The sequence below is a fragment of the Corynebacterium sp. LK26 genome (assembly GCF_014335085.1).
Classification (GTDB): domain Bacteria; phylum Actinomycetota; class Actinomycetes; order Mycobacteriales; family Mycobacteriaceae; genus Corynebacterium; species Corynebacterium jeikeium_D.
Window position 1 is genome coordinate 173,014 of the sequence record NZ_PDHB01000018.1, and the last position, 57,671, is coordinate 230,684.

The following is a 57,671-nucleotide window of genomic DNA, read 5'->3' on the forward strand; positions in this document are numbered from 1 at the left end:
AGCCAAATCGGCTTTATTCACCAGGTAGCCGTCCATTGCCGAATTGGAAAATGGCGGAACCGGAAGGCCAGCGATGGCATCTTCGGCCAGCACCAATCCGGCCGCATCAGCAATGGGGAGTGTGACAGTTGCACGTGGCGGGCAATGGGAGACCACGTCACGCAAATACTCTTCGATGGGCTTCACTGATTAACCTCCGATTGCTGACATATTTCGCTTGGGCTGCAAGAATCCGGGCTCATCAATGCCATGACCTGGCAGTTTCGCCCACGTATTCTGGCGCCATGCGGCAATAACCTCATCATCCGTGCCGCCCGCGCGCATGACATCGCGCAGTGACACCTCCGAATTGGCAAAAAGACAATTTCTAACAGCACCATCCGCAGTAATGCGTGTGCGGTCACAATTTCCACAAAATGGCTGTGTCACAGATGCGATGACGCCGATTTTTCCGTTGAGCTCGGAATTCTTGCGGCTGGTTGCCCGCCAAACTTCCGCCGGCGCGGAACCCCGCGGAGTTTCCGCTGGGGAAAGCTCAAACTCTGACTCCAGCGTCGCCAAAATATTTTCGCGCTTGACCATAATGTCGCGATTCCACCGCGCCGGTGGGCCAAGCGGCATTTGTTCAATAAAACGCAGCTCTAGCCCCTTAGCCAGGCAATAATTGGCCAGCTCTTTAAGCTCGGCGCCATCATTAACGCCTGGCATGACGACGGAATTTACCTTCACGGGCTGCAACCCGGCTGCAACTGCGGCATCGAGGCCCGCGAGAACGTCGTCAAGCCGATCGCGCCTGGTCAGCGAAGAGAATACCTCTGGATTTACCGAGTCCAGCGATACCGTGACGCGGTCCAGACCAGCATCTTTCAGCGACTGCGCGCGGTGAACCAGGCCGAGCCCGTTAGTGGTAATTGCGGTAGAGACTGGTGTCGCTGCGATGAGCTTTTCCAGCGATTTGCGAAGTAGCGGTTCACCGCCGGTAAACCGCACCATGGTGATGCCGAGACGCGAGGTGGCAATCCGAATCAGACGGATTATTTCCTCGTCGGTGAGGATATCGTCCCGGTTAATCCAATCTGCGCCTTCTTCCGGCATGCAATAAACACAGCGCAAATTACAGCGATCAGTAAGTGAGAAGCGAAGGTCACGAATAGTCCGCCCGAATTTATCCGTCATCGGTTCGACCGCATTTGTTGAGGCGGATGCATTTGCAGATTCCGTCACAGTATTCCTCCTCTCACATTGAGTATTCCGGTAACTCCACGTTGCGTCATAAGTTCAATTGCTACTGCCGACCGCATTCCCGATGCGCAGTAGACAAGGGCGGGGCTTGGCAGTTTGTATTCTTCATCTGCGCGAATTGTGCTGAGCGGAATATTGCGCGCACCTTCGAGGTGCCCTTCGGCAAATTCCTCTGGTTCGCGGACATCAATGAGTGGCAGGCCCGTGGCCAGTGCCTCGGCTGCGTCGCGAACACTGGGAATCTCGTGTGTGACTGGCCCCGTGTGTTGCACCTTGGTTGTGACCTCCGGATTAGCCGCAAGAGGGAAGTACCGCCAGTTCGAAAGTAAGCCATCGAAATAGCCGACTTTTCCAATCATCGGTGCGCCAACACCGCTGATAATTTTGATGACCTCCAGGGCCATTGTCGTGCCGACAATTCCCACAGTCGGGCCCAAAACACCGGCTTGAGCACAGTTGGGAACTTGTCCTGCTGCCGGCGGATGAGGATAGAGGTCTTCATAAATGGGGCCACGTCCCGCCCAGAAAACGGACATTTGCGCATCGAATCCGAGAATCGAGCCCCACACATGCGGAATCTCATTCTGTGCGCACGCGGCGGAGACAATATGGCGAGTAGCGAAGTTATCGCTGCCATCAAAAACCACGTCTGCGCGAGCGCACAATTCCACGGCAAATTCCCAGTCCAGGCGGCGAGAATGCGTTTCAACCACCGTGTCCGGATTAATTGCCGCAATATGTGCGCTAGCCGAATTGACCTTATTCTTCCCAATATCGTCGGTGGTGTGAATAATCTGGCGATGCAGATTACTCAGTTCCACCACGTCATCGTCGACAATTGTGATGTGGCCAATTCCCGCAGCTGCGAGATATTGCAGCGCAGGTGAGCCGAGGCCACCTGCACCAATGCACAGCACATGGGCCTCGGCCAAGGCTTTTTGCGCGCTCAGCCCGAAACTCGGAAGCGATAACTGGCGGCGATATCTGTCAGAAAGTGCCAGGTCAGAGCTGGAAAGTTCAGAATTCGTCATAACGGTTCACTGAGAGTCCGCAATCTATGAAGTGATGTTCTCATCGAGGCCGACCCAGGTGGAGCGTCCGTCGACAAGCACTTGCTCCTTCCAAATGGGCACTTCGGCTTTGACGCGGTCGGCGATTCTGCTGCAGGCGCGGAATGCATTTTCGCGGTGCGCAGATGCGGCCAGGACACAAAATGCTAATTCGCCAATTGCCAGTTTGCCAGTGCGATGAGCTACCCACAGGCGTACGTCGGGGAAATCAACAGCGACGAATTGGACGACTTCAGCCATAAATTTCTGTGCATCTGGGTGCGCGGTATAAGTCAGCGATTCCACGCTATGGCCATTGTCATGATTGCGAACAATGCCATCGAAAGTAACTAGCGCGCCCATTTCATCAGTGACAATCTGCTTTTTGGTAGCCGCTGCAAGTGGTTCCAGGGCGTCGTCGTGTAAAACGACATCGAGAATGCAGCCAGAATTGTGGGTGTTCATAGCGCTATCCGGTTCCTCGGTGAGCAAGATCAACAATGTGGTGGACAATGGGGCTCAGCACGGCAATTCCGTCTTTTACCGCTCCCGAAGAGCCCGGCAATGTCATTACAAATGTGGAGTCGGCAATGCCTGCCACGCAGCGGGAAAGAATTGCAGTTGGTGTCGATTCCAATCCGCGCGCCCAAAAAGCGTAGGAAATTCCCGGCATTTCTTTCGTGATATGAGGAGCGACGGCCTCCACAGTCTGATCGTCCGGGGTGACGCCCGTTCCACCAGTGGTAAGCAACACATCTGGTGCAGCATCGGCGGATTGCAGCAGTTCAGTCACAGTATCTGCGATGTCGGCGTCGGCCACGACCACTGGCGCTGGCGTGGAAAAGCCTTTGTCTCGAAGGAAATCCACCAGCACGGTTCCCGTTTTATCTTCGTATTCTCCGGCAGCGGCGCGGGTAGAGGCGACAACGACAATTGCTGAGCGCTTTTGTGCATCCGTGTTCGTCGCCGATGAGCTCGACGAGGAGCAGGGAACATGCGAGTTTGTCATCACAGTCCTTCATGCCAATCCGAATAAAATTACGCTTTCGAGACTACCTATATGCTGCAGTGTGAGGGGTCTCCGAAAAGGCCTTCACCATCGCAGTTTTACTAGTATTTAATATACGCAATATTTCATCGCTGATTGTGTAAGGCAGTGGAGTTCAATGATTCAAGTTCGCTTGTACGCCGCCGCAATGGCCGCAGTTGGAAAAGAGTCCGTGCAGCTGGAAGACAACTACGCCACTGTCGCTGACGTCATCGACGAGCTATCTCAGCGCTACCCGGGAACTACGGACTCAGGGCTAACACTGAGCCAGGTCGCGGAGCAGTGTTCGTTCCTCGCCGACGGCAAGCGCATCGACGGCTCTGCCAGCGTCAGCGGAGTCGAAACTCTGGACGTGTTGCCGCCATTTGCTGGGGGATAACGGACGCGACGAGGTTGTCGTCATCAAGCGTGACGACGGTGTGGGTGGCGGAACCCCTCTGACCAGCGGTGTTCGAAGGAATCGTGTTCAATCCGGGGGATTGTCTACAATCTGGACTCATGGCTAACTCCTCCTTCGTGCACCTCCACAATCACACCGAGTACTCCATGCTCGACGGTATGGCGAAGATCGATTTGCTTGCCGACGAGGTTGCGCGACAGGGAATGCCTGCGGTCGGTGTCACCGACCACGGCAATATGTTTGGCTCGAATGCGTTCTATCGGCAGATGAAGTCCAAGGGCATCAAGCCAATCATCGGCATTGAGGCATATATGGCGCCGGAGAGCCGTTTTAATAAAAAGCGCATTCAGTGGGGTGAACCGCATCAGCGTCGAGACGATGTCTCGGGTCGTGGCTCCTACTTGCACCAGACCATGTTGGCTGCGAATGCGCAGGGCCTGCGGAACCTGTTCTACCTGTCGTCGATGGCATCGTATGAGGGACAAATTAGTAAGTACCCGCGTATGGATGCCGAGTTGGTGGCAGAACGCGCCGAGGGCATTATCGCGACCACTGGGTGTCCGTCGGGTGATGTGCAGACGCGTCTGCGTCTGGGGCAGTTCGACGAGGCTCTGCAGGCCGCCGGGATGTGGCAGGACATCTACGGCAAGGAAAACTACTTCCTTGAACTGATGGATCACGGGCTGGATATTGAGACCCGCGTGCGCAGTGAGCTACTGGAGATTGGCCGGAAGCTGAACCTGCCGCCACTGGTTACGAATGACTGCCACTACGTCACCCGTGACCAGGCCAAGGCTCACGAGGCCATGCTCTGTGTGCAGACGGGCAAGACGCTCAATGACCCGGACCGTTTTAAGTTCGACGGTGATGGCTACTTTATTAAGTCCGCCGAAGAAATGCGCGCGACCTGGGATCACCTAGTCCCGGGTGCCTGCGATAACACGCTGCTCATCGCAGAGCGCGTCGAGGACTACGACGAGCTGTGGGAGGAGCACCCGCACGATCGCATGCCGAAGGCGGACGTTCCGGAAGGGGAGACGCCGACGACATGGCTGCATCACAACGTGATGGAGGGGCTGCGCAAGCGCTTTGAAGGGCGCGAGGTACCGGAGGAGTACATCCGGCGCGCGGAGTACGAAATTGAGGTTATTGACGGTAAGGGCTACCCGTCGTACTTCCTTATCGTTGCGGAGTTGATTCGCCATGCCCGTGAGGTGGGCATCAAGGTCGGTCCGGGGCGTGGTTCCGCTGCCGGTTCCCTGGTTGCATACGCGACGTGGATTACCAATATCGACCCGATTGAGCACGGTCTTCTCTTCGAGCGATTCCTGAACCCAGAGCGTCCGTCCGCGCCGGATATCGATATCGACTTCGACGACCGCCGCCGCGATGAGATGATTCGCTACGCGGCAGATCGCTGGGGCGAAGACAAGGTGGCGCAGGTGGTCACCTTCGGTACGGTGAAGACCAAGCAGGCTCTGAAGGACTCGGCGCGTGTGCAGTTCGGTCAGCCGGGTTACCAGATTGCAGACCGCATTACTAAGGCGCTGCCACCTGCGATTATGGCTAAGGACATTCCGCTGAGCGGCATCGTCGACCCGGAGCACCCACGCTACGGCGAGGCCGCCGAGGTTCGTCAGCTTATTGAAACCGACCCGGATGTGGCTCGAATTTACGAGACAGCCCGTGGTCTCGAGGGCGTCGTTAGGCAGACCGGCGTGCACGCTTGTGCCGTGGTGATGGCGTCGGTGCCACTCTTGGATCACATCCCGATGTGGAAGCGACAGACTGACGGCGCGATTATCACTGGCTGGGACTATCCGGCGTGTGAGGCCATCGGTCTGTTGAAGATGGACTTCCTGGGTCTTCGAAACCTGACGGTTATCGGTGACTGTATTGAGCACATCAAGTCCAACCGAGGCGAGACAGTTCTGCTCGATGACCTTCAGACCGATGATCCAAAGGTCTATGAGCTCCTGTCACGCGGTGACACCCTCGGCGTGTTCCAGCTCGATGGTGGCGGAATGCGTGAGCTGCTCAAGCGCATGCAGCCAACGGGCTTCGACGACATCGTGGCATCGCTGGCGCTGTACCGTCCGGGGCCGATGGGTGTGAACGCGCACTTTGACTACGCGGATATTAAGAATGGTCGCAAGCCTTATAACGCCATCCACGCGGAACTGGATGAGCAGCTGAAAGAAATCCTGGAAGAAACACACGGCCTGATTGTGTACCAGGAGCAGATCATGAAGATCTCGCAGAAGCTGGCGAATTACACCGCGGGCCAAGCAGATGGTTTCCGTAAGGCCATGGGTAAGAAGAAGCCCGAGGTGCTGGCCAAGGAGTTCGTGAACTTCGAAGGCGGCATGTTGGAAAATGGTTTCTCTAAGGATGCTGTCCAGAAGCTGTGGGATATTATTCTGCCCTTCGCTTCGTACGCGTTTAACAAGTCTCACGCGGCGGGCTACGGCCTGGTGTCCTACTGGACCGCGTATCTGAAGGCCAACTACACCGCTGAGTACATGGCGGCGCTGTTGACCTCGGTGGCGGATGATAAGAACAAGCTGGCTATTTATCTGTCGGACTGTCGCCACCTTGGCATTAAGGTGCTGCCGCCGGATGTCAATGAGTCGGGTATGGACTTCGAGCCGGTCGGTGAGGATATTCGCTTCGGCCTTGGCGCTATCCGCAACGTCGGCCATGATGTGGTCGCGTCGATTGTGAAGACGCGCGAGGAGAAGGGCAAGTTCACGTCGTTCTCGGACTATCTGGACAAGATTGAGACGCTGCCGTGTAACAAGCGCATCACCGAGTCGCTGATTAAGGCCGGCGCTTTCGACTCGCTGGGGCACCCACGAAAGGGCCTTGCGCTCATTCACGAAGAAGCCATTGACTCGGTGCTGTCGACCAAGAAGGCTGCAGACAAGGGACAGTTCGACCTGTTTGCGGGCTTCGGTGGGGAAGAGGACACCGGATCGGAGAGCATCTTTGAAATCCGTGTGCCGGATGAAAAGTGGGATCGCAAGCACGAGCTGACCCTGGAACGAGAAATGCTGGGCCTCTATGTCTCCGGTCATCCACTCGATGGGTTCGAAGAATCGCTGGCCGCGCAGACCGATACCGCTTTGACCACGGTCGTCGGTGGGGAAGTCGCTAACAACACCGAAATCACTATTGGTGGCATTGTCTCTAGCGTTGACCGTCGCGTGAATAAGAACGGTCAGCCCTGGGCGATTATCGGTATTGAGGACCACAACGGCGCGCGCGTGGAAGTCATGGCTTTTGCGAGGACCTACGCGATGATTGCCACCAGCATTGCTGAAGACGCCATTGTGCTTATTCGTGCTCGCGTTCAGTACCGCGATGACCGCATGAGTGTGGTCTGTGATGACCTGAAGCTGCCGGATCTTGGCCGTAATGGCTCCACTTCGGCGCCGCTGCGTTTGACCATGCGCACTGATCAGTGCACTCCGGAGATGATTGCCAAGCTGAAGTCAGTACTGCTGGACAACCCAGGCGACTCCGACGTTTACCTCAAGCTTGTCGACGGCGATTCCCACACCACTTTGGTTCTCGGCGAGCACTTGCGGGTTGACCGGGACGCCAGCTTGATTGGTGATCTGAAGGCGACGATTGGGGCCAGCATTTTGGGGTAGCTTATCGTGGCCCTGATTGTCGCAACCGGTTGTATGACCGAGTAGAGTCATAGCTCATGAGTGAGAATTCCGTGCCTGCTTCCCAGACCGAACGCCGACTTGTCCACGCGGCCGATATTCAGATTGCGCAGGCACGAATTTCTTCGGTTATTGCGGCCACTCCGCTGCAGTTCAGCCCACGTCTTTCCGAAATCACCGGCGCTAAGGTATTCCTCAAGCGGGAAGACCTCCAGGACGTGCGCTCGTACAAGATTCGCGGTGCCTACAACGCCATGGTTCAGGTCACCGACGAAGAGCGAGCAGCAGGCGTCGTTGCGGCATCTGCAGGAAACCACGCTCAAGGCGTGGCATATGCCTGTCGTCAGCTGGGTATTAAGGGGCGCATCTATGTGCCCAATGCCACGCCGAAGCAGAAGCGCGACCGTATCGCTTACCACGGCCGCGATGCCGTTGAGATTGTCGTTGTCGGGGACTCCTTCGATGAGGCCGCCGCTGCGGCGCGTGCTGACGCACAGCGCACTGGTGCCACCATGGTGGAGCCATTCGACTCCTTCAACACCATCGTCGGACAAGGCACTGTCGCAGCTGAAATTATTGCGCAGCTCTCCGGTCAGGGGTTGACTCTGGATACCATCTGCGTACCGGTCGGTGGCGGTGGTCTGCTCAGCGGTGTCACCTCTTACCTGTCGGATATGTCGCCGAACACCCAGGTCATGGGTGTGGAACCTGCGGGTGCGGCCTGCATGCGCGCAGCCCTGGAGAACAACGGCCCGATTACGCTGGGGCACACCGATCCGTTCGTCGATGGCGCCGCGGTGGCCCGTTTCGGTGACCTGCCATGGCACATCCTGGAGGCCAACCGCAACCGCGTTCATCCGATGATTGCGCCGGAGGGCGCGGTCTGTGAGGCGCAGCTGGATCTCTATCAGAACGAAGGGATCATCGCTGAGCCGGCCGGTGCGCTGTCTGTGGCAGCTCTGGAGCAGATGCAGTTTGAACCGGACGAGGTTGTTGTCTGCATCATCTCGGGCGGTAATAACGACGTGCTGCGCTATGCCGAGATCATGGAGCGCTCGCTGGTCTACCGCGGCCTCAAGCACTACTTCCTGGTCAACTTCCCGCAGAAGCCCGGCCAGCTGCGTATGTTCCTCAGCGATGTTCTCGGCCCGGATGACGACATCTCGCAGTTCGAGTACCTCAAGCGCAACAACCGCGAAACTGGCGCGGCTCTTGTCGGTATTGAGCTACGTCGTGCCTCTGACCTCGAGGAATTGCTGGCACGCATGGATGCCTCGCCGCTGAAGTGCCGCCGACTGGTACCCGGCACACCAGAGTATGACTTTTTGACCTAGACTTGCTGGGTCCAGCTGGGAAACTTCCGAGGAAGTCCTCCCAGCTCCGTTAATTAAATGAATCTTTTCGAGCAAGCTTTGTAGCGAAGGGGAGCGTCCACCCACTATGACTGGGGCAAGCAGTGTCGACCAGGGTGTCCGAGTGGAAAATACCGTGATTGTCGAAATGTGGCTGGCTGCCGCAGAGCAGGACCTGGCCACCCGGATTCCAGGGCTGTTGGAATCTGCCACACAGGCCAAAGTTGAGCCACTGTTTGTCTGGTCAGGGCTGGCGATGGACGAGGTTGAGCGTATCGACCGCTTCCTGGGAACGCTCCTGGCCCATCATCTGGCGGGCGGTACTGCCGCCGATATTGAAGCCGCGAAGAGTGTCGTTGACAATCACCCGCTGGTCACCCTTGCCTCGCTGGTAGGACGCGCCGCGCGTGTTGCGTCGGCAAGCGAAATGTGGCTGGACTGGCCTGCGGCTCTGCAGTTGGATCCAGACGCTGACACTACCGGCGCGCTCATCGAGCACCTCGCCGCCGCAGTGCCGACAATGCTGTCCAATGCTGGTTTGCCTAACGACGTCGACAGCAACCAAGCCGACGCGGATCCGCTGCAGCGGGCAGCGCAGGTGCTTTTGCTGCACGCGGGAGTGCAGCTGTCAGTGATGCCACTGATTATCGAGCGCTGCGAGGAACTTGCCGGGGTAGCGGAGCTATCCGACCCTTCATCAAATGACTTGGTACAGGCGCTGTCGAAGGTTCACCCGCTGCTCGAGGAGCTGCTGACCGAAATCGCAGAGGCGGAAGATGGTGTCTACCCGCTGGCGCTGCGGCAGTTGGCCAGGACGGCACCTCGTCAGGCACACAAGTTGTTTAAGGCAACCCTCGGCTACGCCATTGCCACGGCTGCCGATCCGGCCAACTGGGAGGCCCGGGAAGAACTCGGCCAGCTCGATGCGGGGCTGCCGCCCATGCTGGTGGCCGCTGCGCGTGAAGAGCTGCGTATGCGTCCGGCGGGTACTGCGAATCGTCGTGAAGCGGTGGGCGTGGTGGCAACGACCGGCCGCCCGCAGCTGTACTTCGATGAGCTGACGCAGACCGTTGGCGTACAGCTACCGACGCCGCTGGATCCGGCGGGACGGACCTGGCGTGTCACCTTCGGCGGCACGGTAGCAACGACGCCGGTGGTGGGCCTGCAGGATTCGCTGCCGCGTCCAGTGGTGACCATCGATGAGCCGGTGCGCGATGTGCTGGTGGAAATCGGCGATGAGAAGCACTGGCGAGTCCCTGCGATTAGCACTGAGGACCCGATTCTCATTTTCGGTGCCGACGGTCAGTCGGTCACAGACAAGGTCTCGCTACACTCGACGTCCGCTACGGTGGTCTACCCGGTTGATGCCACGCTCGTTGACCCCGTCACGGGTGCTGAGGTGCCATTGCTATCGGACCCGCGCCCATTTAACTGGGAGTTGTGGCAAGTCGCTGAGATCGATCTTCGCGATGTTCATGCAGTTCAGGTTCGTCGGTCTGGGGCGACTGGCGAGGTTCGCTCGGCATCACCGCAGCGGCAACCGCGAATGACCATGCCCCACGCGCGTCTCGACGGCACGGTGTCTGCCTACGGCACCCCGGTTTACGCGGGTGGGCCGGTCGCTGTGTTCCCGCCGACGCTGTCCGGTAAGGACGAGTCCTGGCGTGCTATCGTCACCGATTTTGGTGGCTATGGTGCGTTTACCACGGATTCCGTCATGGTCTATGACCTCGAGGTGCCCGCCGCGGGTGGCGAGGTTGAGATCCTTACCGATGATGATTATCCGTGGGTCGGCGAGTTCGTGGTTCGCCTGGTCAATCCGCGTGGCCGCAGCTTCCAGAAGCACTTCGCCATTGCGGAGCAGGCGGACCTCACGATCACTTACAGCGGTGGTGGTGACGGCTTCCGCATCCCAACCATCGACGGTCTGAGCCCCGCCGACATCCGCGTTGTCTCCGGCGACAAGCCGCTTGACGCCGAGCCCGCTATCGTGCGCCTCGGGGCGGACGAAGTCAGCGGTACCGTCGAGCTTTCCACCGACGAGGGCGCATGGCTGCAGTTGCAGGTCACGCCAGGCACGCTGCAGTTTGAGGTTCCGCTTGCCGACGAATCCGTCGCCCGCCGCACCACTACATTGGTCACCCGCCCGAAGCGTGTCGATGCCTTCGGCAAGATTGTCGTCAATGCCCCGGGCGAGTTGCGCCATGCGCATGTTGCAGTTTCCAGCGGTGAGCGCGACATCTGCCGCGTCCCCATCAAGCGATTCGGCGATACTGGCTACGCGGAGTTCGGCAAGTTTGCCGACCGTATCTCTCTGCTGAAGGCCCTGCGCATTAGTTTGGACTGGACACGTGTGACGGGACGGAAGCGCCTGTCTGTACCGCTGGTGGAGGCCTCCTCCCGCGATGCCATCCGCCAGATTGCCTTCAACGATGAAGCCACTGACATCATCGAGGTTGATGTTGCTGACGATGTTTCGCACTTGCCGATGACCCTGTGGCTCTGGGCCGCCGGTCAGCCGTGGCGCGAGCCCGTCGCCCTGGAAGTCGTGGAGGGTGAATGCGAGCTTCCCGCCGAACTCCGCGGCCTCGGCCCATTCGTCGCGCAGGTGACTCTCGGTGTGGAAAAGGAACGCCACCCGCAGTGGCCGGCGGCCGGGTCGACCATTCTGAATCATGTCGATGATGCAGAGGCTATCGACCTCGATGGCGAGGACACCGATTCCGTTGCTCGCGCGCAGGAACTGTGGGGCGAGCTAAATCAGGATCAGCTCGCACGTTTGTGGACGCTACTGGCGACCTTGCGGGCTGGTCGTGCAACCGACATGGCGCAGGCGAATCCGCTGCTGGCCGCACCTAGGTTGGGTGCGATCTTGTGTGCCGAACCACGCGCCGGTCTGGCAGCGTTGAACCGTTCAGTCATCGCGCTCGACGATCAGCCGGGTATGTTTATCGCCTCCGGACTCGTGCTGGGAGACTTCAGCGCTACTAAGCCAGTGCCGGGGCGTCGCCGTGTGCCGTGGCTCGGTGCATTGGCAGCATTGGCGGATCTCACTGATGAGAGCGTGGACCGTTCTCGTCAGCTGGATTACCTGCGCACAACTGGTGGCCAGGGACTGCTGGACATTGCTGCCAGCGGCCAGGACACCACCCTGGAGTCCGCTACTATCGACCAGAGCTCGGTGCAGATTACCTCGCTGCCGGAAGCACAGGCCAGCGCTATTCTGTCGCAGGTCTTTGATCCTTACCGCATGGTCCCGGGTCCGCTGACCGACGATGACGCTCGCTTCACCGCAATCTACGAAGTGGTACGCAATCGTGCTGAGATTGTGGAATCCGGTGTCATGACCCAGCTTGCCGCCGCCTCTCGGGTGTTGTTTAAGACGGTATCGAAGGCGTCTCCACGACTGCGCAAGGCGGTCAATGTGCGCTTCCACAAGCTCGACGGCATCGATGCGGATGATCCTTCGCTGCACTGGACTCTGGTGCCGGGAACGTCACTGCTTATTGCAGTGGCTGCCCGCGTATTGGCTCGTACTCAGGCTGAGAACTCTGATGCCAGTGTCGCCGCTGTCCGTGAGCTGATTCCGATGTGGGCTCAGCTGGCGGACCTGGTTCCGACGTTGGTGATGAGCGATATTCTCATCGCAGACGCGTTGGTGGCTCACGTCCTCCACGGTGATGTCACCGAGTTGCCGTGGCCAGCACCCGAGTCGGGTGCGGCGGATGAGGAAGAGTCCGACACCGAGGCTGAAAATCCGGCTGACTAGCTGAGCGAGACGACAGCGTAGCCCCACGCTGGAAGCGAGATTTCGGGACCAGCAGCTTCGTCATTGATGATGCTGGCTGCTGCGTCCTCAAAAGTGTGTAGCAGGTGGGCGGAACCGAACTCGGAATCCAGGCTGACGCTGGTTTCGGCGTCGGAGAAATTCGCAACCAAAGCGACAGTTTCAAAGGCATCCGAGTTTCGGGCACCCATTTCGCGCTCATCCTGGCTGCGCACAACGACGAGGCAACGATTGTCCTCGTCATACTCAGTCACTACAGATGCCGACCACGGAGTGCGAAGCGACGGGTGTGACTTCCGCAGCGCGAAGAGATCGCGGTAGGCCGACAGAATAGTGGCGTGCGAGCCCTCCGAGACCTCCTGCCAATTGAGCTTCGAGCGATTAAAGGTCTCTGGATCCGATGGATCGAATACCTCCTTCGGATCCCACCCGGCACGGGCAAACTCACGTAGGCGTCCCTCGCGCGTGAGCCGCTGCAGCTCCGGATCTTCATGGGAGCAGAAGAAAGCAAATGGGGTAGAGGCACCCCACTCCTCACCTTGGAAGAGCATCGGGGTGAAAGGACTGCATGCGATAACTGCTGCCTTTAAAACCTGCTGCGCCGGGGTGAGGTTCATCGACGGACGGTCACCGACAGCGCGGTTACCCGTTTGATCATGCGTGGTTGTGTACGTCACAAAAGCATGCATGGGCTGGACAGACAGGTTAAAGGGGCGGCCGTGAGTACGACCGCGGAATGTCGACATTGTGCCCGTGTGCCAGAAGCCGGTTTCCAAAGCGCTAGCCAGCGCTTCCACCGAACCAAAGTCCGAGTAGTAGGCGTGGTCTTCGCCAGAGATCAACGTGTGCAGCGCATGGTGGACGTCATCATCCCACTGAGCGTTGAGGCCAAAGCCACCGGCAGCCCGCGGGCGGACCAAGCGCGGATCATTTTGATCGGACTCTGCAATCAAGGAACGCGGAATACCAGTCTCGGCTGCGACAGTGTCTGCGACAACCTGCATCTGCTCCAGAATGTGGAATGCCCCCTCATCATGCAGAGCATGGACTGCGTCCAGGCGCAGACCGTCGACGTGGTAATCCACCAACCATTGGCGCACTGCATCCAAAATGTAGGCACGCACCTCATCAGAGTTGTCGCCGGTGAGATTGACAACCTCACCCCAACCCGTCGAACCACCAGCGGTGTAGGGCCCGAAAAATCCCACATAGTTGCCGTCTGGACCGAAGTGGTTATAGACCACATCCAAAATGACGGCCAACCCCTTGCGATGGCACGTATCAATCAGCTTTTGTAGGCCCCGCGGGCCACCGTAGCCCTCGTGGACACTGTGCCAGGACACACCGTCATAGCCCCAATTACGGTCACCGCCGAAAGGCTGCACTGGCATCAGCTCAATGTGTGTCACTCCCAGCTCAATCAGATGGTCTAGATGTTCCACCAAACCTTCGAAATCGCCAGAATCGCTGAAGGTACCCACATGCAGCTCATAAATCAGACCTCCTGGCAGAATCCGACCCGACCAGGCCGAGTCCTTCCACTTATAGGCACTCAAGTCAACGACCTCGGAGAAACCATGCGGACCATCCGGCTGGGACTGTGAACGCGGATCCGGCAGCGGTATTGTCCAGTCACCGACAGCGGGGGAGGAGCCGTCCCCCGATTCGCCATCAGGCGCGCCGTATCCCGCATGTGCCCGCAGCGAAAAGGCGTAGCGATCCCCCGGTGTGCGAGCCACGTCAGCTTCGAACCAACCGGAGTTGGCGCCGTAGCCATTGGTGGCATCAGCGATTGGATGCATATCAAAAATCGCAGGCGCGTCAGGATTGCCCAACAGCAGACGGACTTCGGAAGCGTACGGGGCCCAGACTCGGTAGTTGCTCATGAGCACCATGGTAGGTCAGTCAGCGGATTGACACAGTGAAACTTTTTCGACCACTGCGGATTTGAGGTGAGCCCAAGGTGAGGTCGAGATAGTAGCGACCGACGGTGATTGGGTGTGCACGAAGCCCATACGCAACAATGGACACTATGACCACCGAGCCATCCACTTCGACCGAAGCGACGCAGAATCAGCGTGACATCGAGCTGATTGTCCCCGCCGACGGTGACATCGTCACGAATGAAATCGAGATTAAGAAATCGCGCTTCATTACGTGGATTGCGCGTGCCGACGACGAAGATAGCGCCCGAGAGGTCATTAATTTGGCCAAGGCGGAGTACCCGGATGCTCGCCACCACTGCAGCGCATACATTCATGAGGTCGTCGGAGGAAATCGGGTGGAGCGATCCTCAGATGACGGTGAACCTGGTGGCACGGCAGGGCGCCCGATGCTCGATGTGCTCCAAGGCTCTGGAATGACGAATGTCACCGCCGTAGTAATCCGCTATTTTGGCGGCATCAAATTGGGCACGGGCGGGCTTGTAAGGGCTTATTCGGATTCGGTCTCAGAGTGTCTAGAAAAAGTCACGCGCATGCGTCGAGTGCAAAGAGCCCTGAGAGTAGTGAGTGTCTCCGCTGCAGATGCCGGTCGCATCGAGGCAGAATTGCGTGCTCGCGGCTATGAGATTGTGGAAACGCGGTGGGGGCAGCACGTGGAGTTTTCCATCGCAGTGACTGCCGATGGGATTGCCCAGCTTGACGGCGAAATGCAGGCGCTGACTAAGGGAGCTAGCGAGCCGTCTACGGACGGTGGCGAAATCTGGTGGGAGCTGCGCGCCTAACAGCCACTAACCCTGGTTCGGGGACTCCTCGCCGTTGTGTGCGCCGCGATGACGCTTGAGAATTTCCACCAGTTCGTCCTTGTTTTCCGCAATCTTTTCTGGCCGACCGAAGACGCAGACTGCCGCGACAGTAGCACCGTCTTCCTCCACTGCGATAGAGACACCGTCAACGCCACCGCCTTCGGCAATACCCGGGGCAGCACAGACGCCGGTCTCTGCGATTTCCCCGGCCTGGCGGAGGAAATCATCCACATAGACCTGGTCTTCCGGCCGCGCGGAGTTCAGGTAGGACCACAGTTCGCGCTTTTCAAACCGACTCATCAAAACCCAACCTGCAGAGGTGCGCAACAGCGAGCGCGGCAGGAAGTTCTCCGTCAGGTACTGGTAGCGCATGGATTCACCGACGGTTTTGAGGTAGAAAAGCTTGCCACCAACCGGCAGTGCCAGCACGGTAATCAAGCCAGTTTCGTTGTGAATCGCCTCGAGCTCAGCCGTCGGAACGTTGACCATGCGACGACCGGCCATGACATTGAGCAGAAACGGCGCCATGCCGAGCGTGTAACGCTTGTTGGACTCGTCAAGGTAACCTGTCACAGTCAGACCGTTGACAAGGCCCTGCGTGGTACTGAGCGGATAGTTCAGCGTGTGGGCGATGTCAGTGAGGGTTAGACCTTCGTTAGAGCGCGCAACGAGTTCGAGGATCGCCGCAACGCGGTCGACCATGCGGTGGCGGGGGCGGACAGTTTCTGTCATAGGACTAACACTAGCAATCAACCTACGCCATTGTGTTAATTACCTACCCAAATAGGAATATCTAGCAGGTTTGCTATAGCTGTAGAAATTTTTCCCGAATTGTACGCCCTATCGACCTATGCGATGCGTCAGGGCGACCAGAACGCTCTAATATGTACTCCATGAGCTATCTTCAGCCCCAACCTCAGAACCCCATTGAGCTCCGCAAGAACGCGGTGCGAAAGTACTCCCGCAATGCCGTTGTATGGGCAGGCAGTGGTGTCGTCGGCGGTGCAGTGCTCGGACTTCTAGCCGGAAGCATGTCTCTATTCCTCATCCTGGCAGTAGTCGGCCTGGTCGGTGGTTTTCTCAATTGGCAAAAGGTTCAGCGGATTGTGAACTACAAGGATCCGCAGTAAATGCCTGCTCAGCAGCAATTGTCTACCGAGCCAGTGCGTATTGATGCCTGGATTTGGGCGGTCAGGTTGCTGAAAACTCGCTCATTGGCCGCAGATGCGTGCCGTGGCGGCCACGTCAAAGTCAACGGCGAAGCCGTGAAACCCTCAGTTCTGGTCGTTCCAGGGGATAGAGTGCGACTGTGGGCAAACCACCGCGAACACATTGTTGAGGTCACCAAGACGGTGAAGAAGCGGGTCGGAGCTCCGGTGGCCAGGCAGTGCTATATCGACCACTCTCCGCCGCCGCCCCCGAGGGAGATTCTCGCATCGATGCCGACGCGCGACCGCGGTGCCGGGCGGCCTACGAAGCGCGATCGCCGTCAGCTCGATCGTCTTCGGGGACGTCGCTCATAGGCATCCCGGCCTCCGCTAGTTGCTGCAACCGTGCGCGCAAACGGGCTGGTCGACGCTTCGGGTTATGGCTGGTATCCGCAGTGGCCTTGATGTGCTTTTCACCGCGAGCCGCTAGTAGTAGGTCATCGATAACACGCACATGGCCTGGGTTAAAGCGGTACTTCATGGCCTTGCTTACCGCGCTGAGGCGCTGCGGATTAAGTAGCTCTCGCAGCTGCCCGACAGTGCGAATGCCATTGCGCTCCAGCAGTTCTTCTGCCCAGCCGTAATGTTCTGATTTCGATCGGGGCGCATCTGGAAGCAGCATCGTCAGCACGCCGGGTAGGGTTTCCTCAGTCACCACAATGTCATCGGCTGTGGTCTTTGCCGGAGCTGAGGGCTGTTTGCCCTCTCCCTGCGCGGAATCGTCCGGCGTGGATTCCTCCAGCACGGCAACGACTTGGTCGAACTGCTGATCCGCGAGCTCAATAAGGCCAGCGGCCAGCGCAAAAGCTCGATCAATCCGCGGGTCTGTCGCTCCCTCAGGGGCCTTATAGCGAATATCGTGCTCAAATTCCGCCCACGCATGCTGCAGCACAGTGCGCAGTTGCACCTCAAACTGCATATCCGCATATGGAGCTAGCTCTGACGGCGCCGCCGTCGACACCTTGCAGATCAAGTGCTGGGAGCCGTATCCCAACCGGCCGCTGATTCGTGTCTCCGCGGTTTTGTCAATCCTACGCAGCACAGTCAGCGAATCTCCCAGCGCATCCATGATCGCGGGAATCTCCGTCGAATGGTACGTGGTTACACGCACACCGATGATGTCGTGGATATCGTGCCACGGGTCAGGGTAGACGTAGTTGCCGTCCGCTTCACGACGCAGGGCCTTCTGCCGCAATGAGCGGAAAGACTTCACCCGCGCCGTGACATTGTCAAAGGCCAAACCGGCATCGGAGAGAATCTCTTTAATCGCATCGACAAAGTCCTGCGCGGCGGTGGGGTGCCGAGTTGCCCACGAGTCGTACTTCGACTGCAGCGCACGTGTAACCTCTCGATCCTCCGCCAACTGAGCCTTGCGGGTCTGATCGCGGGAACCGTCGGCAAGCGAATCCTTCATTCGATTAGTCGTCATCGTCCTCGCGTACCAGCAGTGCTACTGGGAAGGAGCTGAACAGAGAAGCCACGGCGATGGTGCCGGACCAGGTATGGCCGGTGAAACGGTCGGTCCAGAATCCCTTGGGAAGTGTCACTGTAGTGTCGCCCCAACCGCCTTCGCGTTGCAGCCCCAGCGGACGGCGCGTCACCAGCGCGATAACATCTTCCGGCTCGCCCTTCGGTCCACGTGCTGCACCGACCAAATGACGCTCGCCGACACCCACGGCGAATACTGGCTGGTAGGCGCCGCCGACGAAGGACTCCGGGCGTTCCGCACGCAGCTTCACTCCGTGGTGAGTCACCATCAGCTTTGCGACGTCCGCATCGGCATCCGTAAAGTCCTCCGGCAGCTCAGCTGGGTGCTCTGGACTCTTAGTTACCGACGTGACCTCATCGCGGGCAACCTTATCCAGCGCCGCGACGCGCGCATCGTAGTCGACGAAGCGGCGGTTGTCGGGATCGACCAGGGAGTCCTCTGTGAACTCCGTCCCCTGGTAGGTATCGGGGATGCCGGGGCCGACAAGCTGGAGGAGCTTGCGCGACAGTGACGTGGTCAGGGCAGCTGGCGCAATGGAGCGGACGAACTCTGTGATGGAGTCGGTCAGGGGGCCGTCGAGAAGCGCGTCGATCCAGCTGCGGATGCCGAGTTCGAACTCCTCGACCGGCTCCGTCCAGGAGGTGTGCACATCTGCCTCGCGGATGGCCTTAATGGCGTAGTCGTGGAGGCGGTCGCGCAGTTCATCGGTAATTACGCCGTCGGTCGGCCAGACTCCGATGATGTTCTGCAGCAGGAAGTAGCCGGTGGCATCGTCCGGGGCGGGGGTGATGGCCATCCAGTTGCGGACATTTTCAGCCCAGTCGCCGGAGACATCGGAGAGCTGGAGGATGCGGGCTCGGACATCTTCGCCGCGCTTGGTGTCGTGCGTGGACAGCGTGGTCATGGTTCGTGGCCAGAGGCGAGCACGTTCCGACTGCAACAGGTGGAACTCCGCCGCCGACATGCCGTAGCGACCCAAATCACCGCCGACTTCGTTCAGGCTGATCAGGCGGCAGGCGCGGTAGAAGGTGGTGTCTTCGACACCCTTTGCCATGACCGCACCACAGACCTGCGCGAACCGCGTGGCGGCCTCACCACCGGCTACCAAACCTGCCGAAATGAGGTCGAGAGCAAAGACACGCGAGGGGAAACGCGCTGCCATTTCACCAATGACCGTGGAAGCCACTCGTGACAGGGAGACATAGTCCGAACGGTAGACAGGCATGGCAGCGACCAGCTTGCAGATGGTGTCGATAAGTACCTCATCGCTGACGCTGGTACCGCTGATAGACCAGTTATCGCGGCGCAGGGCACGTGCTAGACGACGAACCTCCGCAGCCAACTCGTGAGCAGCGACATCGTGCTTGAGAGCCTGCGCAGTTGCCTGCACGGCAGTCTTGTCCCAGGTTGAACCGGACTGCTGCAGAGCCAACATGCTCATGGCGTCTCGGGAGTCGCGGTTGACGAAGACATTGTCGAACTCACGCAGGGCGTCGTAACCCGTGGTGCCGTCAACCTGGAGCCTCGGATCCAGTGGCTCTTCGGCACCCAGAATTTTCTCGATAACCAGCCACTTGTCATCGCCGAGTAGACGGCGCAGCTCACTGAGGTATCCGAATGGGTTGCTGAGGCCATCCGGGTGGTCAATGCGGACACCGTCAATGATGTCCGCTGCCAGCAGCTCGCGGATGATGCGGTGTGTGTGCTCGAATACCACCGGGTTTTCCTGGCGGATGCCGGCCAGACCGTTGACGCTGAAGAATCGACGGTAGCCAATGACCCCGTCCTTCCAGTACATCAGGCGATAGGCCTGGCGATCATGTACTTCCTGCGGGGTGCCGTCCTCGGTGCCCGGGCGCACCGGGAATGCATTGTCGTAGTAACGCAGAAGTGGCTCGTCACCAGACGTGTCGAGCTCCAGCTTGTCGATATCCTCCGGGGAGCCCAGAATCGGCAACCCCATCTTGCCGTTGGCACCGTTGTCCTCGTGCCAGTCGATGTCGAAGTATGGCTCGAACTGAGAATCCTTGCCATAGGTCAGAACGTCCCACCACCAGGCATTGAGCTTGGGCTCCTCAACACCGAGGTGGTTCGGTACCAGGTCGATAATGATGCCCAGACCGGCTTTGTGCGCCACCTGCGCGAGCTTCTGCAGCTCTTCCATGCCGCCGAGCTCCGGGTTCACCGTCGTCGGATCGATGACATCGTAGCCATGGTTAGACTCCGGTACGGCGGTGAGGATAGGCGACAGATACAGATGTGAAATTCCGAGGTCTGCCAAGTAGCCAACCTGTTCAGCCGCGTCAGCGAACGTGAAAGCGCGCCCGTTTGGGTCGGCCTTGGGGCCACGGAGTTGGAGACGGTAGGTGGACGTAATTGGTCGGCGACTCATGTTCCCCTTTATACCGCCCACCAGGAAAAGCTGCTGCCTGACCGCTGTGGCTGCAGCTAGCCCCAGAGTCTGCGCCCGCCGTCCGAATGCGAATTTCTTCTCGTGAACGTTGCCTAGAAGGGTGGCATTCCGTCATCGCCGGGCAGGGAAGTAGAACCGAACAACGGAACCGACTCACTGGAGTTGTCCCCGGCGCTGGCGCTCGGTGTCCCGTCCGCAGTGTCTCCTGCTTCGGACGCTCCATCCTCTTCCGGATTCAGCCCAAGTGCGGTGAAGAGCTCCTTCTCAGTCCAAATCTGGATTTCCTGGCCTTCGGCCTGCAGCTGTCGAGCCCTCTTCTCCTTCGACGTCACCGAATCCCACGGACCGGCGACCAAAATGGTCGTTTTCTTCGTGACACCCTTATTGATATTCGCACCTGCAAAGGCGATCTTATCCCACAGAAAACCCTTGTCATACGGTGCAAAATCGCCGGTCAGTGTCACCCGCTGCTGGTACAGCAGGCCGCTTGGATCCGCGTCCGGATTCGGGTCTGGAATGGTGTCCGGTGTCTTTGCCGCATCCCATTTCGCATTGCGACGCGGCCGACGTGACGGCGCGGAACTGCCGGACTGCGCACCAGCACCAGCACCAGTTCCCGCGTTGGTCCCGGCGCCAGTGCTGGCGACACCAGCCGGGTCATAGCGCACCATCCGCACTCGTCCACTGCCAATCTGGCCCAAGCTCAGCGAGACCTTCTGGCTCAAATCAGCCACCGATGTTGCGCGCTGCTGCTCCATCAACCACAGCGCTACCTCAGCACATGCGACCGCATCTGCCGTCGCATCATGATGATTCTCCAGCGACGCCCCCGCGGCCTCCGCCAATGTCGGCAGCTTCAAATTGGGCAGCCCCAACTGCATCTGCCGAGCCCACATATAAGTACACGCAAAATTCAACTTCGGTGCTGGAATGCCTTCCGCCCGGCACGCCCGCGACAGGGCTGTGAAATCAAACCGCGCATTGTGAGCAACTACGTCCAAATCCCCAACGACGTCAACAAACTTCGCCAGCTGCTCCGGAAATGACGGCTCACCGGCCACATCCGCCGCCGTGATGCCATGAATCGCGACATTGGCTTCATCAAAATACTCCAGCCCCTTTGGCGGACGGCACATCCAGGAATAACGCTCCGTCACCTTCCCGCCACGCACGACCGCAACGCCAAGCTGAATAATCGAGCCGGTGTCTTCGTTCGCTGTCTCTACATCGAACGCCGCAAACGGTGCGATGTCTGACACCGCAACCTCATCCCCAGTAGGAAGCGGTGCAAAAGGCACGGAGTGCTTTACGACGTCGCCCGCGCCCTCAACCACACTCACGCCTTCGGTGACCGCCGCGCGCTGTGCCACCCACGGCATCAACGTGGAAGTAAAAGCATCTGCTGAGTTGTAGAACTCAGGATTCTTGGCTATCTCCGCCACGAGGTCTGCCAGCAACTGCGCTGCTGCCTGACGATGAGGCATCACACGGGCCTTTGGCAAAGCTACCCCGAGGTCTACCGTGCCGGGGAAAAAGCGGTTAGCCGGAGTGTAGACACCGTTTTTACTTGCCGATGCGACCTCCGCAACGTCGGCAAGCGGGAGGGGCTTCGCGGGGGCGGTGCTAGCCGTGTTGATGGTGTGGGTAAGGCGGAGCCCATCTGCGGTAATAGTCACCGTGTCGCCGGTGAGCTCGAAGACGACGGCGGGCTCGGAGGATGGCGTGGTCGTAGTCATGCACTAGATGGTAGCGCCGATGGCGGATTGAGCCCCATAGAGGCTGCGGTACCTGCGGCTCGCGCCGAGTACATGTGGCTTCCGAGAATGTGGAAATGCCCACAAAAATAGGAATATTTATGGAGCGTTCGGACAGTGGGGGTGTCTGTACCCCTGAAAACCACATGTTTTGGGGGGTTAAATGTCCGGATGCATTTTGAGCGGGCGCTCCTTATACTTTTCGACGAACGGCGGTAACTGGTCGTTCGAGCTTTCGAGCTCAAGCGAAAGGCAAAGCGGAAACAACGTATGCCAGTGAAGCGATGAAATAAGGAGTAAACATTTTGAGCACGCATCCTGTGCACCCTGGTTCTATCTTGAACGATAATTTCCTCGAGCCGCGACACCTCTCTATCTACCGACTGGCTCTTGCCATCGGCGTGCCAAGCTCAACTCTGGAGCGCTTTCGCACCGGCCGCACTGCGGTCACTACTGACCTCGCAAATCGACTGTCCGACTACTTTGACACCGAGCCGGAGTACTGGTTGAACTCTCAGGCGGAGTTCAATATGCGCGCATCTGCGTAAGAAGACTTCACGCCAGCTCGGCTCCCGCAGTGCTGTGTTGACCCAATGCGAGTTACTGACTGCGTTTATGGCTGGCGGCGGTGGGGCGATGCGAGTTACTGACTGCGTTTATGTCAAAAATGGCCCGAAAAATGGCCTGAAAGTGTCATAAACTCACACAGTTTCAAATTTGCAGCCCTCAATTTTTGCTACGTAACCCTGTTTTGAGTTGAACTCAGAGCCGAAAATCCCCTGTCAGTGGAAGAAAAGTCTTCCGCCGACAGGGGATTTTTGTGTAGGACCCAACGCGGACGCGGCTAGTGTCGCTCGATCAGCACGATGGTCGAACGGGCCGGCACGCGTAGCTCGCCTTCCGGCTCAACGATGCGCTCGCGAGTCGGTCGACCCGTAATCTCTGTGGTGTCGATGATGACTTCCCAGCTGTGTGCGTATTCGGTGCCCGGAATTTGGAACATGATGTCCTCGTGGTGGGCGTTGAAGCACAGGAGGAAGGAGTCATCTTCAATCCGGTGACCTCGGCGATCAGGTTCAGTGATGGCATCGCCGTTGAGCCAGACCATCAACGACTTGCCGAAGTCGAAGTTCCAGTCATCGGTAGTCATGACACGACCCTCATAGGTCAGCCAGGCAATGTCACGATCATCGGTTTCCGCACCGAGCGGGCCACCGCGCAGGAAGCGGCGGCGCCGGAAGACTGGGTGTTCTGCACGCAGTTCAGTCAGGAACTGGGTGTATTCGACCAGTTCAGAGTTAGTACGAGTCTGATTCCAGTCCACCCATGACAAACGGTTGTCCTGACAGTAGACGTTGTTGTTGCCCTTCTGGCCACGTCCCATTTCGTCGCCATGGCTAATCATCGGAGTGCCCTGGGACAGTAGGAGAGTGGTCAGGAAGTTACGATGCTGACGGGAGCGCAGAGAAAGAACGCGCTCGTCGTCGGTCGGGCCTTCCACACCGCAGTTCCACGAACGGTTGTGGGACTCGCCGTCGCGGTTGTCCTCGCCGTTGGCCATATTCTGCTTCTCGTTGTAGCTGACCAAGTCGTTGAGAGTGAAACCGTCGTGCGCGGTCACGAAGTTAATCGACGCAGTTGGGCGGCGGTCATTGTTTGCATACAGGTCCGAGGAACCGGTGATACGCGAAGCGAACTCGCCGAGCGTGGATGGCTCACCGCGCCAGAAGTCGCGGATAGTGTCGCGGTATTTACCGTTCCATTCAGTCCACTGCGGTGGGAAGTTACCGACCTGGTAGCCGCCTTCGCCGACATCCCACGGCTCTGCGATGAGCTTGACCTGGCTGACAATCGGATCCTGCTGCACCAAGTCAAAGAAGGCGGAGAGGCGATCCACATCGTGGAATTCTCGAGCCAGGGTGGAGGCCAAATCGAAGCGGAAGCCGTCGACATGCATCTCGGAGACCCAGTAGCGCAGCGAATCCATAATCAGCTGCAGGGAGTGCGGGTGGCGCACGTTCAGGGAGTTACCGGTGCCGGTGTAGTCCATGTAGTGCTGGCGGTCACCCTCGACCAAACGGTAGTAGGCCTCGTTGTCGATGCCTCGGAAGCAGATGGTTGGGCCCATGTGGTTGCCCTCAGCGGTGTGGTTGTAGACCACGTCGAGGATAACCTCAATCCCCGCATCGTGAAATGCGCGCACCATGCCCTTGAACTCGCTGACTGCGCCGCCTGGCTTTTGGGAAGCCGAGTAGTCCTGGTGTGGCGCCAGGAAGCCGAAGGTGTTGTAGCCCCAGTAGTTGCGCAGCCCCTTTTCACGCAGGTGGTCGTCCTGGAGGAACTGGTGGACAGGCATCAGTTCGATAGCCGTGACACCAAGGTCCTTGAGGTAGTCAATGATCGCCGGATGAGCGAGACCGGCATAGGTACCGCGTAGCTCCTCCGGAATCTCCGGGTGAGTCATGGTCATGCCCTTGACATGGGCCTCGTAAATCACGGTCTCGTTGTACGGCGTGCGAGGTGCGCGGTCAGCGCCCCAGTCGAAGAATGGGTTGATGACCACGGAGGTCATGGTGTGTCCCAGGCTGTCCTCGGTGTTGCGCTTCGAGTGGTCATGAATGTCATAGTTGAACAGTGATGGGTGACCGTCGAATTCGCCGTCGAAAGCCTTGGCGTATGGGTCGACCAGCAGCTTGTTGGGGTCACAACGCTTACCGTTTGCCGGATCGAATGGGCCGTGTACACGGTAGGCGTAGCGCTGACCCGGCATGATGGACGGGATGTAGCAGTGCCAGATATGCGCATCGACTTCTTCCATCGCAATGCGTGTTTCTTCGCCTTCGGCGCTAATCAGACAAAGCTCCACCTTTTCCGCAACATCGGAAAAGAGCGCAAAGTTGGTGCCAGCGCCGTCGTAGGTAGATCCGAGCGGGTAAGGCTCACCCGGCCATACTTGATAATCGCCGACTGTATTTGCTTGGTTCATGTGACTACCTTAACCGCTTTGTAAAAAACATGAGCCATTTTCAGTCCCGTGTGGGCGCGCAAACCGTCCTATTCGTCGAGCGCACTTCGCAAAAACGACCCCCAGACAAAAAGTCGAGTTGAACGGTTAAGCGTGTAAAGTTCGCGCGAAAATAAGTATTTAACCCTGCAAGTGGGCAATTTGACACTCTAAACGCACCTTGGTGGGCGCCGAATCCCCAATATTCGCGGTCACCAACGCGCGAAGATTCCCAAAGGCCTTTACTTTTGGAATTATGAGTCCACGAACCATTGGTGTAACGGAAGTAGCGTTCCGAGACGCTCATCAGAGCCTCATGGCAACGCGAATGGCTATGGAAGACATGGTCGATGTCTGTGAAGAAATGGACAAGGCCGGTTTTTGGAGTGTGGAGTGCTGGGGTGGCGCAACCTTCGACGCTTGCATTCGCTTCCTCAACGAAGACCCCTGGGAGCGACTGCGGACATTCCGCAAACTGATGCCGAACAGCCGCCTGCAGATGCTGCTGCGCGGTCAGAATCTCCTCGGCTACCGCCACTACGAGGACATGGTGGTTGACAAGTTCGTCGAAAAGTCCGCTGAAAACGGCATGGACGTATTCCGTGTTTTCGACGCCCTCAACGATCCACGCAATCTCGAGCACGCCATGCGCGCGGTCAAGAACGTCGACAAGCACGCGCAGGGCACGATCTGCTACACGACGTCTCCGCTTCACGACGTCGACGGGTACGTTAAGCTCGCTGGTCGTCTACTGGATATGGGGGCGGACTCCATTGCGTTGAAGGACATGGCAGCGCTGCTGAAACCCCAGCCGGCTTACGACATCATCCGTGGCATCAAGGAAACTTACGGCGAGGACACCCAGATTAACGTCCACTGTCACTCGACCACCGGTGTCACCATGGTGACTTTGATGAAGGCCATCGAAGCTGGTGCGGATGTCGTGGACACAGCAATTTCGTCGATGTCGCTGGGGCCGGGACACAACCCGACCGAGTCGCTGGTGGAAATGTTGGAGGGAACCGACTACACCACCGACCTGAACATGGATAATCTGATCACCATTCGTGACCACTTCCGCAAGGTGCGTCCGAAGTACGCAGAGTTCGAGTCGAAAACCCTGGTCAATACCGACATTTTCATGTCGCAGATTCCTGGCGGCATGTTGTCGAACATGGAAAACCAGCTCAAGGCCCAGGGCGCGGGCGACCGCGTCGAAGAGGTCATGCGTGAAGTACCGATTGTCCGAAAGGACGCCGGTTACCCGCCGCTGGTGACTCCGAGCTCGCAGATCGTCGGCACGCAAGCTGTGTTTAACGTACTGATGGGACGCTACAAGGTTATGACGGCTGAGTTCGCCGACCTCATGCTCGGCTATTACGGGCAGTGCCCGGGTGAGCGCAACCCAGAGCTGATCAAGCAGGCAGCGGAGCAGACCAAGAAGGAAGAAATCACGGTTCGTCCGGCTGATCTCCTCGAGCCAGAGTGGGACGACCTGGTCGAGCAGGCCAAGGAGCTCGACGGTTACAACGGCACCGCGGAAGACGTCCTGACCAACGCACTGTTCCCATCTGTCGCACCGGGATTCTTCACCACGCGCGGCGAAGGGCCGAAGAACGTCGGTAAGACTGTCGAACAGCTCAAGCGCGAGGCAGAGCAGGCCTCTGGTGCAGCCAATGCCATTCGCGAGCCAATTCGCTACAAGGTCACCGTCGGCGGTCGCTCGCAGACCGTCCAGGTGGAACCCGCCTAGGAACATCGGGAGAAGAGATAGCAATGTCGCAAAGTTCAGCAAACCAGCCGACTTCGGCGGATGCCGTCGCGCCGGGCGTCGACGCCTCGATGGCGGAGCGCCTGGATTATTTGGATGCTCAGCGTCGCCGTGTTGAGGCCGGTGGCGGTGAAGCCCGGCAGGCAAAGCAGCACGAATGTGGGAAGATGACTGCCCGCGAGCGTATCGACAACTTCGTCGACGAGGGCACTTTCCGTGAAACCGGCATGTTCATGACTCACCGCACCACCGACTTCGGCATGGATACCGCCGATGCGCCTGCCGACGGTGTGGTCACCGGCACTGCCGCGGTTCTCGGCCGGGCAGTGCACGTGGCCTCCCAGGACTTCACAGTCATGGGTGGCTCCGCTGGTGAAACGCAGTCCCGCAAGGTTGCAGCCACTATGCGTGCCGCTGCCGACAACGGCACTCCGTTCGTGTTTATCAACGACTCCGGTGGTGCTCGCATTCAAGAGGGGATTGACTCTCTGTCGGGCTACGGCCAGGTCTTTTACAACAATGTCTGGCTGTCCGGTCTGGTGCCGCAGATTTCCATCATTGCAGGTCCATGTGCTGGTGGCGCTGCCTACTCGCCAGCGCTGACGGACTTCATCATTCAGACTCGCAAGGCACAGATGTTCATCACCGGTCCGGGCGTTATTAAGTCTGTGACCGGCGAGGAAGTCACCTCCGAGCAGCTCGGTGGCGCTGATGCGCACATGGCTAAGGCCGGTAATATCGACTTCGTTGCCGACGATGACGAGCAGGCCATCCTAATTGCGCAGAAGCTCTTAAGCTTCCTGCCACAGAACAACACAGAAGAGCCGCCGGTTGTTGATCCGGTATTCGATGCCGAGCCGGATCCAGAGCTCCGCGACATCGTCCCTGTGGACGGCAAAAAGGGCTACGACGTCCGCGAGGTCATCATCCGTATCGCCGACAATGGCGACTTCCTCGAGTGCCAGGCGGGTTTCGCCACCAACCTGGTCGTCGGCTTTGGTCGAGTTCTGGGCCGTACCGTGGGCTTTGTCGCCAACCAGCCGAACGTGATGTCCGGTGTGCTGGACATCAATTCCTCGGACAAGGGCGCAAAGTTCATCCGCTTCTGCAACGCCTTTAATATCCCGCTGGTCACCCTGGTTGACGTTCCTGGCTTCATGCCGGGCGTCACCCAGGAACACGGCGGCATCATCCGCCACGGCGCAAAGATGCTCTACGCATACTCCGCAGCGTCTGTGCCCAAGGTGACCGTCGTCATGCGTAAGGCCTACGGCGGTGCGTACCTGGCGATGTGCTCGAAGGACCTCGGCGCGGACTACGTATTCGCATGGCCGACCGCAGAAATTGCGGTGATGGGCGCAGAAGGCGCGGTCAACGTGGTCTTCCGAAAGGAAATTGCGGCCGCGGGCGACGAGGAAGAGCAGGCGCGCGTGCGCGACGAGCGTATCGCCGATTACAAGACACGCTTCTCGACGCCGTATGTCGCTGCCTCGCGAGGACTGGTCGACGACGTGATTGACCCGGCGGAAACTCGCCTGCGTGTGGCTGACGCACTGTCGGTTCTGCGTAACAAGCGTGAGGTTCGCCCGGCCAAGAAGCACGGATTGGGGCCACAGTAATGTCGGACAGCATCAGTGAGATTAAGGAGCTGCGAGCGCTCGTCGCTGAACTGACCGACCGGTTGGATGCGACCTCGACAAGCTTGCAGAAGGCCACCGCACGCCTGAATCAGGCAGAAAGCGAGTTGGCTGAACTGCGCAAACGCGTGGACGCAGATATCCCCGAGGACACTGTCATCGCCATTTCGGCAGCGGTGTCTGCGTACCTAGGCAATCGCGGCAAGGTGAAGGCAATTCGTTACAACCGCCACAAGACGTGGGCTGCGCAGGGCCGCCAGATCCAGCAGCAGCGCAACCTGCGTTAGTTGGAAATTTTCGATAACCGACTTATTTGAGCCTGACTCATTGACTTTTGCTACGTGAGGATTGTTGAGCCATGAAATTGAAAGTGACTGTCGGCGGCATTGCCTACGATGTCGACGTTGAAGTAGTTGAGGAGCCCAAGCGTCTTTCGCCCATCGTTTTGGGTGGGTCGTCTAGCGCTTCCGTTGAGCCGGCCACCGCTAGTGTCTCGGGTGTCTCCGCCAATTCGGTGGTGGCGCCACTGGCAGGTTCGGTCAGCAAGATTTTGGTCGAGGAAGGCCAGAAGATTGAGGCCGGGGAGGTGCTGCTCATTCTCGAGGCAATGAAGATGGAAACCGAGATTACGGCCCCGGCTGCAGGCACCGTCGGCTCTATTCATGTCGAAGTCGGCGACGCGGTGCAGGGCGGCCAGGGACTCGTCTCGATTGATTAGTCGCATTAGCCGGGGTGTAAAGATTTTGGGGTGAAATCTTTCTAGCCCCGGTTGCTGGAAATACTTAAGGTTGCCTTAATATTTTCCTTATGAATCCCGTTCTTCTCGCCGTTTTGGTGATGCTAATCCTGGCGGTCTGCCGGGTACACGTTGTGCTAGCGCTGTTTATTGGCGCCTTGGTCGGTGGTCTTTCCGCCGGTATGGGGCTCGATGCCACAATGGTTGCCTTCCAGGAAGGCCTCTCTGGTGGTGCGAAGATTGCCCTGAGTTACGCCATGCTGGGTGCCTTTGCCATGGCAGTGGCGTCCTCTGGGCTGCCCAAATTGCTGGCCGATTGGCTGATTGCCAAGATTGGCACAGAGGATGAAGGCGCTAAATCTAAGGCAGAAGCATGGACCAAGTGGGGTATGGTCGCCGGCATTTTGGCCATGGCGATTATGTCGCAGAACCTCATCCCAGTTCACATCGCGTTTATCCCGCTGATTATTCCGCCGCTGTTGCCGGTGTTTAACCGGCTCAACATCGACCGCCGAATGATCACCAGTGTGATGACCTTCGGTTTGATCACCACCTACATGTGGGTTCCGGTCGGATTCGGTTCTATCTTCCTGAACGACATTCTGCTGGGGAATATCGAGAATGCTGGTCTTGATGTTTCCAATATCAACATCATGATGACGATGGGCATCCCGGCTCTCGGTATGTTGTCGGGTCTGGCCATTGCCGTATTTTTCTCCTACCGGAAGCCACGGCATTACGAAGATCGGCCGATTGCCCAGTCCTCACACGCAGAAACCCAGTCTGACGAACCGGTGTCGAAGTACCGAGTTATCGTTGCTCTCGTTGCAATTGTGGTGACCTTCGTCGTCCAGATTGTGATGAATTCTATGGAGACCGATGCCGATCCATTGCTGATTGGTGCACTCACTGGTCTGGCAATCTTCATGCTCACCGGTGCCGTGCGCTGGCGTGAGGCGGACGACGTGTTCACCGCCGGTATGAAGATGATGGCCCTGATTGGTTTCATCATGATTTCCGCACAGGGCTTCGCCTCGGTGATGTCGGAGTCCGGCCAGGTCGAGCCACTGGTGACCGCTACTGCAGAGCTGTTTGCGGGCAACAAGCCTGCCGCTGCATTCGCCATGCTGGTCGTTGGTCTGGTGGTCACGATGGGTATTGGTTCGTCCTTCTCGACGCTGCCGATTATCGCCATCATCTATGTGCCGTTGTGTGTATCGCTGGGCTTCTCGCCGATGGCTACCGTCGCCATCATTGGTACTGCAGGTGCTCTGGGCGATGCTGGTTCGCCGGCATCGGACTCGACGCTCGGCCCGACGATGGGTCTCAATGCCGACGGGCAGCACGACCACATTCGCGATTCGGTTATTCCGACCTTCCTGCACTTCAACCTGCCGCTGCTGGCAGCTGGTTGGGTAGCAGCTCTGGTGCTCTAGCGCCGCGGCTTGACCGTGAGTGTGATTGCTCCAGCGGGGCTTAATGACCTGCGATTCCCTTAGTCCCCGCAACCCCCGCAATTCCGGCGATAAAGAGCTCGGTTCCCAGTGCAATGCGCTGGCGGCCGAGCTCTTTTGCCTGTGCAGCAGTATCTTCAGAGGAAGTCTCGACCTCAAGATCCTTATCATCGGCGTTCTCGCCACTGGTGTCGCCCTTGTTGGAAACGCCCTTGGCGCCGTTCAGGTCAAGCGCGATGGCTGTCTGCTGGTCGACTGTCGCACCGAGAATGAAGTACACGAGGACAGACGCGGTATCAGCCGCTGAGGGGGTGTTAATGGAGGTTTCGGGTGCATTCTCCAGGGCGTCGGCAAGCAGTTGTTCGGGGCGAATCGTGGCGGTGCCCGTAGCGAGTGCGGCCGAGACGACCTCGGCGCCATCCCGATGAGCGGTGAGGCAGGAGTAGAGCAGCTCGGCGACGGCTTCGATGTCGGCACGCCAATCGCCGGTGGCGGAAAACTCTGTGCAGGGAGCCAAGATGCGGTCAGCGACGGCACCCAGCAGTGCCTGCTTGGAAGGGTAGTGCCAGTACATTGCGCCAGCGGCGGTACCCAAGTGGCGAGTCAGGCGGCGGATCGTGAGATCGCCGAGTCCGTACTCGTTGAGAATGGTAAGAGCTGCGTCGACAATGATGTCCTTGGTCAATTGCACACTGCCTACCGTAGACGAAAGAAGAATCATCTGGAAGATGCCTTAAGGCTGAGATGCGGAGCGTAAATCCGCGACACGACGGGAATTGAACCCTGTTCGACATTCTGTAGCTGCGGTATTAAGTTTGATAACTGAACAACTTCTGAAACGGTGTTCAAGTTTTATCCCCAGCCTCAAGGAGCGTCACCCCCATGACTCAACAGCAGCAGGACATTTTGGAACTCGCCCGAGAAAAGGTGCTCGGCCGCGGTGAGGGGCTGAACTATGAGGAGACCCTGGCAGTTCTCAATCTCGATGACGACAGCATCGAGGATCTGCTGGCGCTGGCTCACGAGGTGCGCTTGAAGTGGTGCGGCGAAGAGGTCGAGGTTGAAGGCATTATCTCGCTGAAGACTGGCGGCTGCCCAGAGGACTGCCACTTCTGTTCGCAGTCGGGTCTGTTCGAGTCCCCGGTGCGTTCGGCATGGCTGGATATCCCGGCGCTGGTGGACGCCGCTAAGCAGACCGCAAAGTCGGGTGCGACTGAGTTCTGCATCGTTGCTGCAGTAAAGGGGCCGGACGAGCGACTGCTCAGCCAGATGGAACAGGCCGTCGCCGCCATTCAGGCAGAGGTGGACATTAATGTGGCCGCCTCTATGGGCATTCTGACGCAGGAGCAGGTGGATCGCCTGGCCAAGGCTGGTATTCACCGCTACAACCACAACCTCGAGACCGCCAAGAGCTACTTCCCGCAGGTCGTGACCACCCACACTTGGGAAGAACGTCATGACACCCTGCGTATGGTCGGCGAAGCCGGTATGGAGGTCTGCTGTGGCGGCATCCTGGGTATGGGAGAGACCCTTGAGCAGCGTGCCGAGTTCGCTCAGGACCTGGCGGAGCTCAACCCGACCGAGGTGCCGATGAACTTCCTCGACCCGCGTCCGGGCACTCCGTTCGCCGGTCGCGAGCCGATGCCAGCCAAGGACGCACTGCGTGCCATCGGTGCCTTCCGCTTGGCTCTGCCGAAGACCATCCTGCGTTTTGCTGGTGGTCGTGAGCTCACCCTGGGCGACCTGGGCGCAGAAAAGGGGCTGCTCGGCGGTATCAACGCTGTCATTGTCGGTAATTACCTGACCACGCTGGGCCGTCCGGCGGAGCAGGATCTGGACATGCTTGGCAAGGTACGACTTCCAATTAAGGCCCTCAATGCAACTGTCTAAGCCTCGGACATCTAGCCCGCGTGCGACGCGGGGTAAGAAAGTCGACTCCACGGAGCTGCTCCAGGCCATGGTGCTGGGAGACGATCCCAAGTTCGATCCTTTTACCGGCGCCGACCTCGAAGCTGGTGAAGTGCGCGAACGCTCCTATGGTGCAAAAGCTGGACTGGAGGCGCCTCGATTCTGCCAGCTCTGTGGGCGCCGGATGGTGGTGCAGGTGCGTCCGGACGGCTGGACTGCAAAGTGCTCGCGCCACGGCGAAGTGGACTCCGTTATGTTGGAGCAGCGATAAAAGGCGCTGGTTGTGCTAGTGCGCCATTCGGGCACGCTAGTACTGGATGTGCGCCGTGAGGTAAGTTAGTCAACTATGACCATGAAAAATACCCGAGTCCCGCACGTTGAAAAGCAGAGCGTGGCAATGGCCTCGGGTATTGTTCTCTTCTCCGTTGTAACGGGAACGATAGCCGGAGTGGCCTGGGCATTCCTGCGCCCCAAGCAGCAGGTGCAAATGCTCCCAGATAACCAACTGGCGATTATTCAGGAAACCGTTGACGCTGGTTTTATCGGGCTGCTCTGGTTTGTTGCTGTCACTGCCATCAGCGGCCTGGTGCTGGGAATTACTACCTTCCGAAACCGTGCCATCACGACTCCTGTGCAGATGCTCACGGCAATTGGATGGGCAGGTTTCTCCGCGTTGATGAGCGCAGCAGTGACGTACCTCGTCGGTCAGTCGGTTGCGGCATTGCTCCAGCCGGATCTGGCGGGAATGCAGCCGGGCGATAAGTTCTCGGTGATTCCAGACTTCAAAACCTATGTAGCACTGCTGGTCGCGCCACTGGTTGCCATGCTCGCACTGTGGTCCCGGGTGCTGTTCCAAACGGACTTCACGGAAGGCAACGAGAGCGCTGCAGACAATGCTGCGGACGCAGATTCGGTCACTAAGTGAGACGGTGAGGTTCTGCGCGGGAGCCGTCGTAAAGCACTAATTCCTACTGAACAGGGGTAGTTATTGGGAAATAGGCTTATACAAGCCTTACAATTTTGGGAAATAGGTTCGTCCTCGATGTCAGTATTCGCCCCGATTAGGGGCTTTTTCGATATTGTGTGGCGAGCTTAGGTCTCTTGCACTTGCCCGTTTGAGTCCGCTGCGAATGCCTCCGGAGACCGTTGCCGGTAACGGTGACGGCGTTTTCTCCGGTCGTAGCCACAGCCCATTGAAGTAAGGACGTAGTTTTCCGTGAATACCAGCCTTGCGGCCAATGCTTCCAGCCTGCCGCGCCTTGAATCGGATCTGTACGAATCGGTAGTCGATAAAGATGGCCGCTACGGTGGCGTAATTGCAGATGAGCGCTGGGCCCAGGAGATTAAGCGCCTCGCCCGCGAACGCAATGCCGTAATTCTTGCGCACAACTACCAGCTGCCGGAGATTCAGGATATTGCCGATTACACAGGCGACTCCCTCGGACTTTCCCGCATCGCTGCGGAAACCGATGCCGACGTCATCGTCTTCTGTGGTGTCCACTTCATGGCGGAAACCGCCAAAATTCTGAGCCCAGAGAAGACCGTCCTTATTCCGGACGAGCGCGCCGGCTGCTCCCTGGCGGACTCCATCACCGCAGATGAACTGGCCGAGTGGAAGGCAGAGAATCCCGGCGCACTGGTAGTCAGCTACGTCAACACCACGGCAGACGTAAAGGCTCTGACCGACATCTGCTGTACTTCCTCCAACGCCGTCGACGTGGTCAAGTCCATCCCGGAAGACCAGGAGATCCTGTTCAACCCGGATCAGTTCCTCGGCGCACACGTCCGCCGTGAGACCGGCCGCGACAAGATCAAGGTATGGGCTGGTGAGTGCCACGTCCACGCCAACATCAACGGTGAGGAACTCGCGCACCGCGCGGAAGAGAACGCCGATTCGCAGCTGTTCATTCACCCGGAGTGCGGTTGCGCGAACTCTGCGATTTACCTCGCAGGTGAAGGCACCATCGAGCCCGAGCGCGTGCAGATGCTCTCCACCGGCGAGATGCTGACCGAGGCGCAGAAGCTGAAGGAGAACAAGCCCAACGGCAAGGTGCTCGTGGCCACTGAGGTGGGCATGCTCCACCAGCTGCGCAAGGCCGCGCCGGATGTCGACTTTGAGCCGGTCAACGACCGCGCTTCCTGCTCGTACATGAAGCTCATCACTCCGGCGGCTCTGCTGCGCTGCCTCGTTGAGGGCACTGATGAAGTCGATGTCGAGCCGGATGTCGCCGACAAGGCACGCGCTTCTGTCGAGCGCATGATCGCCATCGGTAACCCAGGCGGAGGCGAGTAACACGTTTGGTCTGCGCCCATCATTCGACAGTTGGACACTGACGTGTGACTTCCTCGTCATCGGCGGGGGAGTCGCAGGGCTCAGTGCTGCGCGTAGGGCCCTTGAGCTCGGCCTCGACGTGCTGGTTATCGACAGCGTCGAGTGGCGGGTCGGTGCCCGCAAACAGCTGCGTTTCGCCGATGCCGCCACGAATCTCGCACAGGGCGGGCTCGCGGTCGTCGGGCTTGACGACGACCCCAGCGGCCATGTGGCCAATGGGTTCGATGACACCACTGATTCCCACATCGCGGATACTCTCGATGCCGGTGCCGGCCACTGCGATGAAGGGGCCGTGGCTTCTATCATCCGTGCCGGCGCTGCGGCGACCGAGTGGCTGATTGGGCTAGGCGGCACATTTGACCCGGCGCCGGATAACCCGGCCGTATATTCCCGCACCAAAGAGGGCGGACACCACGCGCGGCGCATCATTCATGCCGGTGGTGACGCCACTGGTGCTGAAATTGAGCGCGCCCTAGAAGCCTCAGTTACCGGCGTGCGAGTACTGCAGAACGCTACAGCGCGCCAGCTCATCGTTGGCAAAGACGGCCGCGTGCTGGGGGCGCTGGTAGCGGATCCCCGCGGTGGCGGCGCTATTCGCGCAGGTGCAACTCTGCTGGCTACCGGTGGCGTGGGGCATATTTATCGCGCGACCACGGCGCCCTCGGGCGCCCGCGGTGAGGCTATCGGCATGGCCTCCGACGCTGGCGCGGAGATTCGTGACATGGAGTTTATCCAGTTCCACCCGACAGTGCTCTATGACGAGCGCTCGGCATCAGACGGCACCGGCCGACGCCATCTCATCAGCGAGGCTGTCCGTGGTGAAGGAGCCATCCTCGTCGATTCCCGGGGAAACAGTGTGACCGCCGGCGTTGACCCTCGCGGGGACCTGGCTCCGCGCGATATCGTCTCGCGCGCCATCGCGACTCGCATGCGCCAGCTCGGCGAGGACCATGTCTTCCTCGACGCACGTCACATCGACAACTTCGCCGTCCGCTTTCCGACGATTACAGCGGGCCTGACCGCAGCGGAGATTGATCCGACCAAGGACCTCATTCCCGTGGCCCCGGCGGTCCACTACACCTGTGGTGGCATTGCCGTCGACCCATTCGGTGCAACTTGCGTGCCGGGTCTCTTTGCAGCCGGTGAATGCTCCGCGACGGGGCTGCACGGTGCCAACAGGTTGGCTTCCAATTCGTTGCTGGAAGGACTGGTCGTCGGCAAGCGGGTGGCCGAAAAAGTCGCTGAAACACACGCTGTGCCGGTCGGGGACGAGGAATTCGCAGCGGCGGTTGAAGGCCTGCCGCAGCCACGGCCGGAACTGGAACCGCGCCAGCTTTTCCGGTTGCAGACGGCGATGCAGGAAGGTGCTGGTGTAACGCGCAATGAGCAGAGTTTGCGGCAGGCTTTGGCGGTTATCGATCGGCTCCCGCAATCGGTTCAGGTCGTAGCCGCAAGGAAAGTTGTCGAAGCGGCATTGGCACGACCATATACTTTGGGGTGCCACACTTGGTTTGAAAAGGACAGGGATTAGCTAGCCATGACTCTTGAGAAGGACACTCTGCGCGGGGTGCTGAACGAAAACATCACCCGCGGACTCATTCGGACGGCACTGCAGGAAGATATGAGCTTCGGGCCGGATGTGACCTCGCTGTCGACAGTCTCGGCAGCTGCGCAGGCACGCGCCCGGCTGGTGGCCCGGCAAGAGGGCGTTATCGCGGCTATCGATGCGGTGGAGTGGACGCTGCAGGAGGTCATCTCGGGTGAGTTCACCGTCGAAAAGCACGTTGAAGATGGCACCCTGGTGCGTCCTGGCACAGTGCTGGCAACGATTTCTGCGCCGACTCGGGGGTTGCTGACTGCTGAGCGGACAATGCTGAATATCCTCACGCACGCCAGTGGTGTAGCTACTGCGACGCGCCAGTGGGCTGACGCAATCGTTGGCACCGGTGCGCGGGTGCGCGATTCCCGAAAGACACTGCCGGGTCTGCGCAACCTGGAAAAGTATGCGGTGACCTGCGGTGGTGGAATTAACCACCGCTATGCATTGGGCGATGAGGCACTGATTAAGGACAACCACGTGGTGGCCGTCGGTTCCGTGTCCGGTGCGTTGAAGAGGGTGCGGGCTCAGTATCCGGAGCTGCCGTGCGAGGTGGAAGTCGATACCCTCGCACAGCTCGATGAAATCCTGCCGATGAAGCCGGACATCGTCATGCTGGACAACTTCGAGGTCTGGGAGACCCAGATCGCGGTGCAGCGCCGCTCGCAGATTTCTCCGGCCACCCAGCTGGAGTCCTCTGGTGGACTGACCATCGATGTGGCTCGTGAGTACGCGTCCTGTGGTGTCGATTACCTGGCTGTGGGCGCGCTGACCCACTCGGCCAAGGTGTTCGATGTCGGACTCGACTTCGACGAGCAGTAGCTGAATCAGCCCCGGTTTCGCCTCGTAGCTTCGCCTACAGGCGACGGGCGATCTCTGCCCCAATCTCGCTTAGTGCCGACCCCCAGCGCTCCCGTGATTGCTCATCACAGGTTTCCTGTGCGCGGTAAAGCGCCTTCTCTGCAGCACCGACATCGCCCAAATGCAGGTGGCACTGTGCAATTTGTGCAAGCAGAGGCACGGCCTGGATATTGAGCTTGTCGGACTGGAAAAGTCCCGCCGCTAACTCCAGGTGATCAATGGCGCGCCCCTGATGTCCTCGACGAATCTCTGCCTGGCCGTTCAAGGTGTGCCACATCGCCCAGCGCAAGTGGCGCGGTGGGGTGTCCGCGGTCGGCTCGAAGCCGTCTTTTTCCAGGTTATCCAGCAGATCCAACCAATCCGCGGCCTTGTCCATCAGCTTTGGTGCAGAGCCACGGATGGGGCGCCCCAGACTGTCGGTCTGCGGGGCATCAGCCTTGTCGCCGAGTTCCTCGAACCCCTGCATCAGAGTTAGGGCTGCTTCCCAGAGGTTGTTTTCCTCAGCCAATGCCGTGGCGGCGTCGAAAAGCTGCTGCGGGCTAGAAGTCGCGGAATCACCAGAAGTAGTCATGACCTAACACTCTACTTTGTGTCACCGCCAGTACCGAAGTGGGCGGGGCGCTAGTATTCGTCGTCAAGCGACTGAATGATGATGACGTCAAGGGCATCGAGAACAGGATGGCCTTCCCACACGTCGCGGGGCAGAAGCTCTTCGACGCGCCGAGCATAGGCGGCGGCTCCGTCGGAATCACCCGCGTCGAGACGGTAGCGAACCCCCGCCAGCAGCGCGCGGGCGGCTTCCTCGCCATCGCCGGACTGCAGGTAGCCCTTCGCGGCGGCTTCCACATGGTTGATAGCCAACGTGTCGCGGCCAGCGGAGTAGAAGACGTAGGCGGCATCGTCGTGCCAGTCGGCGAGTGACCAGTCGTCGGAGATGAGCTTCTGAGAACGCAGCAGAAGGTCCTCAGCCTCGTTGAGCGTGTGGTCAATGGCGGCGGAAGCGTCCTCAGAGACAATCTCGCCGGTGAATTCGGAGCCCTCTTCGGAAATGACCAGGTCAATGACATGAATGATGGAACGCGCAGCCTGACGGTAGGCCTTGGCAGCGCCCTTGGTATCGCCGTTGCGTTCAAGGTGCTCGCCGTGTTCGATGAGCAGCTTTGCCGCCTGGCGGGGATTATTGCCGAGCCCCGCGGCTGTGGAGGCAATAGAAAACGCCGCGTCGGTGCGTTCTTCATCGGCAGTAAATGCTGACCAGTGCGCAACTGGTTCGGCAAAGCGCAGTGCCTCGTCAACCTCGTCGGCATCGAGGAGACTGCGGGCCAAAACGAGCTGGATATCCATGGTGATGGGGTTGACTGGCATGCCCTCGGCGCTGGCGAGCGCGCGGCGGGCAAATTCGGCGGATTCCGCGAAATCGCCGTGGGCGTTGAGAAGCGCACAGAGCAGACGCACGCTGCGAAGCACCGCGACCGTGAGTCCTGCATCGAGACCAGCCTGCACGATTGGGCGTAGCTGGCGGATTGCCTCCGCTTCCTCACCAGCTTCCAGAGAGAGAAAAGCCAGAAATTGGCGCGCTTCAATCGTCGTGGTGACGGGTTCCGACTGAGGAGCCGCTGCGACGCTGGCAGCGATGCGGGCGGCCCTGCGCAGCTCACCACGGCTGTGCGCGAGCTGCGCCTCCAACAGCTTCCGGTCGTCGAAACTGCTTCGCTTTGGTGCCCAGCGTGCGGACCATTCAGAGAGCTGACCGGCGATTTCCGCCCGGCGCGCCAGCGATGCTGCGGCGCCGGCAACAGCCGCGCTGACCAGGTAGTAATAGGCCTCGCCGGGCTGTGGAGTGGTGGCGACGATGTCCTTAGCAAGGCTGATCAGCTCAGGGATTTCGGAGTCCTCGGGGCGCCGGCCGGTGATGGCATCACCTGGGTTGGCGTCGATGAAGGCCTCAGCCTCGGCGAATGCTCCGTAGGAGCGTGCGTGCAAGATCGCGGGGCGGATGTTGGCCTCAGTTGCCCAGCGCAGCCACTCGGCGCGTGCAGCAGCGGCTTCTTCTACCAATTCCAGTTGGTCGGCAACTGCATGCCTAAGTGCGTGGAATTCGCCAATGACATCGGGGGAGTTGGTAGGCGCGTCGGCCAACCAGTGCGTGTGGGCGAACTTGGTGACAGCGCGCCAACTGGTGACGTGGTCGAGCGTGGCACCGGCCTTGCGGGAAATAACCAGCAGCTCCGGGAGGGAGTCCGGCAATGCCTTTAGCGGATTGGGCAGGGGAGGAAAGTCCAAGGGATCGGACGAGTTCTCCGTTGCTGATGCGTTTTCCGAATTCACTGACACGTGGTCGGCAGCGATGCCGGCATCCCAATCGCCAACTTGAATTTCAGACTCAGAGTTTTCTTCTTCCCACCAGACCATTGGACTATCTTCGCCCGTGGCATCGGGAAGATGCAAAACTGCTTTGCTTTTCAGACCTGTACAGCCGGATGCGCTGTTAATCCGGGTTTGAAAAGCTACGCATTAGTTCACGAACTTCATCGCGCACCGGGTGATCCGGGCCGACTAGGTCGCCGATGCGAATCGCGAACCGGCGGGCGCGTTCCTCATTGTTATCACTAGCAGCAGCACGCACCGCGATAGTCAGTGTGCGGGCCGCGTCGGCAGGGGCGTGGGCTTCTAAGAAAAGCTCGGCAGCTTCGTCGGAGTACTTGTACACGCCGTCGTTGTCCCACACAGACCAGCACAGCAGCGCCTGCGCTTCGTGCCACTTGGCCGATTCCCAGGACCCAACCACGTAGCCACGTGAGCGTTCCATCAGGTGGTCGGTCAACTCACTTGTGGCGCCCACGTTACTGAGTGATAGTGCGGCATTCATCAGAGTTTCCGCAGGTGAAATCGGTGACGAGTATCCGGCACGAATATCGGCCAGCGCGTCGAAGAGCACTGCCGCATGTTCAGTATTTCCCTCTTGGACTGCCGATTCCGCCGCAATAGCACAGGAAAAATCAGTACGCGCGGAATCCTGGGTAGGCTCAGACCACTTTGCAACCGACTCCGCTTCCTGGCCGGCATGGTGGAAATCTCCGAGCTCGTACAGTGCCGTTGCCTTCAGCAGCGCGATTTCCATGGTGACTTCACAGTTGGGGTAGTCTGCCGACACATCCTGGGCGCGCTGAGTTAGCTTCAGCATCTCCCCGGCATCGGGCTTGTTGTGTGCCACCTCGAAGTTGATGTCTGCCATCTCACGAACCGCGAGAATATAGTCAGTGTCCAGTCTGTGCTGGTCCGCGACTGCCACGTTGTTTGACAGCATTCGGAACGCGGTATCGCTATTACCTGTCTCTATCGAGTACCGTGCCAAATTCTGCCTCAGCTCAAGGCCCGCGATTACGGAGCGGTTACCGATTGCATTGAGCTGTGAGGCGCAAAGTCGCGCTGCGTCGACGACTTTCCCGGCTCGGTGCAGCAGTGATGCCTCCGTCAGAGTCTTCGCCAGCGCAATCGACTCAAACTTATCCTCATTTGGCAGTGCACGAATCATCTCGTGCAGCTCCCGTGCCAAGTCCTCGCGGTTGACCTTTCGCAGGGCGCTTGCAATCCGAATCAGCGCGTCAGTCAGTGCCGCCCGCTTCTTCCACTGGCGTGGGCTAAACGGCTCCTCCGCTTCTTCGCTTGCCGACGATTCCTGCGGCCGCGGCCCATCCGCATCCGTGGTCACCGCGCTGTGACTGCTGGTTGGGGCATCCAGATCGTCGGCAAGCACGAGTGCCCGGTACGAGGTGATCTCCCTGCTCATGCGTGCGATGAGTGGGATTTCGGTCTCTGCGGCAGCAGAGGTGGGGCCATCGGCGATAAAGGTGGTGTAGCGGCGGGCTTCATCCGCCGCTAGCCGTGCCCGGGCGCGCCAGTACTCCGGGACGTTGTCGTTATCGGATGCCCATACCATCCAGTTCAGGGCGGCATCGTGCGCAGCCGTCATCATGCCGAGCGATTCGGTGACCTCGCGGACTATGCGGTAAAACGCGCCGACGTGTTCGGTAACGCCGTGGGCTTCCGGGTCAGAAAAGAGCTGTGGGTTGTAGAAATGATGCGCGAAAACTGATTCCAGTTGGCGCGTGGCCAGGGAATTGTCGGCTGCGGTCGCGTCTGCATAGGCTGCGACGAGCTCCGGCAAATCCGGGCTGTTTCCTTCCTGGTTCAACAGCTGACCTTTCTACGACTGGTTACTACTTTCCTTAACACTGTAATGGGTCACTGTGGCGGAGCTAACTTGCGCCACAGTATGAGGGGTTAAATGGGGCAATCGGTATGAACCGGGCGTGAGAAAGATATGCTTAGTTCATACTCAAGGGTGCCTTTAAGGGCGAATAGTAGCGAAAACCGTGGATAAAGTCTTTGGCTTGACCCAGATTTTCAATACTCTGTTGTCATTTCTTTGTCACTCTGAAGTGCTCACGTATGAATCCATCGTGCGAATAGGCGGTTACTAATTAATTATGTTGTCCACTATTGATCTTCGCGGTCAGACTCCCACCACCGCCACTCTGCGTCGAGTGTTGCCGCGCGGTGCGGCAGACGTTGATTCCATGATTCCCACGGTCAAACCCGTTGTCGATGACGTGGCAGCCCGTGGTGTGGAAGCGGCGATGGAGTACTCCGAGAAGTTCGACCGTATTCGTCCGGCATCCATGCGCGTTCCAGCGGAGGTTATCGATGCCGCGGAAGCCGCGCTGGAAGACGACGTCCGCTCTGCTCTGCAGGAGTCCATTGGGCGCGTGCGCGCGTTCCACGCTGCTCAGAAGCCGAATGACAAGACTGTTGAAATTCTTCCCGGCGGCATTGTCCGTGAGAAGTGGATTCCGATTTCGCGCGTCGGTCTTTACGTCCCCGGGGGCAACGCCGTCTACCCGTCGTCTGTATTGATGAACGTCATCCCAGCTCAGGAAGCTGGTGTGGAGTCCCTCGTCGTCGCCTCTCCGCCGCAGGCCGACAACGACGGCTGGCCGCACCCGACCATCCTGGCTGCCTGCAAGCTGCTTGGCGTGACCGAGGTGTGGGCCGTCGGCGGTGCACAGGCCGTCGCACTGCTCGCATACGGCGATGAAAATGAGAGCCTCGAGCCGGTCGACATGGTCACCGGTCCGGGCAACATCTTCGTTACCGCCGCTAAACGCCTGTGCCGCTCGGTCGTCGGTATCGACGCCGAAGCTGGTCCGACCGAAATTGCCATTCTTGCAGATAACGCCGCTGATCCTGTCTCCGTCGCCTACGACCTGATTTCCCAGGCAGAGCACGACATCATGGCCGCCAGCGTACTTATTACCGACGACGCCGATTTCGCCGCCGCTGTCGACCGCGAGGTCGAAAACCGCTACGAGGTCACCATGAACGCCGACCGCGTTCGTGAGGCGCTCACCGGCAAGCAGTCTGGCATCGTGCTTGTCGACGACATGAATATCGGCATCCAGGTTGCAGATGCCTACGCCGCTGAGCACCTGGAGATCCACACCGAAAACGCACAGGCCGTTGCCGAACGCATTACCAACGCTGGCGCAATCTTCATCGGTCGCTTTTCGCCGGTGCCGCTGGGCGATTACTCGGCTGGCTCCAACCACGTGTTGCCGACCTCCGGTACCGCCCGCCACGCCTCGGGGCTGTCAACGCACACCTTCCTCAAGTCGGTCCACATGATTGACTACAACGAGGCCGCGTTGAAGGAAGTTGCCGACAGCGTAGTAGTCCTGGCCAACGAAGAACGACTGCCAGCGCACGGCGAGGCCATCCGCGCCCGCTTTGAGACGCTTCTCGGCTCTGAGAGCAATGGCGCAGAAAAGGGGAACGACAACTAATGAGCAACCAGCCTGAGAACCAGTCACAGCAGTCGGTAGCCAAGTTGGTGCTGGCAGATTTGCCACTGCGCGACGAACTGCGCGGCGAGGAAGCCTACGGTGCTCCGCAGCTCGACGTCGATGTTCGCCTGAACACCAACGAAAACCCGTACCCGCCATCCGATGACCTCATCGCCGACCTGGTGGCGCAAGTGGAGAAGGTCGCCTCTGACCTCAACCGCTACCCGGACCGTGACGCAGTAGTACTGCGCAGCGCACTCGCCGACTATGTCACCCGCCAGACCGGCGTGGACATCACCGTTGACCAGGTATGGGCTGCCAACGGCTCCAACGAGATTCTCCAGCAGCTGCTGCAGGCATTCGGCGGGCCAGGGCGCAGCGCAATGGGGTTTGTGCCCAGTTACTCAATGCACCCAATCCTCTCGTCCGGCACGCAGACGGAGTTTATCGGCATCGACCGCGACCCGGAGACCTTCGACATCGACATGGATAGTGCGCTCGCGGCAATTGCCGAGCACCGTCCTGACGTCATCTTCATCACGACGCCGAACAACCCGACTGGCAACCTGACTACGCTCGCTGACTTGCGCCGCATTATTGAAGCCGCGCCGGGCATCGTCATTGTCGATGAGGCCTACGCCGAGTTCACTGAGGAGCCGTCGGCGACAACGCTGCTGGTTGAGTTCCCGTCGAAGCTGGTTGTCTCCCGCACGATGAGCAAGGCTTTCGACTTCGCAGGAGGCCGCCTCGGCTACTTCGTTGCTAACCCGGCATTTATTGATGCTGTGATGCTCGTACGTCTGCCATACCACCTGTCGACGTTGACACAGGCCGCAGCCACAGTTGCACTTCGCCACTCGGATGCGACGCTGTCGACCGTCGCAAAGCTTGCCGACGAGCGTGACCGCGTCGTAGCCGCCCTGAACAGCTATGGCTACGACGTGATTGACTCGTACTCGAACTTTGTCTTCTTCGGTCGTTTCGCCGATGCCTCGACGGCATGGCAGAGCTTCTTGGACGAGGGAGTACTCATCCGCGATGTTGGCGTGCCCGGTCGTTTGCGTGCCACTATTGGTCTGCCCAGTGAAAATGATGCACTGCTGGCGGCGGCCAAGAAATTGGCAGCGACCGCGCTGGCTTAAGCGAAATGCTGCTGGTACATCCCACTATAAGGAGAAATCTGACTTATGCACGCCAGTGATAAGGACCATCTGAAGGCAGAGCGCACTGAGCGCGTTGGCCGTGTCGAGCGCGCCACCCGCGAATCGAGCATCGTCTGCTCGGTGAATCTCGATGGCACCGGCAAGACCGATATTTCGACCGGTCTGCCGTTCTTCGACCACATGTTGACCGCTTTCGGCTCCCACGGCAGCTTCGACCTGACTGTGCACGCCAACGGCGACACCGAGGTCGATGCGCACCACACGGTGGAGGATACCGGCATTGTGATGGGGCAGGCCTTCGCCCAGGCGTTGGGGGACAAGTCTGGTATTCGTCGCTTTGGTGACTGCTATATCCCGATGGATGAAACGCTGGCACACGCAGTGGTTGATGTGTCTGGTCGCCCGTACTTCGTTGGCACTGGCGAACCAGAGCAGATGTTGACTGCCGTCATTGGTGGTCACTACGCAACGGTTATCAACGAGCATTTCTTTGAGTCCTTCGCCCTAAATGCCCGTATTGCGCTGCATGTTCGCTGTCTCTACGGGCGCGATCCGCACCACATCACCGAGGCTGAGTACAAGGCTGTGGCCCGTGCCCTGCGTGCTGCCGTCGAGGACGACCCGCGCGTCCACGGTGTGCCGTCGACCAAGGGCACTCTGTAGGTCGCAGCTGAAGTAGACGGCCACTGTAGGAAACCGGAAAATCCGCCTTAGCTGGCATTTTAGGGGAATCGATGGTAACAACGTCTGTAGACGTGCTTTTAGCGCAGGTGTCTACCGCATCGACGCTGAGCACTTATTTTTTGTTCATTGTCGCTGGTCTGCTGGTGGGCGGAACATGGTCACTCTATAAATCCGGATCGAGGGTCGGAACAATTGTCCTTGGTCTCTTATCTGTGATCGCGCTCGCCGGCGCAATTTTGTGGTTGATAGGAGTGATGGAGTAAATGGCGTCCCGGGTGATGGACCGCAGGCAGTTGGACGAACTGGACAGCATGTGGAAAGCGCCCGGACTAGTACCTACGCTAGTCGCCGTGATGGCCGCCTTCGGTGGCTGGTCACTCCTCATGCCTGTCATTCCGCAGGCAATTCTTGACGATGGCGGTGGAACCTCGCTCGCCGGTGCCTACACCGGTGTTTTTATGGCCGCTACCGTTCTCACACAGACGCAGACTCCACGTATGTGTCGCCGTCTTGGCTACGGCATGACCATGCTGATTTCAGGTCTGTTTCTGGGCTTGCCGACGATTCTGCACATCTTTGGCACCGATGCTGCTTTGGTGCTCATCATTGCGGTTCTCCGCGGTATGGGCTTCGGTGCGTTGACTGTCGCCGAGTCCGCATTGATTGCCGAGCTAGTGCCAATGAAATTTCTGGGTAAGGCCTCTGGCGTTCTCGGTGTGGCAGTTGGTTTATCTGAGCTCATTTTCTTGCCACTAGGACTAATCATTGCGGACAAGACGGGTTCTTACACCCCTGTTTATGTCTTGGGCGCCGTCATCTCGCTTGTCGGTTCGTTGATGGCACTCTTTATCCCGAAGATTAAGCCAGCGCCGAAGGAGGGCAAGGGCGGCAAGGAAGACGTCGGCGATCCTGTGCCCGGATCTGCAGCAACTCAGCCGAGCCCCGTTGAGCACGTTGCCACATGGAAGCTGGTGGCCATTCCCGCGCTCGCAATTTGCACGATTGCGATGGGCTTTGGTGGTATTTCCGCATTCCTTGCCCCGGCAGCTCGCGAAATCGATCTGGTCTCCGGTGCGGTTGTGGCTGGCCTGTCGCTGTCTGTTCTCGGTGGCGCGCAGATGGTGTTCCGTTATTTCGCAGGAATCTACGCCGACCGGAAGTCGGAGGCTGGAATTCTGCTGATTCCGGCATTGATCAGTGGTTTTATTGGTCTGCTGATGATGTCCGGCGTGGTTCTCTTTGATTTGTCGGCCTGGCTGCTGCTGGTTGCGGCCGTTTTCTACGGCGCGGGCTTCGGCATAGTGCAAAATGAGGCTCTGCTGCTGATGTTTGCCCGCCTGCCGCGTGACCGTACTGCTGAGGCCAGTGCCTTCTGGAACATGTCCTTTGACTCGGGCACTGGTATCGGCTCGTTCGTTCTGGGAGCCGTAGCCGCGGCTGCACTCCGTCCGTACCCGGCTGTCTTTGCCTTTGCGGCAGCTCTGCTGGCAGTTGGCCTCATTGGTGCGGTGCTCGACCGAATCATCGGAAAGCACCGCGTGGCGGAGTACCAGAACACCCGCGCTACGCTGCGTCGTCTGGGGGATGCCGTGAAGCGTCGTACGCCGGAGGCCGCTGTGCGTGTTGCCCGCCCGGCAAAGAATGCAGTGACGCGTTTGACGGTTCGGGACCGCAAGAAGAAGTAACTACATACAAAGAGACGTTTGAAAAAGAGTGGCTGCGCAAGTTCTTGCGCAGCCACTCTTTTGGTTATTAGATGCAACCCCCGGTGTGGGGTCAGCCGTGCCTGTTTATGCGACGGCGACGTCCATCTCGGTGAAGAGAGCCCGCAGGCGGGTTTCGATATCGTCGATAAGCGACTGCAGCTCATCGTCTGTGAGACTGTCCGGATCTGCGACATCCCATTCCACGTAGCGGTCGCCGGGGACTGCTGGTGTCTCGTCGATGCCCATGAGCACGACAACATCGGCGCGGTGGGAAACGCGGGGAGTAATCGCCTTTTGGGTGAGGCGTGAGGTGTCCACGCCACGGTCGTGAAGAGCCGCGACGACGCGAGGGTTCAGGCCATCCTCTGGATTGAGGCCGATAGTGCGGATAAAGACTTCGTCACCAACCAGGTGGTAGGCCAGGGCAGTGGCAATCTGGCTACGGCCGGAACCGCGACTATCGGCAAAGAGAATCTCTTGGCGCGGGGCGAAGTCCTTGCATCCGCTCGCGGCCTTGATGCGTTCGGTGGCCTCGCGTTCGGCGAGGACGGGGAGGAAGTTAGTCACCTTCGCAGAGTTGGACAGCTCTGCAATGACATCGTCGAGGATGGAATCGATGGTCGCAGCATCGCAGGCTGCACCGTAGAGCCGGTGAAGGTCCTCGCGGACAATGGCAAATGATTTACTAAGAACGGATGCGGTAGTCATGGCGTCGGAGCCTCTCTGTGAAAAAGTAATCAGGGGTATTAGGGATAAATCAATAACTTAGTTAACCTGTTGTTAACCTTGAGTTTACCAAAGTATTCGGTGGGCGTATACCAGCGCTTTTGCCTGTCCAGGCAGTTTTCTTGGGGTAAATGGGAAACATCGATTCCCAGCGCCTTAAAATGTCCAACTATGGAACAAGTCTCACCTTCGACGAAGACCCCAACTGTTGCCATCCTTGATTACGGCTCCGGTAATTTGCGTTCAGCTGAGCGCGCTGTGGCCACCGCGGGTGCCGAGGTTATTGTGACCGCCGATCCGAAGACCGTGATGGAGGCCGATGGTCTCCTCGTTCCCGGCGTCGGTGCCTATGCCGCATGCATGGAGGGTTTGCATCGAGTGCAAGGGCCGCGCCTGATTGGTTCTCGACTCGCAGGTGGTCGGCCGGTGATGGGAATCTGCGTTGGTATGCAGGTGCTCTTTGATCGCGGCGTCGAGTACGCCGACGGCATCCACGCAGCGGAGACCGACGCATCCGCAGCTGTCACCGGCACCCCGGGTTGTGGTGAATGGCCCGGTACTGTCGAGCGTCTCGAGGCGTCGATTCTGCCGCACATGGGCTGGAACACGGTTGAAGTACCGGAAGGCTCAAAGATGTTTAAGGGACTGGAAGATCAGCGTTTTTACTTCGTCCACTCCTACGGTGTGCGCAAGTGGGACCTTAATACGGATTCTCGCATCGCTCCGCCGCTGGTGACGTGGTCTGCCCACGAATCCGATCGGTTTATCGCAGCCGTGGAAAACGGTCCGCTGTGGGCCACGCAGTTCCACCCTGAGAAGTCTGGTGAAGCAGGGTTGAAGCTGCTGCAGAACTGGGTGGACACGCTGTAGTTGCCCAATCGGTAGTATCTGCCCTAACCGCACTACCTGGTAGGTGACGGAGTTTCGCCACCTAGACCACCTATACTGAGATAACTAGCAACAAGCATCGTGGTGACAATCGCCACAACGCCCAAAAGTCGAAGAGAGTAGAGCCCCCATGAGTTTGACCCTGCTGCCCGCTGTAGACGTAGCCGATGGCCAGGCTGTGCGCCTTGTTCAGGGTGCTGCTGGAACCGAGACTTCCTATGGTGCACCGCTGGAAGCTGCCATGAATTGGCAGAACGCAGGCGCTGAGTGGATCCACCTGGTCGACCTCGATGCCGCGTTCGGTCGCGGTTCGAACTACGACCTGCTTGCCGACGTGGTGGGCAAGCTCGACGTGAAGGTGGAGCTCTCCGGCGGTATCCGTGACAACGCTTCGCTCGAGGCTGCGCTGGCCACCGGCTGTGCCCGCGTCAATATTGGCACCGCCGCACTGGAGAATCCGGAGTGGTGCCGCGAGGTTATCGCCAACTACGGCGACCGTGTAGCCATTGGTCTGGATGTTCTTAACGAAGAGGGGCAGTGGCGCCTGCGCGGCCGCGGCTGGGTCTCCGACGGCGGTGACCTCTGGGAGGTGCTGGAGCGCCTGGATGCTCAGGGTGCATCCCGTTTCGTGGTGACTGACGTCTCCAAGGACGGCACCCTGCAGGGGCCGAATGTGGAACTGCTGCGCGAGGTCGCCGCTGCTACCGATGCTCCAATCGTCGCTTCTGGCGGTGTCAGCAGCCTGGACGACATTGCAGCTATTGCCACACTGGTCGATGAGGGCGTTGACTCCGCAATTGTGGGTAAGGCGCTCTACGCAGGGCGTTTCACCCTGGAAGAGGCCCTGGCAGTAGCTCGCGGCTAAAGAGAACACTTTCGTGGCCGGGCCGGGGAGACGTCGTCAAGCGAAAGCGTTAACGAGCAAACGGCACCCCGGCTGAGACGGCGGATGAAGGATTTAGAAAGTATGGATGCCCTGGAACCGCGGGCGATGCTCGCTATTGCTGAAGCGGCGCTCGATGAGGTCGAAGGCCTGTTCACGCAGCAGGTGGGCGCGGACCCGGTTGTCATGAAGCCGCGCGGAGATTTCGCGACGGAGACCGACCTGGAAATTGAGCGTCGTCTGCGCCAGCTCCTCACGCAGTATTCTGGCCTGCCCGTCTACGGCGAAGAATTCGGTGGCAAAGTCCCCGAGGAACATACCGCCTGGGTCATCGATCCGATTGACGGCACCACGAACTATTCCAACGGCTTTCCGCTGTGTGCCATGCTGCTCACACTCATGCATGAGGGGGAGCCGGTGGTTGGTATTACCTCCATGCCTCTGCTACGCCGGCGTATTACCGCAGCTAAAGGTAGCGGCACGTTCGTCAACGGCCGTCGCGTCAACATCGACGCCGAGGCCGGCCGCCCGGTTTCGATTGCCTTCGGGTCCGTCATCGCGAGTACCGACGGCACACTCCCGCGCAAGTGGCGCCAACTGCTGCTGTCAAAGGTGGGCGAACGCTATCCGACGATCCGAATTACTGGCTCTGTCGGAGTGGACTTGGGTTCCACCGCGATGGGGGCATTCGGCGGCACCGTGACTTTCTCACCGCATGTGTGGGATAACGCAGCTGGTGTACTTCAGATTTCCGAAGCTGGTGGCGTGGTCACAGACTTGGCGGGCAATCCTTGGCGGCATGATTCCGTAGGCGTGCTGGCGGGAACTCGCGATGTTCATGCCACGCTGCGGTCGATTATTGACCAACTGGGTCGTCCGGAGACTTTCCGGAGCTAAACCGTGGGCGACGCCCCTGAGCTGGGTGGTTGCGCAAACCGTCGAGCCACAACTTTGAGCTAACACGAGGAGAACTTAAAAACTATGTCTCTGGCAGTACGCGTGATTCCTTGCCTGGATGTCAACAATGGGCGGGTCGTCAAGGGGGTCAACTTTGAGAATCTCCGTGATGCCGGCGATCCGGTGGAGCTGGCTCGCCGCTATGGCGAGGAGGGCGCTGATGAGCTGACCTTCCTGGATGTCACGGCTTCCAAGGATGGCCGTGGCACCATGCTCGACGTGGTGCGTCGCACCGCAAGTGAGGTCTTCATTCCGCTGACGGTCGGCGGTGGTGTGCGCAGCGTCGAGGATGTCGACCAACTGCTTCGCGCCGGAGCCGACAAGGTCAGTGTCAATACCGCTGCGATTGCACGTCCGGAACTGCTCAGCGAGCTGTCGCGCCGCTTCGGTGCGCAGTGTGTCGTCCTGTCGGTGGATGCCCGCCGCGTTCCCGAGGGAGGCACGCCGCAGCCGTCGGGCTTCGAGGTGACGACGCACGGTGGTTCACGCTCGGCCGGGATTGACGCCGTCGAGTGGGCACGCCGTGGCGAGGAGCTCGGGGTCGGCGAGATTCTGCTGAACTCCATGGATGGCGACGGCACCAAGGATGGCTTCGACCTGGAGCTGCTGGAGAGAGTCCGCGCTGCCGTCGACGTCCCGGTGATCGCCTCTGGCGGTGCGGGCAAGGCAGAGCACTTCCCCCCGGCAGTGCGCGCCGGTGCCAACGCGGTTTTGGCCGCATCCATTTTCCACTTCGGCGAGGTCAGCATTGCTGAGGTTAAGGAAGAGATGGCCCGCGAGGGGATCGAGGTGCGCCAGTGACTGGTCTAGCCCCGGGCGCTGCAGCTCACGGCGCCGGAGACGATCCGCGTGAGTACACGCTCCCAGCAGATATCGCGAACATCGCCAAGTTCAACGCTGACGGCTTGATTCCGGCCATTGTGCAGGAAGAATCCACTGGTCGCGTGCTCATGATGGCATGGATGGATTCCCACGCGCTGGCGTACACCATCGCTACCAAGCGCGGCACTTACTGGTCGCGCTCCCGGTCCGAGTACTGGATTAAGGGGCTTACTAGTGGCCATTTCCAGACCGTGACATCGCTGGCGTTGGACTGTGATGGCGATACCGTGCTGATGCAGGTAGTGCAGGACGGCGCGGCATGCCACACTGGCTCGCATAGCTGCTTTGACGTGCATCCCGTGTTCGAGGGCTAATCAGTCGATCCGGGTTGCCGAGGTGGGGATTTCGTCGTCAAGCGCGCCCACCTCCGGTGAAGTCCGGGGTTAAGTGATGTGCAATCCGGGGTGCGTGGCACAATAGCGGCTATGACTCGTATCACCATGACCACGCGTGAGCGCTTTCGTGAACTGGCTGCACACCATCGGGTCGTGCCCGTGGTTCGCAAGGTTTTGGCGGACGGCGAAACGGCGCTGTCGGCCTACCGTAAGCTCGCGGCCGATCGTCCCGGCACTTTCTTGCTGGAGTCCTCCGATGTGGGGCAGTCGTGGTCGCGCTGGTCATTTATCGGTTGCGGCAGTCGTGCTGCGCTGACGGTGGATGATGCGGGGGAGGCAACCTGGATTGGCAATGCGCCGTCGGGTGCGCCAGAGGGCGGAAATCCGTTGGATGCTCTGCGTCGCACGCTGGAGCTGCTGCACACGGAGCTTCCGCTTGCCGACGATGCCTCGGTACCCAAGCTCACCTCTGGTCTCGTTGGCTACTTCGGGCATGACATTGTCCGCTACATCGAGCCACAGCTGCCGGATACCACTGACAATGATTTGCAGATTCCTGAGCTCATGCAGTTGCTGGTGGAGGACCTGGCTGCTTTTGACCACCACGAGGGCGTGCTGTGGCTGATTTCTAATGCAGTGAACTGGGACGGCTCGGATGAGCGGATTGACCAGGCGTATGACACCGCCTGTGATCGGGTCAATGCGATGGTGGAGCGGCTGTCGGGGTCCTCTGATCTGCGTCCGGCGGAAATTAGCTTCCCAGAGCCGGTGATTCGTCGCCAGCGCGCCGCCGACGACCACATGGATCGTATTGAGCGTTGCAAGGACCACATCCGAGCTGGTGATGCGTTCCAGATTGTGCTCTCGCAGCGGTTCGAGATGGACACGCAGGCGTCAGCATTTGATATCTACCGCATCCTGCGGGTTTCCAATCCGTCGCCCTACATGTTCCTGGTCAACGTTCCAACCAAGGACTTCTCCGCTACCGCTTTTCAAATTGTCGGTTCCTCCCCGGAATCACTCGTGGCAGTTCAGGGCAGTGAGGTCATCACCAATCCCATCGCGGGCACACGTCCGCGCGGTGCCACGGTGGAGCAGGACAATGCGCTGGAAGCTGATTTGCTGGCAGACGAGAAGGAAAATAGTGAGCATCTGATGCTCGTTGATCTTGGCCGCAATGACCTCGGACGTGTCTGCCGCCCAGGCAGTGTTGTTGTGCACGACTTCCGTCATATTGAGCGCTACAGTCACGTTATGCATCTGGTCTCTACGGTCACCGGCGAGCTTTCCAGCGACGCCACTGCCGTCGACGCGTTCGCGGCCACCTTCCCAGCGGGAACGCTGTCGGGTGCGCCGAAGCCTTCCGCGCTGAGCATTATCGACAAGCTCGAAGACACGCGTCGGGGTGTTTACGGCGGCACTGTTGGATACTTTGACTTCCGGGGCAATACCGATCAGGCAATTGCCATCCGCACAGGTGTGAAGAAGGGCGATACGGTCTATGTTCAGGCTGGCGGCGGAATTGTCAGTGACTCTGACCCGGTGGCAGAGGATGAGGAGACCCGCAACAAGGCCGCGGCCGTGCTGCGAGCTGTCGCGGCAGCTGAGACACTAGTCCCAGCGGAAAGGAGCTAGGTTTTCGATGAAGTCGACAACGATGCTCTCCGGTGGCCTCATTGGTGTGGCCGCAGCGGGAATGTGGTTGTGCAGCCGTAGTGCATGGCTGACGGTCGATACTGTTGATGACAAGTCCGGTCCAGCGACCACAGATTTGGTGGGCGCAGTCTGGGCTCCAGAGTTGACGTCGATTGCGCTGGCAATGGTGGCTGCACTGTTTGCCACCACCATTTTGGGCTCACTGGGGCGCCGTATCGTCGGTGGCCTCGCGGCGCTGCTCGCAGTTGCGGCGTCGTGGACTCCGATGACTCTGCTTGCCAGCGGAGAAGACGGGGTGGATTCCCAGCGGGCACTGGATTTGTTGACGTCGGGAAGCGCCTCACAACGCGCCAGTGATGCGGTGACTGTGGCAGACTGGGCGCAGATCTCAGCGATTGAAGTGCATGCGATGGGGCCATCCCTGGCCTTGCTGTGCTGCGCATTGGCGCTGGTCGGGGCGGTATTGTTGGTGCGTCGACCGGGTACTGTGAAGAAGCAGAAGTCCAGCGCGTATGAGACCCCGGAGGTACGCCGTCAGCGTATCGCCGAGGACCTGGAGGAAGACCCACAGTCGGGTCGAGTTCTGTGGGATGCTTTGGATGCCGGTGTAGATCCTACGGATCTGGATAAGGAGTAAGGCCGTGGCTAACGTTCTGGACAAGATTATTGAGGGCGTGCGGGAAGATCTCGCTGCTCGGGAAGCCAAGATTTCCTACGGTGAAATCAAGGAGCTCTCGCTGAAGGCGCCGTCGCCGATTGATGCCGTGGCGGCACTGGCTAAGCCCGGGGTGCAGGTGATTGCAGAGGTCAAGCGTGCCTCTCCGTCGAAGGGAGAGCTGGCTGACATCCCTTCGCCGGAGGTCTTGGCGGCAGAGTACGAGCAGGGTGGCGCGGCTGTCATTTCCTGTCTGACTGAGGAGCGCCGCTTCCGCGGTTCGCTCGCCGACCTCGATGCCGTGCGCCGCGCGGTCAACATTCCAGTGCTGCGCAAGGATTTCATCGTCACTCCGTACCAGGTCCATGAGGCCCGCGCACACGGTGCCGACCTGGTGCTGCTGATGTGCTCCGCTTTGGATCAGCCGACGCTGGAATCCCTGCTGGATCGCACCGAGTCGCTTGGCATGAACGCTCTGGTTGAGGCGCACACCGAAGAAGAGGTCGAGCGCGCCGAGGCCGCTGGTGCCAAGATCCTCGGCATCAACGCCCGCAATCTAAAGACCCTCGACGTGGATCTCTCCGTGTACGAACGCCTTGCGCCGATGTTGCCGGATCATGTTGTGAAGGTGGCAGAGTCCGGTGTCAAGGGGCCGGAGGAACTGCGCTACTACGCCTCCCACGGCGCCGACGCGGTACTGGTGGGCGAGGGCCTGGTTACCGCGGGCAAGCCGGGTGAGGCTTGCCGACGTCTCGTTGCCGCCGGTGTCCACCCGACACTCCGCAGCGAGTAGTGATAGACCGCAGTTGCGATAAGCAGCTGTACCGCGCTGCGATCTGCGCCTAGTTTGGTTGCGTGTCGCACCTGTTGTGCTGGCACGCCACAGTTTCTTAGGCCTTATGTCCCCGCAACGGGTGGGGATAGTCCACAATAGATAACTGTGAGTGACCAAGATTTCAAGAATCATGATGCCCGCGGTGACCGCCTGCCCACGATGGGTGAGGTTATCGCGGAGACAACGAACCACGAGTCAGATGCCATTGGGCACTGGGGTAAGTGGGGCGGCCAGTTTGTGCCGGAGGCGCTGATGGCCGTTATCGGTGAGGTCACCGATGGCTACGCGAAGGCCCGCGTTGATCAGGATTTTCTCGATGAGCTCGACCGGCTGCAGCGTACTTATGTCGGACGTCCCTCGCCGCTGTACTACGCGGAGAAGTTTTCCGCTGATATCGGCGCTGACGTCTGGCTAAAGCGCGAGGATTTGAATCACACCGGTAGCCACAAGATTAATAACGTCTTGGGTCAGGTTCTGCTTGCTAAGCGCATGGGTAAGAAGAACATTATTGCCGAGACCGGTGCCGGCCAGCACGGTGTCGCAACCGCGACTGCCTGTGCGCTGCTCGGCCTTAACTGCCGTATCTACATGGGCAAGGTCGACGCAATCCGCCAGCGCCTTAATATCGCTCGCATGCGTTTGCTTGGTGCCGAGGTTATCGAGGTCGAGATTGGCTCGAAGACTCTCAAGGACGCGATCAATGAGGCCATGCGTTTTTGGGTTTCACACGCCGATGACACCTACTACTGCTTCGGCACTGCAGCCGGCCCGCACCCGTTCCCAACAATGGTGCGCGACTTCCAGCGCATCATCAGCGCCGAGGCACGCCAGCAGATCCTCGCGGAAACCGGCTCGCTTCCCGACGCTGTCGTGGCCTGTGTCGGCGGCGGTTCTAATGCGATCGGCGCGTTCCACCACTTCATCGATGATGAATCGGTTCGACTGATTGGCGCTGAAGCTGGCGGTGACGGTGTTGAGACCGGTCGCCATGCAGCACCGATTTCGGCCGCCGGTAATCCGGGTGTGTTCCAGGGCTCCTTCGCCGCCCTGATGCAGAACGAGGACGGTCAGATTACAGAGTCTCATTCGATTTCCGCCGGTCTGGATTACCCGGGCGTGGGCCCGGAGCACTCGTACCTGGCCGATATTGATCGCGCGTCCTACCTGCCGGTGACCGATACCCAGGCGATGCAGGCATTCCAGGACCTGACTCGGATGGAGGGCATCCTGCCCGCTATCGAGTCCGCACACGCGGTGGCTGCCGCCCGACTCATCAGCGGTGATCTGAATGAAGAGCTGGGCCGTAAGCCGCTGATTATTGTCAATGTTTCCGGTCGCGGTGACAAGGATGTCGACACCGCTGCTAAGTGGTTTGATCTGATGGAGGAGTCCTAAATGAGTCTGAGTGACGTCTTTGACAAGGTCCGTGAGGAAAACCGCGCAGCATTTATCGGCTACTACCCAGCGGGTTTCCCGACCACCGATAAGTCGATTGAGAACATCAAGGCGATTGTCGACGCTGGCGCCGACATCATCGAGGTTGGACTGCCTTTCTCCGACCCGATGATGGATGGCCCAACTATTCAGGATGCCGCCAACGTGGCTCTGGATGCGGGCTTCCGTACCCGTGAGATTATGCGGGTGGTTCGCGAAGTCACCGAGCACGGCGGTACCTGTGTGGTCATGAGCTACTGGAATCCGATTCTCCAGTATGGTCCGGAGCGTTTCGCCGAGGACTTGGCCGCCGCTGGTGGTCGGGGCACCATTATCCCGGATCTCATCCCCGAGGAGGCCGGCCAATGGCAGCGTGCAGCTGAGGCCAATGGTCTGTCCAACATCATGTTGGTGGCCCCGTCATCGACCAACGAGCGTCTGCAGCTAACTGCCACCGCGTCGACCGGCTTCGTCTACGCCACCAGCCACATGGGTGTCACAGGTGCCCAGGCCAGCGTCGACTCGGCCGCAGGCAAGTTGGTTGCCCGCACGCGCGAGGTCACCGATACACCGGTGTGCGTCGGTTTGGGTGTCTCCAATGGGGCACAGGCCGCGGAGATTGCCGAGTTTGCAGATGGCGTAATCGTTGGCTCGGCACTGATCAAGGCCGCGATGAAGAGCACCGATGACCTGGTAACGCTCGCCCGCGAACTCGCCGCGGGCGTACGAGGAGAGAGCTAGCGCATTTATGAGTTCCACCCTTGTTCTCGCTGAAACTGCAACGACGTATCTGGCCAACATTCCCTCTCCGCCGCAGGGGGTGTGGCAGTTAGGACCGCTACCACTGCGCGGTTACGCGATTTCCATCTTGGTTGGCGTACTCGTCGGCATTTACTGGATGCAGCGCCGCTACGCGGCCAGGGGTGGAGACCCGGAGTTAGTCCTCGACATTGCCATTGCGGTTATTCCTGCGGGCATTATCGGCGGCCGTCTCTACCACGTCGCCACCGACTGGGAGAAGTACTTCGGCCCCGGCGCCAATCCCGCCGATGCACTGAAAATCACCAATGGTGGTCTCGGCATCTGGGGCGCGGTGGCGCTGGGAGTGCTAGCCGCGTGGGCGGTTGCTAAGTGGCGGAAGGTGCCGTTTGCGCCAGTTCTTGACGCGGCCGCACCCGCAATCATCCTTGGACAGGCCATTGGGCGTCTGGGCAATTGGTTCAACCAGGAACTCTACGGTGGCCCAACGTCACTTCCGTGGGGTCTGGAAATTTACCAACGAGTTGATGAGTTTGGTCGGGTTACCCCTGTCACCGGAACGTCGACAGGCGAAGTGCTGGCCGTGGTGCATCCAACGTTTCTCTACGAGATGGTGTGGAACGTCCTCGCCTGTCTGGTCATTGTGTGGGCGGACCGAAAGTTCAAGATGGGCGGCGGGCGCGTCTTTGCGCTCTATGTCGCGGCCTACACTTTGGGGCGTTTCTTCATTGAACTCATGCGCGTCGATGACGCAACGCTGATATTCGGTGTGCGTATTAATAACATCACGTCGCTCGTGGTCT

The 57,671-nt window shown here is 59.3% G+C and carries 50 protein-coding genes (2 of these 50 only partly in view); 34 read left to right on the forward strand and 16 right to left on the reverse strand.

Features of this window, described 5'->3' with window-relative positions; genetic code table 11:
- The 5 genes in view from glp to CRD13_RS10390 are tightly spaced (at most 44 nt apart) and all read right to left on the reverse strand, a layout consistent with a single transcriptional unit that may run on beyond the window.
- A protein-coding gene (glp, locus tag CRD13_RS10370) for a gephyrin-like molybdotransferase Glp (protein ID WP_076771859.1) crosses the window boundary here: on the reverse strand, positions 1 to 186 show its beginning. Its footprint begins 1,050 nt before the window's first position; only the first 186 of its 1,236 coding nucleotides appear in the window; the start codon lies at positions 184 to 186; its stop codon lies beyond the left edge, outside the window.
- 3 nt (positions 187 to 189) lie between these two features.
- A complete protein-coding gene (gene moaA, locus CRD13_RS10375) occupies positions 190 to 1,176 on the reverse strand; it encodes a GTP 3',8-cyclase MoaA (RefSeq protein ID WP_082149819.1) in 987 nt (328 codons plus the stop codon).
- A gap of 44 nt (positions 1,177 to 1,220) precedes the next feature.
- Complete coding sequence (locus CRD13_RS10380) at positions 1,221 to 2,273, reverse strand: ThiF family adenylyltransferase (RefSeq protein ID WP_048734747.1); 1,053 nt, start codon at positions 2,271 to 2,273, stop codon at positions 1,221 to 1,223.
- A 24-nt stretch (positions 2,274 to 2,297) separates the two neighbouring features.
- Complete coding sequence (locus CRD13_RS10385; RefSeq protein ID WP_048734744.1) at positions 2,298 to 2,756, reverse strand: molybdenum cofactor biosynthesis protein MoaE; 459 nt, start codon at positions 2,754 to 2,756, stop codon at positions 2,298 to 2,300.
- Positions 2,757 to 2,760: 4 nt separating this feature from the next.
- On the reverse strand, positions 2,761 to 3,300 hold the full coding sequence (locus CRD13_RS10390) for a MogA/MoaB family molybdenum cofactor biosynthesis protein (protein ID WP_082149810.1): 540 nt from the start codon (positions 3,298 to 3,300) through the stop codon (positions 2,761 to 2,763).
- A gap of 157 nt (positions 3,301 to 3,457) precedes the next feature.
- Here CRD13_RS10390 and CRD13_RS10395 point away from each other — a divergent pair, with 157 nt between their 5' ends.
- From CRD13_RS10395 to CRD13_RS10410, 4 genes are all read left to right on the forward strand, one after another.
- Positions 3,458 to 3,718 carry a MoaD/ThiS family protein gene (locus CRD13_RS10395; protein ID WP_218641889.1) on the forward strand — a complete coding sequence of 87 codons (261 nt, stop codon included), beginning with the start codon at positions 3,458 to 3,460 and terminating at the stop codon, positions 3,716 to 3,718.
- A gap of 119 nt (positions 3,719 to 3,837) precedes the next feature.
- Positions 3,838 to 7,395: a DNA polymerase III subunit alpha gene (dnaE, locus tag CRD13_RS10400; protein WP_126108084.1), complete on the forward strand. Its 3,558-nt coding sequence runs from the start codon at positions 3,838 to 3,840 to the stop codon at positions 7,393 to 7,395.
- Between the two features lie 56 nt (positions 7,396 to 7,451).
- The gene (gene ilvA, locus CRD13_RS10405) at positions 7,452 to 8,747 is read left to right on the forward strand and encodes a threonine ammonia-lyase IlvA (RefSeq protein WP_049190440.1); all 1,296 of its coding nucleotides are present in this window, start codon (positions 7,452 to 7,454) and stop codon (positions 8,745 to 8,747) included.
- Between the two features lie 106 nt (positions 8,748 to 8,853).
- Positions 8,854 to 12,534: a hypothetical protein gene (locus CRD13_RS10410; protein ID WP_069359180.1), complete on the forward strand. Its 3,681-nt coding sequence runs from the start codon at positions 8,854 to 8,856 to the stop codon at positions 12,532 to 12,534.
- On the opposite strand, the gene treZ is transcribed toward CRD13_RS10410, so the two are convergent.
- Positions 12,531 to 14,447 carry a malto-oligosyltrehalose trehalohydrolase gene (gene treZ / locus CRD13_RS10415; protein WP_187401576.1) on the reverse strand — a complete coding sequence of 639 codons (1,917 nt, stop codon included), beginning with the start codon at positions 14,445 to 14,447 and terminating at the stop codon, positions 12,531 to 12,533. The two genes, CRD13_RS10410 and treZ, sit on opposite strands and share 4 nt — an antisense overlap.
- A 128-nt stretch (positions 14,448 to 14,575) precedes the next feature.
- On the opposite strand from treZ, the gene CRD13_RS10420 reads away from it, so the two are divergent.
- The gene (locus tag CRD13_RS10420; protein WP_187401577.1) at positions 14,576 to 15,277 is read left to right on the forward strand and encodes a YigZ family protein; all 702 of its coding nucleotides are present in this window, start codon (positions 14,576 to 14,578) and stop codon (positions 15,275 to 15,277) included.
- A gap of 6 nt (positions 15,278 to 15,283) precedes the next feature.
- On the opposite strand, the gene CRD13_RS10425 is transcribed toward CRD13_RS10420, so the two are convergent.
- On the reverse strand, positions 15,284 to 16,030 hold the full coding sequence (locus CRD13_RS10425) for a helix-turn-helix domain-containing protein (RefSeq protein ID WP_016422973.1): 747 nt from the start codon (positions 16,028 to 16,030) through the stop codon (positions 15,284 to 15,286).
- A 152-nt stretch (positions 16,031 to 16,182) separates the two neighbouring features.
- Here CRD13_RS10425 and CRD13_RS10430 point away from each other — a divergent pair, with 152 nt between their 5' ends.
- Together CRD13_RS10430 and CRD13_RS10435 are read left to right on the forward strand one after the other, a co-directional pair.
- On the forward strand, positions 16,183 to 16,428 hold the full coding sequence (locus CRD13_RS10430) for a hypothetical protein (protein ID WP_005510313.1): 246 nt from the start codon (positions 16,183 to 16,185) through the stop codon (positions 16,426 to 16,428).
- A complete protein-coding gene (locus tag CRD13_RS10435) occupies positions 16,429 to 16,821 on the forward strand; it encodes an RNA-binding S4 domain-containing protein (protein WP_080969602.1) in 393 nt (130 codons plus the stop codon).
- Here the strand turns inward: CRD13_RS10435 and CRD13_RS10440 are convergent.
- From CRD13_RS10440 to CRD13_RS10450, 3 genes are all read right to left on the reverse strand, one after another.
- Positions 16,769 to 17,935 carry a GTP pyrophosphokinase family protein gene (locus CRD13_RS10440; protein WP_070603108.1) on the reverse strand — a complete coding sequence of 389 codons (1,167 nt, stop codon included), beginning with the start codon at positions 17,933 to 17,935 and terminating at the stop codon, positions 16,769 to 16,771. The genes CRD13_RS10435 and CRD13_RS10440 overlap by 53 nt on opposite strands.
- Entirely contained in the window at positions 17,925 to 20,387 is a 2,463-nt protein-coding gene (treY, locus tag CRD13_RS10445) for a malto-oligosyltrehalose synthase (RefSeq protein WP_187401578.1), read from the reverse strand. Before treY ends, CRD13_RS10440 begins: the two co-directional genes overlap by 11 nt.
- Positions 20,388 to 20,500: 113 nt before the next feature.
- Positions 20,501 to 22,144, reverse strand: coding sequence for an exonuclease domain-containing protein (locus CRD13_RS10450; protein WP_187401579.1), 1,644 nt, complete (start codon positions 22,142 to 22,144; stop codon positions 20,501 to 20,503).
- Positions 22,145 to 22,467: 323 nt separating this feature from the next.
- On the opposite strand from CRD13_RS10450, the gene CRD13_RS10455 reads away from it, so the two are divergent.
- Positions 22,468 to 22,710, forward strand: coding sequence for a HigA family addiction module antitoxin (locus CRD13_RS10455; protein WP_005510305.1), 243 nt, complete (start codon positions 22,468 to 22,470; stop codon positions 22,708 to 22,710).
- Between the two features lie 296 nt (positions 22,711 to 23,006).
- On the opposite strand, the gene glgX is transcribed toward CRD13_RS10455, so the two are convergent.
- Positions 23,007 to 25,148, reverse strand: coding sequence for a glycogen debranching protein GlgX (gene glgX / locus CRD13_RS10460; protein WP_187401580.1), 2,142 nt, complete (start codon positions 25,146 to 25,148; stop codon positions 23,007 to 23,009).
- A gap of 274 nt (positions 25,149 to 25,422) precedes the next feature.
- Between glgX and CRD13_RS10465 the strand changes: the two genes are divergently transcribed.
- The 5 genes from CRD13_RS10465 (at position 25,423) to CRD13_RS10485 (ending at position 30,746) form a co-directional block, all read left to right on the forward strand.
- The gene (locus tag CRD13_RS10465) at positions 25,423 to 26,919 is read left to right on the forward strand and encodes a methylmalonyl-CoA carboxytransferase subunit 5S (protein WP_070841042.1); all 1,497 of its coding nucleotides are present in this window, start codon (positions 25,423 to 25,425) and stop codon (positions 26,917 to 26,919) included.
- Positions 26,920 to 26,942: 23 nt separating this feature from the next.
- Complete coding sequence (locus CRD13_RS10470) at positions 26,943 to 28,556, forward strand: acyl-CoA carboxylase subunit beta (RefSeq protein ID WP_187401581.1); 1,614 nt, start codon at positions 26,943 to 26,945, stop codon at positions 28,554 to 28,556.
- Positions 28,556 to 28,861, forward strand: coding sequence for a hypothetical protein (locus CRD13_RS10475; RefSeq protein ID WP_187401582.1), 306 nt, complete (start codon positions 28,556 to 28,558; stop codon positions 28,859 to 28,861). Before CRD13_RS10470 ends, CRD13_RS10475 begins: the two co-directional genes overlap by 1 nt.
- 71 nt (positions 28,862 to 28,932) lie before the next feature.
- Positions 28,933 to 29,292 (forward strand): biotin/lipoyl-containing protein, encoded by a 360-nt coding sequence (locus tag CRD13_RS10480; protein WP_016422964.1) that lies wholly within the window; start codon positions 28,933 to 28,935, stop codon positions 29,290 to 29,292.
- Positions 29,293 to 29,381: 89 nt separating this feature from the next.
- Positions 29,382 to 30,746: a Na+/H+ antiporter family protein gene (locus CRD13_RS10485; RefSeq protein ID WP_187401583.1), complete on the forward strand. Its 1,365-nt coding sequence runs from the start codon at positions 29,382 to 29,384 to the stop codon at positions 30,744 to 30,746.
- A 40-nt stretch (positions 30,747 to 30,786) separates the two neighbouring features.
- On the opposite strand, the gene CRD13_RS10490 is transcribed toward CRD13_RS10485, so the two are convergent.
- Positions 30,787 to 31,485: a TetR family transcriptional regulator gene (locus tag CRD13_RS10490; RefSeq protein WP_239271831.1), complete on the reverse strand. Its 699-nt coding sequence runs from the start codon at positions 31,483 to 31,485 to the stop codon at positions 30,787 to 30,789.
- A gap of 161 nt (positions 31,486 to 31,646) precedes the next feature.
- Here CRD13_RS10490 and bioB point away from each other — a divergent pair, with 161 nt between their 5' ends.
- From bioB to nadC, 6 genes are all read left to right on the forward strand, one after another.
- Positions 31,647 to 32,654, forward strand: coding sequence for a biotin synthase BioB (gene bioB, locus CRD13_RS10495; RefSeq protein ID WP_016422961.1), 1,008 nt, complete (start codon positions 31,647 to 31,649; stop codon positions 32,652 to 32,654).
- Positions 32,641 to 32,943, forward strand: a complete 303-nt coding sequence (locus CRD13_RS10500) for a hypothetical protein (protein ID WP_048734678.1) — start codon at positions 32,641 to 32,643, stop codon at positions 32,941 to 32,943. Before bioB ends, CRD13_RS10500 begins: the two co-directional genes overlap by 14 nt.
- Positions 32,944 to 33,018: 75 nt before the next feature.
- Entirely contained in the window at positions 33,019 to 33,597 is a 579-nt protein-coding gene (locus tag CRD13_RS10505; protein WP_048734676.1) for a hypothetical protein, read from the forward strand.
- A gap of 291 nt (positions 33,598 to 33,888) precedes the next feature.
- Entirely contained in the window at positions 33,889 to 34,965 is a 1,077-nt protein-coding gene (gene nadA, locus CRD13_RS10510; protein ID WP_049170297.1) for a quinolinate synthase NadA, read from the forward strand.
- Between the two features lie 58 nt (positions 34,966 to 35,023).
- Positions 35,024 to 36,535, forward strand: a complete 1,512-nt coding sequence (locus tag CRD13_RS10515; RefSeq protein ID WP_242451346.1) for an L-aspartate oxidase — start codon at positions 35,024 to 35,026, stop codon at positions 36,533 to 36,535.
- Positions 36,536 to 36,541: 6 nt separating this feature from the next.
- Positions 36,542 to 37,423, forward strand: coding sequence for a carboxylating nicotinate-nucleotide diphosphorylase (gene nadC, locus CRD13_RS10520; protein WP_048734667.1), 882 nt, complete (start codon positions 36,542 to 36,544; stop codon positions 37,421 to 37,423).
- Between the two features lie 34 nt (positions 37,424 to 37,457).
- Here the strand turns inward: nadC and CRD13_RS10525 are convergent, their stop codons facing one another.
- From CRD13_RS10525 to CRD13_RS10535, 3 genes are read right to left on the reverse strand one after another with little or no spacing between them, the layout of a single operon-like run.
- Positions 37,458 to 38,033 (reverse strand): hypothetical protein, encoded by a 576-nt coding sequence (locus CRD13_RS10525; protein ID WP_048734664.1) that lies wholly within the window; start codon positions 38,031 to 38,033, stop codon positions 37,458 to 37,460.
- A 50-nt stretch (positions 38,034 to 38,083) separates the two neighbouring features.
- On the reverse strand, positions 38,084 to 39,910 hold the full coding sequence (locus CRD13_RS10530; protein ID WP_246822200.1) for a hypothetical protein: 1,827 nt from the start codon (positions 39,908 to 39,910) through the stop codon (positions 38,084 to 38,086).
- 40 nt (positions 39,911 to 39,950) lie between these two features.
- Entirely contained in the window at positions 39,951 to 41,657 is a 1,707-nt protein-coding gene (locus CRD13_RS10535) for a hypothetical protein (RefSeq protein ID WP_147719389.1), read from the reverse strand.
- A gap of 295 nt (positions 41,658 to 41,952) precedes the next feature.
- On the opposite strand from CRD13_RS10535, the gene hisD reads away from it, so the two are divergent.
- From hisD to CRD13_RS10555, 4 genes are all read left to right on the forward strand, one after another.
- Positions 41,953 to 43,305: a histidinol dehydrogenase gene (hisD, locus tag CRD13_RS10540; RefSeq protein ID WP_070438960.1), complete on the forward strand. Its 1,353-nt coding sequence runs from the start codon at positions 41,953 to 41,955 to the stop codon at positions 43,303 to 43,305.
- Positions 43,305 to 44,447, forward strand: a complete 1,143-nt coding sequence (locus tag CRD13_RS10545; RefSeq protein WP_070545583.1) for a histidinol-phosphate transaminase — start codon at positions 43,305 to 43,307, stop codon at positions 44,445 to 44,447. Before hisD ends, CRD13_RS10545 begins: the two co-directional genes overlap by 1 nt.
- A gap of 45 nt (positions 44,448 to 44,492) precedes the next feature.
- Complete coding sequence (gene hisB, locus CRD13_RS10550; RefSeq protein ID WP_147719390.1) at positions 44,493 to 45,131, forward strand: imidazoleglycerol-phosphate dehydratase HisB; 639 nt, start codon at positions 44,493 to 44,495, stop codon at positions 45,129 to 45,131.
- A 284-nt stretch (positions 45,132 to 45,415) separates the two neighbouring features.
- Entirely contained in the window at positions 45,416 to 46,837 is a 1,422-nt protein-coding gene (locus tag CRD13_RS10555; RefSeq protein WP_016422949.1) for an MFS transporter, read from the forward strand.
- A gap of 105 nt (positions 46,838 to 46,942) precedes the next feature.
- On the opposite strand, the gene CRD13_RS10560 is transcribed toward CRD13_RS10555, so the two are convergent.
- Positions 46,943 to 47,566: a low molecular weight phosphatase family protein gene (locus CRD13_RS10560; protein ID WP_016422948.1), complete on the reverse strand. Its 624-nt coding sequence runs from the start codon at positions 47,564 to 47,566 to the stop codon at positions 46,943 to 46,945.
- 189 nt (positions 47,567 to 47,755) lie between these two features.
- Between CRD13_RS10560 and hisH the strand changes: the two genes are divergently transcribed.
- The 11 genes from hisH to lgt all read left to right on the forward strand — a co-directional run.
- Positions 47,756 to 48,454 carry an imidazole glycerol phosphate synthase subunit HisH gene (hisH, locus tag CRD13_RS10565; protein ID WP_147719391.1) on the forward strand — a complete coding sequence of 233 codons (699 nt, stop codon included), beginning with the start codon at positions 47,756 to 47,758 and terminating at the stop codon, positions 48,452 to 48,454.
- Positions 48,455 to 48,602: 148 nt separating this feature from the next.
- A complete protein-coding gene (gene priA / locus CRD13_RS10570) occupies positions 48,603 to 49,337 on the forward strand; it encodes a bifunctional 1-(5-phosphoribosyl)-5-((5-phosphoribosylamino)methylideneamino)imidazole-4-carboxamide isomerase/phosphoribosylanthranilate isomerase PriA (protein WP_016422946.1) in 735 nt (244 codons plus the stop codon).
- Between the two features lie 102 nt (positions 49,338 to 49,439).
- Entirely contained in the window at positions 49,440 to 50,252 is an 813-nt protein-coding gene (locus CRD13_RS10575) for an inositol monophosphatase (RefSeq protein ID WP_048734639.1), read from the forward strand.
- A gap of 84 nt (positions 50,253 to 50,336) precedes the next feature.
- Positions 50,337 to 51,113, forward strand: coding sequence for an imidazole glycerol phosphate synthase subunit HisF (hisF, locus tag CRD13_RS10580; protein WP_070429588.1), 777 nt, complete (start codon positions 50,337 to 50,339; stop codon positions 51,111 to 51,113).
- A complete protein-coding gene (gene hisI / locus CRD13_RS10585; RefSeq protein ID WP_048734633.1) occupies positions 51,110 to 51,508 on the forward strand; it encodes a phosphoribosyl-AMP cyclohydrolase in 399 nt (132 codons plus the stop codon). The genes hisF and hisI overlap by 4 nt, the downstream gene beginning before the upstream one ends.
- 111 nt (positions 51,509 to 51,619) lie before the next feature.
- The gene (locus tag CRD13_RS10590; RefSeq protein ID WP_048734630.1) at positions 51,620 to 53,164 is read left to right on the forward strand and encodes an anthranilate synthase component I; all 1,545 of its coding nucleotides are present in this window, start codon (positions 51,620 to 51,622) and stop codon (positions 53,162 to 53,164) included.
- A 7-nt stretch (positions 53,165 to 53,171) separates the two neighbouring features.
- Entirely contained in the window at positions 53,172 to 53,822 is a 651-nt protein-coding gene (locus tag CRD13_RS10595) for a TIGR02234 family membrane protein (protein WP_049182100.1), read from the forward strand.
- Positions 53,823 to 53,826: 4 nt separating this feature from the next.
- The gene (gene trpC / locus CRD13_RS10600; RefSeq protein WP_016422942.1) at positions 53,827 to 54,633 is read left to right on the forward strand and encodes an indole-3-glycerol phosphate synthase TrpC; all 807 of its coding nucleotides are present in this window, start codon (positions 53,827 to 53,829) and stop codon (positions 54,631 to 54,633) included.
- A 147-nt stretch (positions 54,634 to 54,780) separates the two neighbouring features.
- Entirely contained in the window at positions 54,781 to 56,070 is a 1,290-nt protein-coding gene (trpB, locus tag CRD13_RS10605) for a tryptophan synthase subunit beta (RefSeq protein ID WP_005510336.1), read from the forward strand.
- Positions 56,071 to 56,850: a tryptophan synthase subunit alpha gene (gene trpA / locus CRD13_RS10610; RefSeq protein WP_016422940.1), complete on the forward strand. Its 780-nt coding sequence runs from the start codon at positions 56,071 to 56,073 to the stop codon at positions 56,848 to 56,850.
- 7 nt (positions 56,851 to 56,857) lie between these two features.
- Positions 56,858 to 57,671, forward strand: partial view of a prolipoprotein diacylglyceryl transferase gene (lgt, locus tag CRD13_RS10615; protein WP_049170326.1) — the 5' portion only. The gene runs 110 nt beyond the window's last position; 814 of the gene's 924 nt are visible here — the first part of the coding sequence; the start codon lies at positions 56,858 to 56,860; its stop codon lies beyond the right edge, outside the window.

What these genes read in the sequence shown, in the direction of transcription:
- hisB (WP_147719390.1), top strand. Translation starts at nt 44,493, where the DNA reads ATGCACGCCAGTGATAAGGACCATCTGAAGGCAGAGCGCACTGAGCGC.
- CRD13_RS10500 (WP_048734678.1), top strand. Translation starts at nt 32,641, where the DNA reads ATGCAACTGTCTAAGCCTCGGACATCTAGCCCGCGTGCGACGCGGGGT.
- CRD13_RS10590 (WP_048734630.1), top strand. Translation starts at nt 51,620, where the DNA reads ATGACTCGTATCACCATGACCACGCGTGAGCGCTTTCGTGAACTGGCT.
- CRD13_RS10430 (WP_005510313.1), top strand. Translation starts at nt 16,183, where the DNA reads ATGTACTCCATGAGCTATCTTCAGCCCCAACCTCAGAACCCCATTGAG.
- CRD13_RS10595 (WP_049182100.1), top strand. Translation starts at nt 53,172, where the DNA reads ATGAAGTCGACAACGATGCTCTCCGGTGGCCTCATTGGTGTGGCCGCA.
- CRD13_RS10465 (WP_070841042.1), top strand. Translation starts at nt 25,423, where the DNA reads ATGAGTCCACGAACCATTGGTGTAACGGAAGTAGCGTTCCGAGACGCT.
- CRD13_RS10505 (WP_048734676.1), top strand. Translation starts at nt 33,019, where the DNA reads ATGACCATGAAAAATACCCGAGTCCCGCACGTTGAAAAGCAGAGCGTG.
- CRD13_RS10575 (WP_048734639.1), top strand. Translation starts at nt 49,440, where the DNA reads ATGGATGCCCTGGAACCGCGGGCGATGCTCGCTATTGCTGAAGCGGCG.
- CRD13_RS10410 (WP_069359180.1), top strand. Translation starts at nt 8,854, where the DNA reads ATGACTGGGGCAAGCAGTGTCGACCAGGGTGTCCGAGTGGAAAATACC.
- CRD13_RS10450 (WP_187401579.1), bottom strand. Translation starts at nt 22,144, where the DNA reads ATGACTACGACCACGCCATCCTCCGAGCCCGCCGTCGTCTTCGAGCTC.
- CRD13_RS10380 (WP_048734747.1), bottom strand. Translation starts at nt 2,273, where the DNA reads ATGACGAATTCTGAACTTTCCAGCTCTGACCTGGCACTTTCTGACAGA.
- CRD13_RS10435 (WP_080969602.1), top strand. Translation starts at nt 16,429, where the DNA reads ATGCCTGCTCAGCAGCAATTGTCTACCGAGCCAGTGCGTATTGATGCC.
- CRD13_RS10560 (WP_016422948.1), bottom strand. Translation starts at nt 47,566, where the DNA reads ATGACTACCGCATCCGTTCTTAGTAAATCATTTGCCATTGTCCGCGAG.
- priA (WP_016422946.1), top strand. Translation starts at nt 48,603, where the DNA reads ATGAGTTTGACCCTGCTGCCCGCTGTAGACGTAGCCGATGGCCAGGCT.
- hisF (WP_070429588.1), top strand. Translation starts at nt 50,337, where the DNA reads ATGTCTCTGGCAGTACGCGTGATTCCTTGCCTGGATGTCAACAATGGG.
- CRD13_RS10555 (WP_016422949.1), top strand. Translation starts at nt 45,416, where the DNA reads ATGGCGTCCCGGGTGATGGACCGCAGGCAGTTGGACGAACTGGACAGC.
- CRD13_RS10425 (WP_016422973.1), bottom strand. Translation starts at nt 16,030, where the DNA reads ATGACAGAAACTGTCCGCCCCCGCCACCGCATGGTCGACCGCGTTGCG.
- CRD13_RS10480 (WP_016422964.1), top strand. Translation starts at nt 28,933, where the DNA reads ATGAAATTGAAAGTGACTGTCGGCGGCATTGCCTACGATGTCGACGTT.
- CRD13_RS10420 (WP_187401577.1), top strand. Translation starts at nt 14,576, where the DNA reads ATGGACACTATGACCACCGAGCCATCCACTTCGACCGAAGCGACGCAG.
- CRD13_RS10440 (WP_070603108.1), bottom strand. Translation starts at nt 17,935, where the DNA reads ATGACGACTAATCGAATGAAGGATTCGCTTGCCGACGGTTCCCGCGAT.
- treY (WP_187401578.1), bottom strand. Translation starts at nt 20,387, where the DNA reads ATGAGTCGCCGACCAATTACGTCCACCTACCGTCTCCAACTCCGTGGC.
- hisD (WP_070438960.1), top strand. Translation starts at nt 41,953, where the DNA reads ATGTTGTCCACTATTGATCTTCGCGGTCAGACTCCCACCACCGCCACT.
- CRD13_RS10470 (WP_187401581.1), top strand. Translation starts at nt 26,943, where the DNA reads ATGTCGCAAAGTTCAGCAAACCAGCCGACTTCGGCGGATGCCGTCGCG.
- CRD13_RS10545 (WP_070545583.1), top strand. Translation starts at nt 43,305, where the DNA reads ATGAGCAACCAGCCTGAGAACCAGTCACAGCAGTCGGTAGCCAAGTTG.
- glgX (WP_187401580.1), bottom strand. Translation starts at nt 25,148, where the DNA reads ATGAACCAAGCAAATACAGTCGGCGATTATCAAGTATGGCCGGGTGAG.
- trpA (WP_016422940.1), top strand. Translation starts at nt 56,071, where the DNA reads ATGAGTCTGAGTGACGTCTTTGACAAGGTCCGTGAGGAAAACCGCGCA.
- bioB (WP_016422961.1), top strand. Translation starts at nt 31,647, where the DNA reads ATGACTCAACAGCAGCAGGACATTTTGGAACTCGCCCGAGAAAAGGTG.
- CRD13_RS10385 (WP_048734744.1), bottom strand. Translation starts at nt 2,756, where the DNA reads ATGAACACCCACAATTCTGGCTGCATTCTCGATGTCGTTTTACACGAC.
- CRD13_RS10525 (WP_048734664.1), bottom strand. Translation starts at nt 38,033, where the DNA reads ATGACTACTTCTGGTGATTCCGCGACTTCTAGCCCGCAGCAGCTTTTC.
- CRD13_RS10390 (WP_082149810.1), bottom strand. Translation starts at nt 3,300, where the DNA reads ATGACAAACTCGCATGTTCCCTGCTCCTCGTCGAGCTCATCGGCGACG.
- CRD13_RS10485 (WP_187401583.1), top strand. Translation starts at nt 29,382, where the DNA reads ATGAATCCCGTTCTTCTCGCCGTTTTGGTGATGCTAATCCTGGCGGTC.
- treZ (WP_187401576.1), bottom strand. Translation starts at nt 14,447, where the DNA reads ATGGTGCTCATGAGCAACTACCGAGTCTGGGCCCCGTACGCTTCCGAA.
- ilvA (WP_049190440.1), top strand. Translation starts at nt 7,452, where the DNA reads ATGAGTGAGAATTCCGTGCCTGCTTCCCAGACCGAACGCCGACTTGTC.
- hisH (WP_147719391.1), top strand. Translation starts at nt 47,756, where the DNA reads ATGGAACAAGTCTCACCTTCGACGAAGACCCCAACTGTTGCCATCCTT.
- moaA (WP_082149819.1), bottom strand. Translation starts at nt 1,176, where the DNA reads ATGACGGATAAATTCGGGCGGACTATTCGTGACCTTCGCTTCTCACTT.
- CRD13_RS10395 (WP_218641889.1), top strand. Translation starts at nt 3,458, where the DNA reads ATGATTCAAGTTCGCTTGTACGCCGCCGCAATGGCCGCAGTTGGAAAA.
- CRD13_RS10475 (WP_187401582.1), top strand. Translation starts at nt 28,556, where the DNA reads ATGTCGGACAGCATCAGTGAGATTAAGGAGCTGCGAGCGCTCGTCGCT.
- dnaE (WP_126108084.1), top strand. Translation starts at nt 3,838, where the DNA reads ATGGCTAACTCCTCCTTCGTGCACCTCCACAATCACACCGAGTACTCC.
- CRD13_RS10490 (WP_239271831.1), bottom strand. Translation starts at nt 31,485, where the DNA reads ATGATTCTTCTTTCGTCTACGGTAGGCAGTGTGCAATTGACCAAGGAC.
- nadC (WP_048734667.1), top strand. Translation starts at nt 36,542, where the DNA reads ATGACTCTTGAGAAGGACACTCTGCGCGGGGTGCTGAACGAAAACATC.